Annotated in this window: 48 protein-coding genes, 1 tRNA gene and 2 pseudogenes; 33 read left to right on the top strand and 18 right to left on the bottom strand. The window is 37.2% G+C overall.

The genetic code is table 11. The annotated features are described in order from the left end of the window. Positions 1-238: 238 nt before the first annotated feature. Positions 239-2119: a tRNA uridine-5-carboxymethylaminomethyl(34) synthesis enzyme MnmG gene (gene mnmG / locus HX005_RS13795; protein WP_286377781.1), complete on the bottom strand. Its 1881-nt coding sequence runs from the start codon at positions 2117-2119 to the stop codon at positions 239-241. Between the two features lie 236 nt (positions 2120-2355). On the opposite strand from mnmG, the pseudogene HX005_RS19695 reads away from it, so the two are divergent. From HX005_RS19695 to purD, 7 genes and pseudogenes are all read left to right on the top strand, one after another. Continuing rightward, positions 2356-2589: pseudogene (locus HX005_RS19695) on the top strand (hypothetical protein); the annotation flags it as partial. 732 nt (positions 2590-3321) lie between these two features. Next, on the top strand, positions 3322-4215 hold the full coding sequence (locus HX005_RS13785; RefSeq protein WP_286377779.1) for a bile acid:sodium symporter family protein: 894 nt from the start codon (positions 3322-3324) through the stop codon (positions 4213-4215). Between the two features lie 106 nt (positions 4216-4321). After that, positions 4322-5224 carry a 50S ribosomal protein L11 methyltransferase gene (gene prmA / locus HX005_RS13780; protein WP_107007399.1) on the top strand — a complete coding sequence of 301 codons (903 nt, stop codon included), beginning with the start codon at positions 4322-4324 and terminating at the stop codon, positions 5222-5224. Between the two features lie 21 nt (positions 5225-5245). Beyond that, on the top strand, positions 5246-6118 hold the full coding sequence (locus HX005_RS13775; protein WP_286377778.1) for an MJ0042-type zinc finger domain-containing protein: 873 nt from the start codon (positions 5246-5248) through the stop codon (positions 6116-6118). A gap of 373 nt (positions 6119-6491) precedes the next feature. After that, complete coding sequence (fis, locus tag HX005_RS13770) at positions 6492-6761, top strand: DNA-binding transcriptional regulator Fis (protein ID WP_001086304.1); 270 nt, start codon at positions 6492-6494, stop codon at positions 6759-6761. A gap of 95 nt (positions 6762-6856) precedes the next feature. After that, the gene (gene purH, locus HX005_RS13765; protein WP_286377777.1) at positions 6857-8431 is read left to right on the top strand and encodes a bifunctional phosphoribosylaminoimidazolecarboxamide formyltransferase/IMP cyclohydrolase; all 1575 of its coding nucleotides are present in this window, start codon (positions 6857-6859) and stop codon (positions 8429-8431) included. A 160-nt stretch (positions 8432-8591) separates the two neighbouring features. Next, on the top strand, positions 8592-9875 hold the full coding sequence (gene purD, locus HX005_RS13760) for a phosphoribosylamine--glycine ligase (RefSeq protein WP_286377776.1): 1284 nt from the start codon (positions 8592-8594) through the stop codon (positions 9873-9875). 45 nt (positions 9876-9920) lie between these two features. Here the strand turns inward: purD and HX005_RS13755 are convergent, their stop codons facing one another. From HX005_RS13755 to cxpE, 7 genes are all read right to left on the bottom strand, one after another. After that, on the bottom strand, positions 9921-10844 hold the full coding sequence (locus tag HX005_RS13755) for a hypothetical protein (RefSeq protein ID WP_286377775.1): 924 nt from the start codon (positions 10842-10844) through the stop codon (positions 9921-9923). A gap of 26 nt (positions 10845-10870) precedes the next feature. Continuing rightward, entirely contained in the window at positions 10871-11983 is a 1113-nt protein-coding gene (locus HX005_RS13750) for a toxic anion resistance protein (RefSeq protein WP_286377774.1), read from the bottom strand. Between the two features lie 9 nt (positions 11984-11992). Further along, entirely contained in the window at positions 11993-12775 is a 783-nt protein-coding gene (locus tag HX005_RS13745) for a tellurium resistance protein (RefSeq protein WP_286377773.1), read from the bottom strand. 178 nt (positions 12776-12953) lie between these two features. Then, a complete protein-coding gene (locus tag HX005_RS13740; protein ID WP_286377772.1) occupies positions 12954-15380 on the bottom strand; it encodes a CSLREA domain-containing protein in 2427 nt (808 codons plus the stop codon). Between the two features lie 14 nt (positions 15381-15394). Then, positions 15395-17209: a rhombotarget A gene (rbtA, locus tag HX005_RS13735; RefSeq protein WP_286377771.1), complete on the bottom strand. Its 1815-nt coding sequence runs from the start codon at positions 17207-17209 to the stop codon at positions 15395-15397. A gap of 106 nt (positions 17210-17315) precedes the next feature. After that, positions 17316-18026: a DnaA regulatory inactivator Hda gene (gene hda / locus HX005_RS13730; RefSeq protein ID WP_107007408.1), complete on the bottom strand. Its 711-nt coding sequence runs from the start codon at positions 18024-18026 to the stop codon at positions 17316-17318. 16 nt (positions 18027-18042) lie between these two features. Next, positions 18043-19242, bottom strand: a complete 1200-nt coding sequence (cxpE, locus tag HX005_RS13725) for a chloramphenicol efflux transporter CxpE (protein ID WP_107007409.1) — start codon at positions 19240-19242, stop codon at positions 18043-18045. Between the two features lie 135 nt (positions 19243-19377). Here cxpE and purM point away from each other — a divergent pair, with 135 nt between their 5' ends. From purM to HX005_RS13710, 3 genes are all read left to right on the top strand, one after another. Next, entirely contained in the window at positions 19378-20448 is a 1071-nt protein-coding gene (gene purM / locus HX005_RS13720) for a phosphoribosylformylglycinamidine cyclo-ligase (protein ID WP_107007410.1), read from the top strand. Between the two features lie 10 nt (positions 20449-20458). After that, positions 20459-21091, top strand: coding sequence for a phosphoribosylglycinamide formyltransferase (gene purN / locus HX005_RS13715; protein ID WP_286377770.1), 633 nt, complete (start codon positions 20459-20461; stop codon positions 21089-21091). A gap of 269 nt (positions 21092-21360) precedes the next feature. After that, a complete protein-coding gene (locus HX005_RS13710; protein WP_107007412.1) occupies positions 21361-21798 on the top strand; it encodes an META domain-containing protein in 438 nt (145 codons plus the stop codon). A gap of 67 nt (positions 21799-21865) precedes the next feature. Here the strand turns inward: HX005_RS13710 and HX005_RS13705 are convergent, their stop codons facing one another. Together HX005_RS13705 and sppA are read right to left on the bottom strand one after the other, a co-directional pair. Beyond that, positions 21866-22681, bottom strand: coding sequence for an alpha/beta hydrolase (locus HX005_RS13705; protein WP_286377769.1), 816 nt, complete (start codon positions 22679-22681; stop codon positions 21866-21868). 80 nt (positions 22682-22761) lie between these two features. Beyond that, positions 22762-23799: a signal peptide peptidase SppA gene (gene sppA, locus HX005_RS13700; RefSeq protein WP_286377768.1), complete on the bottom strand. Its 1038-nt coding sequence runs from the start codon at positions 23797-23799 to the stop codon at positions 22762-22764. Between the two features lie 134 nt (positions 23800-23933). Here sppA and HX005_RS13695 point away from each other — a divergent pair, with 134 nt between their 5' ends. Beyond that, positions 23934-24890 (top strand): lysophospholipid acyltransferase family protein, encoded by a 957-nt coding sequence (locus HX005_RS13695; protein WP_286377767.1) that lies wholly within the window; start codon positions 23934-23936, stop codon positions 24888-24890. Here the strand turns inward: HX005_RS13695 and HX005_RS13690 are convergent. The 3 genes from HX005_RS13690 to HX005_RS13680 form a co-directional block, all read right to left on the bottom strand. After that, complete coding sequence (locus HX005_RS13690; RefSeq protein ID WP_286377766.1) at positions 24873-27296, bottom strand: DNA internalization-related competence protein ComEC/Rec2; 2424 nt, start codon at positions 27294-27296, stop codon at positions 24873-24875. The genes HX005_RS13695 and HX005_RS13690 overlap by 18 nt on opposite strands. 104 nt (positions 27297-27400) lie before the next feature. Beyond that, positions 27401-28084, bottom strand: a complete 684-nt coding sequence (gene lolD, locus HX005_RS13685) for a lipoprotein-releasing ABC transporter ATP-binding protein LolD (RefSeq protein ID WP_286377765.1) — start codon at positions 28082-28084, stop codon at positions 27401-27403. Beyond that, positions 28077-29312, bottom strand: a complete 1236-nt coding sequence (locus HX005_RS13680; protein ID WP_107007418.1) for a lipoprotein-releasing ABC transporter permease subunit — start codon at positions 29310-29312, stop codon at positions 28077-28079. Before HX005_RS13680 ends, lolD begins: the two co-directional genes overlap by 8 nt. 23 nt (positions 29313-29335) lie before the next feature. On the opposite strand from HX005_RS13680, the gene HX005_RS13675 reads away from it, so the two are divergent. Further along, complete coding sequence (locus HX005_RS13675) at positions 29336-29908, top strand: PilZ domain-containing protein (RefSeq protein WP_107007419.1); 573 nt, start codon at positions 29336-29338, stop codon at positions 29906-29908. Positions 29909-29912: 4 nt separating this feature from the next. Here the strand turns inward: HX005_RS13675 and HX005_RS13670 are convergent, their stop codons facing one another. Continuing rightward, positions 29913-30833, bottom strand: coding sequence for a DMT family transporter (locus HX005_RS13670; RefSeq protein WP_286377764.1), 921 nt, complete (start codon positions 30831-30833; stop codon positions 29913-29915). A 9-nt stretch (positions 30834-30842) separates the two neighbouring features. Further along, the gene (locus tag HX005_RS13665; protein WP_107007750.1) at positions 30843-31319 is read right to left on the bottom strand and encodes a YaiI/YqxD family protein; all 477 of its coding nucleotides are present in this window, start codon (positions 31317-31319) and stop codon (positions 30843-30845) included. Between the two features lie 265 nt (positions 31320-31584). On the opposite strand from HX005_RS13665, the gene HX005_RS13660 reads away from it, so the two are divergent. The 4 genes from HX005_RS13660 to HX005_RS13645 all read left to right on the top strand — a co-directional run bounded on the left by HX005_RS13660 (position 31585) and on the right by HX005_RS13645 (position 35041). After that, positions 31585-33015 (top strand): amino acid permease, encoded by a 1431-nt coding sequence (locus HX005_RS13660; RefSeq protein WP_286377815.1) that lies wholly within the window; start codon positions 31585-31587, stop codon positions 33013-33015. A 199-nt stretch (positions 33016-33214) separates the two neighbouring features. Further along, positions 33215-33290 (top strand) — tRNA-Glu (locus HX005_RS13655). A 186-nt stretch (positions 33291-33476) separates the two neighbouring features. Next, on the top strand, positions 33477-34409 hold the full coding sequence (locus HX005_RS13650; protein ID WP_286377763.1) for a hypothetical protein: 933 nt from the start codon (positions 33477-33479) through the stop codon (positions 34407-34409). 488 nt (positions 34410-34897) lie between these two features. Next, positions 34898-35041, top strand: a complete 144-nt coding sequence (locus HX005_RS13645; RefSeq protein ID WP_171405100.1) for a hypothetical protein — start codon at positions 34898-34900, stop codon at positions 35039-35041. Between the two features lie 77 nt (positions 35042-35118). On the opposite strand, the gene serC is transcribed toward HX005_RS13645, so the two are convergent. Then, entirely contained in the window at positions 35119-36198 is a 1080-nt protein-coding gene (serC, locus tag HX005_RS13640) for a 3-phosphoserine/phosphohydroxythreonine transaminase (protein ID WP_286377762.1), read from the bottom strand. Positions 36199-36572: 374 nt separating this feature from the next. Between serC and HX005_RS13635 the strand changes: the two genes are divergently transcribed. The 7 genes from HX005_RS13635 (at position 36573) to HX005_RS13605 (ending at position 44878) form a co-directional block, all read left to right on the top strand. After that, positions 36573-38066, top strand: a complete 1494-nt coding sequence (locus HX005_RS13635) for a TolC family protein (protein WP_502872747.1) — start codon at positions 36573-36575, stop codon at positions 38064-38066. Between the two features lie 13 nt (positions 38067-38079). Further along, positions 38080-39195, top strand: coding sequence for an HlyD family secretion protein (locus tag HX005_RS13630; protein WP_502872746.1), 1116 nt, complete (start codon positions 38080-38082; stop codon positions 39193-39195). Positions 39196-39197: 2 nt separating this feature from the next. Beyond that, positions 39198-40331, top strand: coding sequence for an ABC transporter permease (locus tag HX005_RS13625; RefSeq protein WP_286377761.1), 1134 nt, complete (start codon positions 39198-39200; stop codon positions 40329-40331). Then, positions 40328-41437 carry an ABC transporter permease gene (locus HX005_RS13620; protein WP_286377760.1) on the top strand — a complete coding sequence of 370 codons (1110 nt, stop codon included), beginning with the start codon at positions 40328-40330 and terminating at the stop codon, positions 41435-41437. The genes HX005_RS13625 and HX005_RS13620 overlap by 4 nt, the downstream gene beginning before the upstream one ends. A gap of 279 nt (positions 41438-41716) precedes the next feature. Next, positions 41717-43006, top strand: a complete 1290-nt coding sequence (gltP, locus tag HX005_RS13615) for a glutamate/aspartate:proton symporter GltP (protein ID WP_286377759.1) — start codon at positions 41717-41719, stop codon at positions 43004-43006. Between the two features lie 321 nt (positions 43007-43327). Then, positions 43328-44053, top strand: a complete 726-nt coding sequence (locus HX005_RS13610) for a hypothetical protein (protein ID WP_286377758.1) — start codon at positions 43328-43330, stop codon at positions 44051-44053. Between the two features lie 27 nt (positions 44054-44080). Continuing rightward, positions 44081-44878, top strand: coding sequence for a hypothetical protein (locus HX005_RS13605; protein WP_286377757.1), 798 nt, complete (start codon positions 44081-44083; stop codon positions 44876-44878). Positions 44879-44974: 96 nt separating this feature from the next. Here the strand turns inward: HX005_RS13605 and HX005_RS13600 are convergent, their stop codons facing one another. Together HX005_RS13600 and purL are read right to left on the bottom strand one after the other, a co-directional pair. Then, positions 44975-45103 carry a KGW motif small protein gene (locus HX005_RS13600; RefSeq protein ID WP_286377756.1) on the bottom strand — a complete coding sequence of 43 codons (129 nt, stop codon included), beginning with the start codon at positions 45101-45103 and terminating at the stop codon, positions 44975-44977. Between the two features lie 199 nt (positions 45104-45302). Further along, positions 45303-49139 carry a phosphoribosylformylglycinamidine synthase gene (purL, locus tag HX005_RS13595; protein WP_286377755.1) on the bottom strand — a complete coding sequence of 1279 codons (3837 nt, stop codon included), beginning with the start codon at positions 49137-49139 and terminating at the stop codon, positions 45303-45305. A gap of 352 nt (positions 49140-49491) precedes the next feature. Here purL and ybiA point away from each other — a divergent pair, with 352 nt between their 5' ends. From ybiA to HX005_RS13545, 10 genes and pseudogenes are all read left to right on the top strand, one after another. Continuing rightward, entirely contained in the window at positions 49492-49938 is a 447-nt protein-coding gene (gene ybiA / locus HX005_RS13590) for a riboflavin biosynthesis intermediates N-glycosidase (protein WP_286377754.1), read from the top strand. A gap of 104 nt (positions 49939-50042) precedes the next feature. Further along, positions 50043-51383 carry a deoxyguanosinetriphosphate triphosphohydrolase gene (locus HX005_RS13585; protein ID WP_286377753.1) on the top strand — a complete coding sequence of 447 codons (1341 nt, stop codon included), beginning with the start codon at positions 50043-50045 and terminating at the stop codon, positions 51381-51383. Then, positions 51383-52072, top strand: coding sequence for a hypothetical protein (locus HX005_RS13580; protein ID WP_286377752.1), 690 nt, complete (start codon positions 51383-51385; stop codon positions 52070-52072). The genes HX005_RS13585 and HX005_RS13580 overlap by 1 nt, the downstream gene beginning before the upstream one ends. A gap of 22 nt (positions 52073-52094) precedes the next feature. Then, positions 52095-52697, top strand: coding sequence for a Holliday junction branch migration protein RuvA (gene ruvA / locus HX005_RS13575; RefSeq protein ID WP_286377751.1), 603 nt, complete (start codon positions 52095-52097; stop codon positions 52695-52697). A 276-nt stretch (positions 52698-52973) separates the two neighbouring features. Beyond that, the gene (gene ruvB, locus HX005_RS13570; protein WP_286377750.1) at positions 52974-53978 is read left to right on the top strand and encodes a Holliday junction branch migration DNA helicase RuvB; all 1005 of its coding nucleotides are present in this window, start codon (positions 52974-52976) and stop codon (positions 53976-53978) included. A 533-nt stretch (positions 53979-54511) separates the two neighbouring features. After that, positions 54512-55282: a YidX family protein gene (locus HX005_RS13565; RefSeq protein WP_286377749.1), complete on the top strand. Its 771-nt coding sequence runs from the start codon at positions 54512-54514 to the stop codon at positions 55280-55282. Between the two features lie 238 nt (positions 55283-55520). Next, positions 55521-55928 (top strand): tol-pal system-associated acyl-CoA thioesterase, encoded by a 408-nt coding sequence (ybgC, locus tag HX005_RS13560; protein WP_107007766.1) that lies wholly within the window; start codon positions 55521-55523, stop codon positions 55926-55928. Between the two features lie 26 nt (positions 55929-55954). Further along, a complete protein-coding gene (gene tolQ, locus HX005_RS13555; RefSeq protein WP_286377748.1) occupies positions 55955-56656 on the top strand; it encodes a protein TolQ in 702 nt (233 codons plus the stop codon). Continuing rightward, positions 56656-57105: a protein TolR gene (gene tolR / locus HX005_RS13550; protein WP_107007768.1), complete on the top strand. Its 450-nt coding sequence runs from the start codon at positions 56656-56658 to the stop codon at positions 57103-57105. Before tolQ ends, tolR begins: the two co-directional genes overlap by 1 nt. Before the next feature lie 3 nt (positions 57106-57108). Beyond that, a pseudogene (locus HX005_RS13545) lies at positions 57109-57671 on the top strand (protein TolA); the annotation flags it as partial.

Raw genomic sequence — 57671 nt, 5'->3', positions numbered from 1 at the left:
CGATCTACTAAAAAAAGTGACTTTTTATTACTTTACCGCTTACTGTAAGATATATTTTTCTGAAATTTTGAGTAATTTCACCTAAACAAGCTTGAGTTAAAAAATATGTTAATTGAAAAATATCCATCTTTTTCCTTTCTTATAGTAAGTTGATCTTATTATCGATATTTTAATATCATCACTCAAAATAATTAATAAAAAACCCGCGCTCAGCGGGTTTTTTTACAACTGTAAAATCTTACGCAGATTTTTTCGCTGCATGATTCTTACGAATTGTAATCATCAACAACTGAACAGCCGCAGGTGTTACACCCGGAATACGTCCTGCTTGCCCTAAAGTTTCAGGACGAACATCTTTCAATTTCAAGGTAATTTCACGAGAAAGACCAGAAACCACATCATAATCAAAATCAGCAGGAATACGCGTATCTTCCAAACGCTTCATTTGTGCAACATCTTCTTGCTGACGGTTGATATAACCTGCATATTTCACAGCGATTTCAATTTGCTCACCCACAAAAGCAGACACTTCAGAACCTGTGATTTCAGCAATTTGTGAGAAATTGATATTCGGACGTTTTAACAAATCAATCGCATTGGTTTCTTTAGACAAGTCATCACCAGTCAAATCAACGAATTTTTTACCCAAAGGATTGTTTGGTGCAGCCCAAAGATGCTGTAAACGTGCTTTTTCAGTTTCTACTGCTTCCATTTTTTCACAGTAGTTTGCCCAACGTGCATCATCCACTAGACCCATTTCACGACCGATTGGTGTTAAACGCTGATCCGCATTGTCTTCACGCAGCATCAAACGGTATTCGGCACGAGAAGTAAACATACGGTACGGTTCTTTTGTACCCAGTGTAATCAAGTCATCCACAAGAACGCCCATATACGCTTCATCACGTTTTGGTGTCCATTGCTCCTGATCCCACGCACGGCGCGCAGCATTTAAACCTGCCAATAAACCTTGTGCGCCTGCTTCTTCATAACCTGTTGTACCATTAATTTGACCAGCGAAGTACAAGTTATTGATGGCTTTGGTTTCCAAAGAGAATTTCAATGCTTGCGGATTGAAATAATCATATTCAATCGCATAACCCGGACGCAAAATGTGCGCATTTTCCATACCACGAATCGAACGAACCAATTCAAACTGCACATCAAACGGTAAAGATGTTGAAATACCATTTGGATATAACTCGTGAGTATCCAAACCTTCAGGCTCAAGGAATACTTGATGCGAGTTTTTATCTGCAAATTTATTAATTTTATCTTCGATAGATGGGCAATAACGAGGACCCACTCCTTCAATCACACCCGTATACATTGGCGAACGATCTAAACCACCACGAATGATGTCATGTGTACGTTCATTGGTATGGGTAATATAACAATTGACTTGCTCAGGATGCATTGAAGCATCGCCCATGAATGACATAGTTGGTGATGGGAAATCGCCTGGTTGTGGCGTCATTACTGAGAAATCAACTGAACGCGCATCAATACGTGGTGGTGTTCCTGTTTTTAAACGTCCAACAGGAAGGTTTAACTCACGTAAACGAGCCGCCAAAGAAATTGATGGCGGATCACCTGCACGACCACCCGAAGCATTATTTAAGCCCACGTGAATCACGCCACCAAGGAATGTACCTGTGGTCAATACAACGGTTTTCGCATCAAAGCGAATACCCATTTGCGTCACAACGCCTTTTACGGTATCGCCTTCAACCAATAAGTCGTCAGCAGCTTGTTGGAAAATATCCAAATTTGCTTGGTTTTCTAAGGTATGACGAATTGCAGCTTTATAACGGATACGGTCAGCTTGCGCACGTGTTGCACGCACTGCTGCACCTTTACGTGAGTTTAAAATACGGAATTGGATACCACCTTTATCGGCAGCCAATGCCATTGCGCCACCCAAGGCATCAATTTCACGTACAAGGTGAGATTTACCAATACCACCAATGGCTGGGTTACAGCTCATCTGCCCTAAAGTCTCAATGTTATGAGTAAGGAGTAAAGTCTGTCGACCCATACGTGCCGCAGCAAGCGCCGCTTCCGTACCTGCGTGACCGCCGCCGATAACAATGACATCGTAAACTTTAGGATAATGCATAGTGATAATTGAGAGAAAATAAAATGACGTAAAATTATAGCAAAAATTTGGTTTCAGTATTAGGCAGTTTTACAAAATTATTTGCATTAGACCGTTAGGAAATATTACACAACTTGACACTTTGTTGCACTATTCACATATAAATGAAATTTAAATTATTCAAAAACTTGATTAGGATAAAAAACACTCAAGCAATATTTGTTTTGAAGATTCACTTTATATAAAGGAAAACGATTATGAAAAATACGATCTCTAAAGTGATTGCAACATCATTACTAAGCTGCCTCGCTTTTTCTTTTGCACATGCAGCAGATGAAAACGCAAGTAAGGCTGAAGTCAACAAACAGATTCAAGTATGTAAAAATAAAAAGCAAGGAGATTGGGTTGTTTATGCCAATAAAGGTGTAACTTATAATGGTAGTTGTGAACCAAATGCAAATGGTAAATTGCAATTTACATTCCCTGCACCAGCAGGTGGCAACAGCGCAGCAGCAATTGAGCCTGCCGCAGCAAGCACTCCTGCTCTAGAACAAGTACCTGCAGCAACTGCTGATCCTGTCGCAGTCAACGAAGCACCGCAAGCCACTGAACAATCAAGCGAGCAACCGACTGAAGCAGCACCTGCAATTCAATAATTCTCTTTCTATTTTACAAGCGATTAACTTTATAAGTTGATCGCTTTTTTATGTAACTGATGTTACGCATTTGATTCAAATTACACGGCTAAAAATAGAAAAATCTAAATTACGCGACGGAATTCTATATCCAAAGTTTAAATTTAGGGATTAGCCACTGCGTCTTGCGCTTCGTCAAAGTATACTTTGACTTGCTCAGGCTCGACCTACTTTTCTTTTGGGAAAAGTAGGCAAAACCATTGTCATCCGCAAAACTCGTTCACTAGCATCAAAAAATTGAATGTTTCGCAGAAACTTTATTTATAAGAAGAAGTCCTACCTCAAACAATTGCGGATGACGTTTCCGCGTATCTACATTCTTCTAGATTTAAAGTATAATTTTTAGATTAAAGATACTACGCAACATCAGTTATGTAAGCTATAAAATTAATACTTTAAATTTAAATGAATTACGATCTCATGGATATTCATTTTTCATATCCACAGCACATTTTTTACACTATATTAAAGAAGCTTTAGTAAAAAGCGCTATATGACAAATAAACCAAAATAACAAAGGGATACATTATGGATTCAGGGATTATCACCATTATGTTACCTCTTGCCCTTGCCATTATTATGATTGGCTTAGGGCTTGAGCTTACTCCAAAAGATTTTGCACGAGTAACTAAACACCCTAAAGCTGTGGTCATCGCTTTATTTTGTCAACTCGTACTCCTTGTTGGTATTGCTTTTATTCTTTGTAAAATTCTCGCTTTACCGCCATTACTTGCTGTGGGTCTGATGCTGCTCGCTGCTTCACCTGGTGGCAGCACAGCAAACTTATTTAGCTATTTATTTAAAGGTGATATTGCTCTAAATATCACGCTGACTGCGATTAACTCAGTGATTGCGGCACTCACATTGCCTTTAATTGTGAATTTTTCGATTCAATATTTTATGAATGATGCTCAGCAAATCAGCATGCAGTTCAGTAAAATAGTACAAGTTTTTGCCATTATCCTCATTCCTGTTGCTATAGGAATGACAATTCGACGTTATGCTCCTCATTTTAGTGAAAAGCTGAATAAGCCTTTACGAATTTTTTCAGTTGTATTTTTAGTTTTGATTATTATAGGAGCCATCGCTAAAGAGCGTGCGCACATTGTGGAATATATCGCGCAAGTGGGAATTGCAACGATTATTTTCTGTATTTGCAGCCTATTCATTGGTTATTTTGTCCCACGTTTTTTAGGAGTTAGTAGTGCTCAAGCACGTGCCTGTGCCTTTGAAATTGGCATTCATAATAGTACTTTAGCCATGACCATCGCATTGACTGTCATGAATAACACGACCGTTGCTATGCCAGCAGCCGTCTATTCTATTTTTATGTATTTTTTCGCAGCTATTTTTGGCATGATCATTTCACGTTTAGCAAGCAATCAATCTGTATCCACACATTCCCCTATCTCAAAGACATGATCCTATTTTTAAATGGACGTTCAGCGTCCATTTTTTAATTTGATACAGCACAAGTGCATGGTTTCCGCTACAATAACGCTTTTAAGAAAAGTATTAGGTCTTTGCCGTGAAGTGGTTACAAATTCATATTACAGTTGAGCAAGCTCAAGTTGATTTTACAGAAACATTATTAAGTTCACTTGGCGCTGTAAGCGTTACCCTTGACGATGCTGAAAACCAAGACCTACTTGAACCACTACCAGGTGAAACACCACTTTGGAATAAAGTGATTGTTACAGGCATTTATGCTCAAGAAGATGATGAAGAAATTGATGTCGCAGCTTTAGAAACTTTTATCCGTACACAACTGCCAACTGAACCGATGCGTAGTGAATTCTTAGAAGATCAAGAATGGGAACGTACATGGATGGATGCATATGAACCTATTCAAATTGCTGAAAAATATTGGATCGTGCCTGAATGGATGGAAGCCCCTGAAGCAGATGCAGTTAATATTAAACTCGATCCAGGTTTAGCGTTTGGTACAGGCAACCATGCTTCTACATTTTTATGCTTACAATGGTTAGGCAAAATAGATGTTAAAGACAAGATCGTCATTGACTATGGTTGTGGTTCAGGCATTTTAGGTGTTGCGGCTCTTTTGCTTGGCGCAAAAAAAGTTTATGCAACTGATATTGACCCACAAGCTGTTTTAGCCACTCAACAAAACGCTGAGTTAAATGGTGTACTGGAAAATCTTTATGTTGGTTTACCTGAAGAGTTCAACTTAGAACTTGCTGACCAAAAAGCAGATGTATTTGTAGCCAATATTCTAGCAGGACCACTGATGATGCTTGCAGAAGAATTCTCAACTTTAATTAAATCTGAGGGCGAGTTCGCACTTGCAGGTGTAATTGAAGAGCAAGTAGCTGATGTTTCTAATGTTTATTCTCAGTTTTTTGATATAGTAGAAGTCGAAAAACGTGATGAAAATTGGTGTCGTATTTCTGGAAAGCGCCATCAGATTTAAACAAATAAAAATGATGAGCTTATGAGTGATAAACAGACCCGCTGCCCAAATTGTTTAACTTTATATAAAGTTTCTGTAACTCAACTTACAGCCGCACAAGGTATGGTCTGTTGTCCTAAATGCACAACACAATTCAATGCACTGCTCCATTTATTTGAATCCTCTACAATTTCTGATGAGCATGAAAACCCCCATCCATCATCTTATCGAAATCACTCATCAAAGCCACATATTCATTTGCCTAAACTGAATACTGAACAAAACACGATTAATGACTTTTTTAGCCGTAAAATTGAAAATTCTAATATTGATCTAAGAACCTATTTAAATACGCTTAATTTTGTTGATGATAGCGCCTCGCAAACTTTCCCTGCTCTACATTTAGCGACGCATCACAACCATAAGCCACATCGGGAAATTCAAAAAACGCGACTTTATTATATGATGTGGACTTTAATTAATATTGCGTTAGTTTCAATTTTGAGTTTTCAAATCCTCTGGTTTAACCCGAATTTACTAGACCGTTATCCTGTATTAAATACGTTATTTACTCAAACTTGCTCATTACTACGTTGTGAAACTATTGATCAACGTTACAAACAAATTTTGGTACAAAACTTAAAAGTAAAAGTACTCGAGAGCAATAAAACACAGTTTTCAGGACAGTTGCTCAATCAATTTTCAAAAAGTTTAGAGCTGCCCTTAATAAAGGTTTCTTTATATAAAGAAGGGCAAGTGACAAAAATCTATACCGTTTCAGCGCATGAATATCTGATTGAGAGCTTAACAGGGATTAAACGTATTCCTCAAAATAGCCCATATACCTTTAAATTTGAGCTACCAATTGACAAAAAATCCTTTGACAACTGGAAATTAGAAATAATTCACCCCTAATATTGAAAAAAACTATAAAAAAATTAAAAAAAATGTAGTTTTCTTGCTCACTTTTTCTTAGACAATGGTATCATACGCGCCACGAAAGCTTTGTACCACAAACTCCTCGCAATTTTTCACAACAAATACAGTCTTGACCATGTGCTTAATCTCTCATTTTGCGCATAAGGGATTATTTTTGTTTTAAAGCGATCTGTAACAAATATTAATGTATTGTTACGCTTATTTTTCGCTCAATTGTGTAAGTTGTGGCAAGCTAATTGTTCTTGTTTTAGAGCCAACCGTTTTAGGATCTAAAACGGAGCTCGATATTTTTTTAGACCACATTTATATTACTTTACCCAAGTAGTATCTGATTTTCGGATTAACTCGCATGAATAGCAAATCTCCTATTTTTACTGCACAATCTGATGTCGCTCTTCGTATTCACGTAGATCGCGCAGTTCGCCACTATTTTGCACAATTGCAAGGTGAGCAACCATCTCAAGTGTATGACATGGTGCTAGCAGAAATGGAGAAACCTCTTTTATCTGTAGTTCTAGAATATACACGCGGAAATCAAACTCGCGCTGCTGAAATTCTTGGACTCAATCGTGGCACTTTACGTAAAAAGTTAAAAGCTCACGGTTTAATGAGTGAATAAATGATAAAATGCTCACGGCTTACGTGGGCATTTTTTTTACCTACATTCTGCCTATTTGTTAAATCTCTAGACTTTAAAAACTGTTGACGAAGATCATGACTATTAAACGCGCTTTAATCTCTGTTTCAGATAAAACTGGAATCGTTGAATTTGCCCAAAATCTTGCTGCTCTAGGGGTAGAAATTTTATCTACTGGCGGTACATATAAGTTGCTCAAAGACAATAATGTTGCCGTAGTTGAAGTTTCAGAGCATACAGGATTCCCAGAGATGATGGACGGTCGTGTAAAAACGTTACACCCGAAAATTCATGGTGGTATCTTGGCTCGCCGTGGCTTAGATGAAGCTGTGATGGCTGAACACAACATTGATGCGATTGATCTTGTTGTTGTTAACCTTTATCCATTCGCTGCAACTGTTGCAAAACCAAACTGTTCACTTGCTGATGCGATTGAAAATATCGACATCGGCGGTCCAACGATGGTTCGTGCTGCTGCGAAAAACCATGCTTCTGTAGGCATTATTGTAAATGCTGCTGACTATGCAACTGTTGTTGCTGAGTTAAAAGCGGATGGCGCATTGTCTTATGCAACTCGTTTTGACTTAGCCGTTAAAGCATTTGAACATACTGCTCAATACGACGGTATGATTGCGTCTTACTTAGGCGCACGTGTTGGTAAGGAAGAAGGCGAAGCAGATAAATTTGCCCGTACTTTCAATACACAATTAAACAAAGCACAAGATTTACGTTACGGTGAAAACCCGCATCAATCTGCTGCTTTCTATGTAGAAGACACCGCAACTGAAGCATCTGTTTCTACTGCTAAACAGTTACAAGGTAAAGAATTATCTTATAACAATATTGCAGATACAGACGCAGCACTTGAGTGTGTTAAATCATTTGCAAAACCTGCTTGTGTCATTGTGAAACACGCAAACCCATGTGGTGTTGCTGTTTCTCTTGATGGTATTGCAGCAGCTTATGACCTTGCTTATGCAACTGATCCTGAGTCTGCATTTGGTGGCATCATTGCATTCAACCGTGAGTTAGATGTTGCAACTGCGCAAGCGATTGTAGACCGTCAATTCGTTGAAGTGATCATTGCACCAAGTATTGCTGATGGCGTACTTGAAGTGACTGGCGCGAAGAAAAACGTGCGTGTACTTGTATGTGGCGAACTTCCTGCAATTGATGCTCGTCAAGCGCAACTTGACTATAAACGTGTGAATGGCGGTTTATTGGTTCAAGACCAAGACTTAGGCATGATCACCAAAGATGACTTAAAAGTTGTGACCAAACGTGCACCAACTGAGCAAGAAATCGATGATATGATCTTCGCTTGGAAAGTTGCGAAATACGTTAAATCGAATGCAATTGTGTATGCTAAAAACCGTCAAACTATTGGTGTAGGCGCAGGTCAAATGAGCCGTGTAAACTCTGCTCGTATTGCTGCGATCAAAGCTGAACATGCAGGTTTAGTGGTTGAAGGTGCGGTAATGGCATCTGATGCATTCTTCCCATTCCGTGATGGTATTGATAATGCTGCTAAAGCAGGCATCAAATGCATCATTCAACCGGGTGGTTCTATGCGTGATGAAGAAACCATTGCTGCTGCTGATGAAGCAGGTATTGCGATGGTCTTCACTGGCATGCGTCATTTCCGTCACTAATTAATTAGAAATCGTATTTATTAATCCCCCTAAATCCCCCTTTGTAAAAAGGGGGACTTTTCACAAATAAAGGGACATTTTTATTGGTGATTCCCCTCTTTTTACAGGGTGAGAAGCATAGCTTCGCAAGGTGGGATTGTTTTCTTTGAGGGATTCGTAGATGAATATTTTAGTTTTAGGTAGTGGTGGTCGTGAACATGCACTTGCATGGAAAATCGCACAAGATGAAAAAGTTGCAAAAGTATTTGTAGCACCGGGGAATGCAGGTTCAGCAACTGAAAACAAATGTGAAAATGTCGCACTTGATATTTTAGACAATGCTGCAATTATCGACTTTGCAAAAAACAATGCGGTTGATTTAGTCATTGTCGGCCCTGAAGCACCACTTGTAAATGGTGTGGTGGATGCAGGTCGTGCAGCAGGTCTTAAAATTTGGGGTCCGACTCAATTTGCTGCACAGCTTGAAGGCTCTAAAGCATTTGCCAAGCATTTCCTTAAACGCCACAACATTCCAACTGCTTTCTATGATGTATTTACAGAAGTAGATGCAGCGAAAGCATTCGTTGAAAAAAATGGTGCGCCAATTGTCATCAAGGCGGATGGTCTTGCTGCAGGTAAAGGCGTGATTGTTGCCATGACCAATCAAGAAGCATTTGATGCGATTGATGACATGCTTGCAGGCAATAAATTTGGTGATGCAGGTTCTCGTGTTGTGATCGAAGAGTTCCTTGCAGGTGAAGAAGCCTCTTTCATTTGTATGATTGATGGTGACAACATCTTGCCGATGGCGACTTCACAAGACCACAAACGTATTTTTGAAGGTGACCAAGGTCCAAACACTGGCGGTATGGGTGCGTATTCTCCTGCGCCTGTTGTCACTGCGGATGTGTTTGAAAAAACCATGCGTGAAGTGATGCGCCCAACTGTTGACGGTATGAAAGCAGATGGTCACACATACACAGGTTTTCTGTATGCAGGCTTAATGATTGATGAACAAGGTCAACCAAAAGTGATCGAGTTCAACTGTCGTTTTGGTGACCCTGAAACTCAACCAATCATGATGCGCTTAAAATCATCACTGGTTGATTTAGTGGAAGCAGGTATTGCAGGAAATTTACCTGCGGAAGCTGATTGGGATGAACGTAAAACGGTAGGTATCGTTTTAGCATCTAAAGGCTACCCTGAAACGTCCAGCAATGGTGATGTAATTTCAGGTTTAGACACTGAAATGACTGACGCTAAAGTGTTTCATGCAGGCACTAAAGCCAATGAAAATGGTGAAATCGTAACTGCGGGTGGTCGTGTACTTTGCGTGACTGCACTTGGTCATACGATTGGTGAAGCGCAGGCAAAAGCTTTGGAACTTTGTGAAAAAGTGACCTTTGATGGTGTGCAATACCGTAAAGATATTGGTTACCGTGCGATTGCTCGTGAAAATGCATAATCTTGTTTAAGTCATAAAAAAACCCGCTTGATGCGGGTTTTTTTATCATTCTAAATGAATTTGTCTTTCGATTTTGATAACACGTTGCTTAAATCTTTGCGTCAAAGCATATAAAACAATACTGAACACTAAAAACAATACAGAAATACCCAATAAAATCTTTTGAATCAGTGCCGACCAAGCTTGTGCTTTTTCAATACGAGGCTGCAACTTTTCAGTACTTGCCGTCACGGACTTGCCATAAACAGCGTGCTGCATTGCCCAAAGTTGCTCAGACTTAAAACCATATTCAAAAAAATTCGGATCTGTACGTTCAGCTTTGACCAACTTAGCAACATAACTTGTTGCTGCATCACGATCTTGTGGCTTATGCAATAAAGCAGTTTGTCCCAACAAATAAGCCTTCACAGACTCTGCCGTTTCCGTTTGTTGTAAAGACTGAAAAATATGGCTTTGTTGAATATTCCGATCATAATGCACAAGCTCTTCATAAGCAGATTGCTCATTGTCATTCCAATCATACTGTAAGTAAGTTAAACCTGACCAAAGCATGACAAATGCTAACAACCATGCGACAAACCTTAAAATAAATGACTGAAATCGCACAAGAAAAAATCGAAATTTTTTTAAAAATGCAACAACAATAAAAGCACCTATAAATGAAATAACGATTTTGAGCAATAACCAACCAAACCATGAAAACAAATTCATCAGATAGTTGGGTTGGTCAATATAAGACTGTAATGTTTGGTCAACGCTTAAAGGAATATGCAGTTGAGAAATATCTTTCGTCAAACCTAAAAAATGAAAAACCAGATCTTGTTGAATAAATACACTGAGTATTGTTGTAATAAAAATCACACAACTCAGCACACTCAACGCCATCACTTTTTTTTGACGCTGTTTTAAAGTCGATAGACCTGTTTTTAAATCAAGCGACTGTATAGGGTAGTCATTTTTAAGTGACAATATCTTCTCCAAAACCAATCAAGAGCTTAAGATGGTTGTGTATTTTCCAAAACCAATTGCTTTAAATTTGTTTGTAAAGCACGAATCCGATGCGAAGCTTCTTCACGCTTTTGCACCCCTTCTTTTTGGATTTGAATCACATCATTCACTGTTTTAATGAGGGTGTTTTGCACATGTTCAAGGGTTTCAATATCAATAACCGAACGTTGATTGGCTTTGGCAGTATCTACTGAATTTTGATGTAACAAATCAGCATTGCGCTTTAATAAATCATTGGTTGCATCATCAATTGTATTTGCTAACTGCACACTATTACGTTGTTCTTGCAAAGAAATTGCCAAGCTAATTTGGTTTTTCCATGCAGGTAAAGTAATATTTTTAATCGCATAGAATTTATCAACCAACATCATATTATTGGATTGAATAATACGAATCATCGGCAAAGTTTGCATTGCAGATTGTTGTAAAACTTGCAAATCACTGACTCTTTTTTCTAAATTATTTGCCAAATGATTTAGATCATAAATACGTTGATGGGTTTGCTGATCTTGTTCCTGTGTACTCAATCCTGCAATTTCTTGCTGTAATTCTTGTTGTTTAAGCTGACCTGCGGCAATATAAATTCCCAATTGTTTATACTCATCTTGCACAGCGCTAAACATTTTATCCAATGTACTCACACGCGCTTTCAAACCATTTTGAGAACTTTCAATTTCTTTGACCAAACTATCAATTTGTTCTTTAGTTGAATTAAAATGCTGATCAAAACTCTGCTTTGCACCTTTAAATTTATTTAAAATTCCACCAAAAAAGCCTGAGCTTTTCGACTGATTTAAAATACTTGATGTATTGAGTTGTTGCGCAACTTGTACCACTTGATTTAATTTTTGCCCAGTTGCGTCCAAATCTTTATTTTTAACTAAGTCTAATAATTCATCTGTATAAGATGACGTTTGTGCCGCAATATTTTTACCATATTCTGCAACTGCATGATGATCAATATTAATCAACTCTTTTTGAGCATTAACAACTTCATGATAATCTTCAGCATTTAAACCAATTTCTTTTAAACCTAACTGTTCATAACGTTGTTGTAAATCTGTTGATGATTCAACAACATGCTTATCAAGTTCATTCATACGACAACCCTATTTCTGCTCTAATGATTTTTTCAATAATGCGATCAATTTTTCACGGCTTTGATCTAATTCACCCACTGAAGCTATCGACTGTTGCTCAGAGTTTTGTTTGAGATGATATTGCCATGCAGGGATCAGCACTTGCTGAGCCTCTTTAAAACGATCCATTAAACTATAAGACAATTGTTGCGTCAGTTGCATTTGCGCTAAAGCGATATCATTACTGGCTTGTAATGTTTCTAATGTATTAATTTTTTTGGATAATCTTTCTTCAAAATTATCTAAAGGATGTCTATTTTTTAAAAATTGCGGATATTCATGCAAAAACTCTTGAGCAGCACGAATATATTTCGCCATTTGCTCACGAAAACCCAAAGCTTGCTGAAACCTTGCTTGAGATTTTTGAATTTCTATTGCCATTTTTTGGTTTAAAAAATTCGCTTCTTGGATTAACACATCAAGATCCTTAAAATATTTGACCTGACCTGCGCTAAACTCTAAATCTAAACCTAACCATTTTTGTAATGCATTGAATTTACGTTGTTTCAATTTTTTCTTTGAATTGGATAATTGCTCAATGATTTGGGCAATGACCTGACTTAGTTTTTGTGTCAGTTGAGTATCGACACCATTAAGTAAAACTGACTGCGCTTGAATCAGCTGATCTGCATACAAATTGAGACGCCCTTGATTATCCAACAAAGGTACCAAGTCATTGCGCTTAATTGAAAGCAACTCAGCAGGATCAATCTGTACATGCTGGAGTGGAGTCAGTTCTATAAATTGTGTCATATCAAAATAATAAAAAAATCATAGGTCAATGTATTGGTTTCATACTTGCTAAATACAAGTCTTATTTAAACTTATAATACAAATTTAGAGCTTTAAATATATAAATATGTAAAAAATTCTTTTTAGTGATTGATGATAAAAAACCAGTGCGAACACTGGTTTTTAGATTTCATTCAAATTATTGAGTTGAACGATTTTTATATCGACGATAGCCTAGCAGTCCAAATAGACCTACAACACTCAACCATCCAAAAGAACCACCACCGCTCTTACGTACGCTACCTGCTGAAGTTGCTGTATTATTTAGTTTTACATTCGCTTCATTTGAAATTTTACCATCAGCATCATAAACAAAATAAGTAAATTTATAGCTAAATGGATCTAATGTATTTTTCAATTGAACTGTAATTTTTCCGCCATAACACGTATATAAACGGTCCTCACCTGGACAAGGACCAGTACGCTCCGCACTAAATAAGAGTGGATCAAGCTTATTATTAATACGAATTGCTAAATCTTCACCTTTGGCATTTGTAAAATAGCTGAGTTTTTTCGATTTTTTAGTTAAAGTGCTGACAAGTCCATCACCATCATCATTCACATAATTAAGTAAATTGAGTACAACCTGACTATTTGAACCCTCTTTGACAGTAAATTCAGCATCTTTGGCAATAGGTGCAATATTTGTAAATGTCCCTAAAATATAAGCAGAAGATGAAACTTTAGTATCTGACTTCAAACGTAGCGTATATTGGCAAAACTCTTTATCACCTGTAGGCGTAATATTGTCATCTAAGCGCCACATTTTGATGAGTTTTAAACTGCTGTCCCATTCACACTTTAAGTCTGAATCAGGAGTAATTTTTTCAGTTTTACCATCAATATTACCAATCCCTTTTGCTATTGCTTCAACAGTATAATTATCTACAGTTAAATGACGAATTTCACGACCATTATTTGCAAGTAATACTTCATGTGGCAAATTAGATGCAAATGGATCAAAGAAAATCGTACGATACTTTTGCTTTGTCTTGATATTTAATAAATTTTCATAAAACTTTTGCTGAATTCCATAATAAGGTAAAAATTCAGGTTTAGTTTCTTTATTTGCGATTAAATCTTTGTACTCAGTGGCATATTTTTGATATTGATCTAATAATGTCACGACAGAAGTGTTCGTTAACTCTGCTTTAAATACAGTTAAACGTAATATTTCCGTTGAACCTATATCACATGAATTGGAACTATCTGAAGTATCAGACTCTTTTGTTGCATCCACACGACCTACACCGCGCTGATCATACCCTGTACATTCAAATGATTTTGTATCAACTAAGCTTTTACTTGCGCCAGCATTAACAACAGGAAAATACAAAGGCATAAAACCTGTATATTGTGATGCAGGCTGCAAGTCACTTAAAACACTAGAAAATGCAGTATTACTTAAATCCACTGTGGTTTTTAATACAGTTTCTTCAACTTTTTTAGGTAATTCACAAACTGAATTTGCACTTGAAGCAGACAAAGCAAAAGCATTATCTCGTAAAGTTAAATTTGGTTTTTCAACTGTAGCTAAATCATTCCCCATGTAATGGCATGATTTCCCTGCACCATTATAAGCAATGACATTGTAGTTCAGTGTTTTACTGGTTGCTGCATTATATAAGAATGTCGCCCATGCGGAGTTTCTTACAATGGTATTACTGACTAAAGACAGACTGGAAAGATCACTTAAGTTCACTTTTCCTTGCGGACTTGTTGAACTAAATTGAATGATACTTCCTGTCGTTGCATTCGCTGTATTGGCAGTAATGGTATTTGCAGAAAATTTCGCTTCAGGTTGCCCACAAAATGCAAAAATACTTTGGCTACTGCTTGAACCATTATTTAAAAAACTGGTATTTGAAATATCAATGACACGTTTAGAATCATTTAACTTATCACTACAAGTCATTGCCAAAACACTACCTGTTACAGCATTATTTTTTTGAAATGTACCTGTGTTAATCGTCAAACTACTATTTACATCATTTAAATAAATTGCACCGCCCGTTTGTGAGCTTGAATTTTCAATTGCAACATTATTTAAATCTGTTGGACCACCTAAATATAATGCTCCACCTGCATTTGTCCGTGCATTTTGACTAGAACCATTGATGAGCTTTAGATTATTCAAACTTAAAGTCGGTGTATTGGTGTTATTTGTATTAAAAATACGACTTAACCCTTGACCATTGATGGTCGTTTTAAGTGCAGTCGCTGCTGGATAATCATTGGTTAATACATCACGCTTGCTATAATCAGTAGGTGCTTTACCATATATCGTAATTGCTGAACTTGGTTGCAATTCAGAGTTCAGTTTATATTCACCAGCTTCCAACTGAATAACATTGGTTACAGAGTTATGCGGTTGCCCTGCATTACAACCACCAAATGCTTTATGTGTCGCAGCAGCAGTGATCGCTTCACGTAACGAACATTTATCTGTATTTTCACCATTTTCATCTGCAAAAGTAGTGACATAAATTGTTCGATCTTCTGCTGCCATTGTTGACATAGCAGCAACTACCATGAGGGCTAAGGTTCCCTTTTTATAATTTTTCATTACTAATCCTTAATTTATTTTTTAGTTCGACGTAAACCAATCAAGCCAAATAAAGTAAATAATGCAATCACACCCACTCCACCACCTGAAGTTTTTACTTTTTTATCTTCAAAGTTATTTGGTGGATCCTGTACCACACGACCAGTAATCGCAATATATGGTTCAGTGTTATCGCTAAAATAAGTGGTTGATGTTACAACTTTTAATTGGAATTCATCAGAACCATGCCAATTGCCATTTGGAGTATAGGTAATATCACCTTCTTGCGTAATATCCATTTTCCCTTTAGATGGTGTATTGGTTTGTACTACTTTTAAGCAGCCTGGTTTCCATGCTTCACCATTAGCTTGCTTACCAAATAAAGTTGTACATTGTGCTGGTGTGACTAATTCACCATCTTGCAACTGATCAGCAAGGGTAAATTTTGCAACTTCACCATATAAAATATCTTCACCCACTGTTGAGTTCGTGCTTGTATCTACTTTTAACTCTATTGCACCACGGTCACAGAGTTTTGCATTTACTGGTCGTTCAGTGCCTCGTTGATCAATTGCACACTCCAATAAATTAGAGTCTTGTGGACCACGATTGACAATAGGTGAATCTGCTATTGTTTTATAGCTTTCTATTAGTCTTGGTTTAAAAAAGCTCACTACAGCATCTTTTGCAGGATTATATGGGCATAAAATACCCTTTGAGCTTAGATCACATTGACCTTCTGCGGTTTTTCCTGCAATCAGTTGTACATTTCCTAAAGCTTGTGCATTGGTTCCGCCACAACCCACAGAATACAAGTTATTGCTCACACGATCTGCTTCACCACCCGCTATGATTTTACAATCTTGCGAGCCATTTTGAGCTAAAATACTATTTGCAATATAACCTTTTTTATTTGGTGCATTTAATAAAATACCCATGCTATTTAAAATCATGGTGACGTTATTTACTTGCATATCATCAAGTACATTAACTACATAGCCTTTATTCTTGAAAATAGTACTGCTAACAATACCTCGGCTCAGATCTTCAGCAGTTAAATTTTTACTGATTTCCGCACTAAATGGTGCTTTCGTTTCAAAAAGTGAAGCGTTAACCTTAGTGACTTCATTATCACGAATCACAGATTGTGAAACTAAAAATTGTGGCGCTTCACTATAAATCACGCCACCTTGTTGAGCCTTATTTCCTTTTATAAAAGACTTGGAAATAGACACTACACTCCAATTATAGTCTATACCAGGCACACCAGCATTATAAATTGCACCACCTTGTTCAGCAGTACCATTTAATAAACGAGAGTCAGTAATTGCAAGTTGCTCATTATTATAAATTAAGCCACCCGTTTTTTCACAAACACTCGCGCCACAACCTTCTAAGGTCAACTCTGATAAAGCGACTGTGATTTTTGCATCTGTTGCTGTTTCTTTTGGATCCTTTGGATCTTTTGGAAGTGCGACTTTTTTAATATTAAAGATTCGATGATTACCAGAGGCTTTTAAAACTGCATTAGATAGACCTACTTGGCTTTGTGTATCTGTTACAGTCGTATCATAGACTGATTTTATTTGTACACTCTGACCAACTGACAGTTGACTTTTTAAGAGGTATTCTTGCTTTCCTTTGAGTTCAATAATCGCTGCGGCTTCTTTACCACCACACCCATTTAGACCTGCTTCAGGCATTCCCTTGTTTACATATTCAATTGCTTCACGTAACGAACATTGATCATCGGCTTTTACAACGTCTTCAGTTGTTGTCACCACAATATTTGCACTAAATGCATGACCAGTAAAACATAATAATCCTAAGCCTATGCCCCGTTTGAGCATTATAGTCTCCTTGATTTCTTTTAATTATTTCTTATGAGCCAGCATAAAGCTTTGCTAACATTCCTTGTGCGTACTTTGTCACAGCTTTATAAAATTCTCAAGAATTTTATTGTGGACTGTACTCATCGATCAACGCGTAAATTTGTCTTAATGTTGAATGAGAAAGTTTTATCTTCTCACCTTTCAATAATTTTTCTAAACGGTCAACAGATTGTAAGAGTGTACTGGTTTGATGTGAACCATGTAATAGCAAATATTCTGTTATTTGTGGGTCAAAATGTACACCCCGACGTTCTAACACAGAATGCAACAATGCTTGACGATCTGCATAAGAGTTACCATTTGGTGTTTTTACACTCACTGCTTGGGTCAAACGTGATTGTAAATCGGGTAGTTCAAGTTTTAACTCAATGGGAGCAAATCTGGATGAAAATACCAATTGCCCACCACCTTCGTTGTTATTATTAATCAAATGAAAAACGGCTTTTTGCCAATGTGGCACACCACTGATCGCTTCAATATCATCTAAAGCAACTAAATCGTATGTTTCTAATGAATGAATTGCTTCTATGGGTGCATCTAATAGTTCGAGCAAGGACACTTTAATTGCTGACTTACCTGTTTCCAAATAAGAGTCACAAATCGCAGATAAAAGATGACTTTTTCCTGTCCCTGCTCCACCATAAATATAAAATCGACTAATCAATCCTGCGTGTAATTGTCTAACGGCATCAATGACTGGTCCCCAACCAGGACCAGAAAAATCACTAATCTTGGCATCCAGTTGTGGTTCTATATCCAACTGTAATTGACGCATATTTCTTTATTTTCCCTTAAAGTGGGTCATTGTCCGATTTCGTTTCATTGTTATCTTGCGTGTTTTTAAACTCAATATCAAGATCGACTTGCTCACTTTCTAGTGAAATATTTTGAGTATTTCCATGATTTTCCACAACAACGGTTGCATTTTGAGGTAAATATAATGCGCTATGCTCATACCACTCACGAACATGCTTCAACAATACAACAATAACGGCTGCTACAGGCAAAGCGATTAACATACCTAAAAAGCCTGCCAACTGAGCCCCAGCTAAAACTGCAAAAACGACCGCTACTGGAGATAAACCAATTTTATCACCCAGTAAAAATGGTTGTAAAATATAGCCCTCAATCAATTGCCCAACACCAAATACAGCCAAGACCAAAAGCAAATGTTTAAGATCCATACCAAATTGGAAAAAGCATGCGATAACCGCAGCAATAATACCAACACCAAAGCCTAAATAAGGAATAATGCTACATAAACCCGCAACCATCCCAATAATCAGCCCGACTTCTAAACCAACCAATTGCAAGCCAACAGCATAAACAACGCCCAACAAGATCATGACGAGAAATTGTCCTTTGACAAATGCGCCAAGTACGCTGTGACATTCGCCTACAATTTTCAAAGTACTTTGTTCATATGGGCGTGGAATTAGATTTCTCATGCTCGCCAACATACGATTCCAATCTAATAAAAAATAAAAAGCGATAATTGGAATCAGAACAATCGTTCCACCAACAGAAATAAAACTCAGACCAGATTGGGCTATTTTCAATGCCATTGCCTGAATACTATCTGCACTATAATTGGTTTGTACATAATCCATGACGACTTTAGAAATTTGATCTGTATCTAACTCCATTCTTTCAACATTGAAGGTATTTGAGACCCAAGGTAAAAAGGTTGAGTTGATCCAGTGAATTCCTGCTGGAATACTGTCACGTGCATAAATTAATTGTTTCCATACCAATGGAAAAACAAACCAAAGTGCCCACGTTAAAATTAAACCTATGGCAATAAAAACAATAGCAATAGATAACCAACGAGGTAAAATTTTAGATAGTTTTTCAACTACAGGACTAAACAGATACGCCACTAAAAAAGCAGCGACAAATGGAATCACTACAGGCTTTAATAAATAAAGCACCCATAGGACTAAGGCTATCCCTGCAAGGATAAAAATTCGTTTTAATGTCCGATCGTGCATGCAATCACGCCTTTTTCAGATTTAATCGTTATAGAAAGCAAAATATTTCAATAAAGATAGCATTTTAGTGCAGAAATAACATAAGAGTTTCGTATATTCGGGTATAATCTCCGCGCGAATGCGGAGACTTCAATTATGAGCAACTCAACTTCTACCCCAAACACTGGTTTAAGCTACAAAGACGCTGGTGTCGATATTGAAGCGGGCGACGCACTTGTCGATCGAATCAAATCTGTCGCTAAACGCACAACTCGCCCTGAAGTCATGGGCGGTTTAGGTGGCTTTGGCGCACTTTGTAAAATTCCTAAAGGTTATGAAGAACCTGTTCTTGTATCTGGCACAGATGGTGTGGGTACAAAATTACGTTTAGCACTTAACTTAAATCGTCATGACACTATTGGTCAAGATTTAGTTGCAATGTGTGTAAACGATCTTCTTGTTTGTGGTGCTGAACCATTATTCTTCCTCGACTATTATGCAACTGGGCATTTAAATGTTGACGTTGCTGCCAATGTTGTCACTGGTATTGGTCAAGGCTGTGAACTTGCAGGCTGTGCATTGGTCGGTGGTGAAACTGCTGAAATGCCAGGTATGTATGAAGGCGAAGACTACGACTTGGCAGGTTTCTGTGTAGGTGTAGTTGAGCAAAGCAAAATTATTGACGGAACTAAAGTCAAAGCTGGCGATGTTTTGATTGGTGTTGCTTCTTCAGGCGCACATTCAAACGGTTACTCACTGCTTCGTAAAATTTTCGATGTAAAAAATGTTGATTTGACACAAATCGTAGACGGTCGTCCGCTTGCAGATACTGCAATGGAACCAACACGTATTTATGTTAAAGCGATTCTTGAACTGCTTAAGCATGTTGATGTGCACGCAATGGCACACATTACTGGTGGCGGTTTACCTGGTAACTTACCTCGTGTATTACCAAATGGCGCACAAGCTGTGATTAATGAAGCATCTTGGCAGTGGCCTGAACTTTTCCAACTCCTTCAAAAAGAAGGTGGTGTGGATCAGTTCGAAATGTATCGTGCATTTAACTGTGGCGTTGGTATGGTCATTGTTGTTGATGCAGCTGAAGCAGACAAAACCATTGAAGTTTTAACTGCGCAAGGCGAAAAAGCATGGACAATTGGTCATATCCAAGACAATGCTGAATCAGTTGAAGGCGCTGACGAAAAAATCCGTGTGATTTTTGCGTAAGTAACAGCACATGATCAAAATTGCTATACTGGTTTCAGGCAGCGGCAGTAACCTCCAAGCCTTGATGGATGCCAATCTATCAGGGCAAATTGTGGGGGTTATTTCCAACAAACCTGACGCCTATGCATTGGAGCGTGCTGCAAAAGCCAATATTCCAACTGCAATCATTGAACACAAACAATATCCTAATCGTGAAGCATTTGATGATGTCATGCATCAACAACTCCTTGCTTGGGATGTAGATTTAGTGATTCTTGCTGGATTCATGCGTATTTTAAGTGCCAAATTTGTCAATGCATGGCAAGGAAAAATGGTGAATATTCACCCTTCTCTATTGCCACATTATAAAGGTATGCATACCCATCAGCGTGTTTTAAATACAGGTGATACTTTGCATGGCTGTACAGTTCACTATGTGACTGCTGAACTGGATGCAGGTCAAGCCTTAACACAAGGTGTCTTAAAAGTGGATTTACATGATTGCGTAGAGACACTTGCTGCACGTGTACATGTACTTGAACATTTGATCTACCCACAAGCTGTGGAATGGATTTGTAATGGTACAATTCAACATACACAAGATGGAACAGTATTGTATAAAGGACAAGCTTTAACAGCACCGATCCAATTTTGTAAATTGTAAATTCAAGCAGATTTAAAAAAACGCATCTTTGGATGCGTTTTTTATTATCTATTTAAGCCAAAAATATATGGCTTTGATATAAGTTAGAGACAAGCATTTCATTTAGAAGTGTTTTAAATTGATCTAAGTTATGTACTTTTTGAGTTAACTTTCACCTAAAACTTATCATATAAAGGTTATGCTAAAACTTAGTTAATAAAACCTAGTTAAAAGATCTTATTACTTGATTTAACTTTAAAATAACCTTAACCAAAGTGAGAGAGAAAGCCATGTTAAAATCGATTTTAATCCCAAGTTGTGCAATACTCACATTAGGTATCGTCGGTTGCGCAACGACAACTAACCCCTCTACTGAACGTAATTTAAATGAATTGCAAAATAAAAATTGGGTGGTCAGTGAAGTTTATGGTGTAGCCCTCAGCGCTGATCCTACTCAATCTGATGTTCCTAGTATTCAATTTGACAATGAGCGTGTGAGTGGCTCTGATGGTTGTAATCGTTTCATGGGTGGTTATGCAGTTAAAGGCACAAAAATACAGCTCTCTAACTTAGCTTCTACACAAAAAGCATGTCTAAATGCGACGGATATTCCACAAAAGTTTATTCAAGCTTTAGGTGAAGTCACAACTTATGATGCATCTAAAAAAGAACTGAAATTTATAGATGCAAATAACAAAACTGTATTGAAATTTAAAAATGTTAAATAAATAAAATATCTATAGTCAAAATAAAAATAAGCGCCTTGAATGCGCTTATTTTTTTACTGCATCCTAATTATACAGACTGAATCAAAGACTTAATCAGTGCAACTGTATCAACAGGATGTTCAAGTGGGAACATATGTCCACCTTGTGTCACTGTAAATGGAACTGCAAATTTCTTTTTAATCATTTGCGGAATTTTACGTTGTAGAAATGGACTAGTATCGCCCACAACAAGCTGAGTTGGCACAGGCGGCTTTGGCACAGGTAACCACATAGCATTTGAATTGGTTCTAAAAATTTCAACTTCATCATACTTCGAAATAGTAAGCTCTACTCCACCACGTACATTGTCTTCCGTTAAAGCATAATCAATATATGCTTGGAAACATTCTGGGTCAAAATTTTGATAAAAACCTTTAGGTCTAAGTAGATCAGCAGCTTGCTCACGAGATTCCCAATGATCACGGCGTTTTAAACTTAATGATGCAGGTGTAATTTTATCAACCATAGCAGGCTTAAATATTTTAGTCATACACATAATAAATGCAGCATGACCAACAATCAGAGGTGGATCAAGCATAATCACTTGTTCAAATAATTCAGGGCGTTTATATGCAGCTTTAAAGGTTAAAACTGCGCCCAATGAATGCCCTAAACCAATTACTTTACGTCCTTGTGCTTGTTGAATAATACTATCTATGACCTGATCTGCCAGTTCATTCCAACCTTGTGCAATAGGGTAACGACGATCTGGTCCAATCACAGGTACATAGATGACATCATAATCATCTTTGAGCAACTCAAATAGTTTTGTATAGACTTTTGAAGGAACACCATTAGCATGTGCAAAGTGAATTAGTGGCTTAGAATGATTTGAATGACTCATGATTTTCGCTTTCTACTTTGAATGATCAAAGCTTCTTCACCATTGAATACCACTGAAAAGAAGCTTTGAAGTTTTAAGGTTTATTGCATTTTTACATCTTGGCTCATATTTATTTTTTGACTGACAGCTTCACCTACCCCGTGCCCCATCTCTGAACCCAAACGTCCTAAAACTGAATCAAAAGGACTACGTTCGACAGTATAATTCACGGTCTTTTTGGTTTTTAACTCACGCTTAAGTGTTTCTATATTACCTGCTTTATCTGCAATACCGAGCTTAATCGCTTGCTCACCTGTCCAAAATAAACCTGAAAAAATTGCAGGATCTTGGGATTTAAGTTTTTCTCCACGACCTTGTTTTACAGCGTTGATAAAGTGTGAATGCACATTATCTAACAAAGCCTGAATATGTGCGCGTTGTTCAGGGTTAATTGGTTTGGTCATACTCAAAATATCTTTATTATTCCCTGCGGTCATCGTGCGATCTTCGATGCCTAGTTTCTGTGCGAGACCATTCACACCATAATTTGGCATAATCACCCCAATCGAACCCACAAGACTCGAAGGATTGACCCAAATTTCATCTGCAGCAGAAGCAATATAATAAGCACCTGAAGCTCCCATATCACCAATAACGGCATAGACTTTCTTTTCAGGATGCTGCTTTTTCAAATATTGTATTTCTTGCCAAATATCATCTGACTGAACAGGTGAACCACCAGGTGAGTTTACGTTTAAAACCACAGCCTTTGCTGATTTTGCATCAAAAGCTTTTTTAAGTGACTTAATCGTATCTGTACTATTTACACCTTGGTTACTTGAATCAATCGTTCCTACAATATTCACAACACCTAAATGTGACTCTGAAATCGAGCTTGTTGAATCCTCTCCATCACTTGAACAACTTCGTCCAAACAAGAGAAAACCAAAAACAATAAAGATATAAAGAAACGTTAAAATTTTAAAAAATATGCCCCAACGACGGCTACGACGTTGTTCTTGTACAGAAGCAAGTACAACTTTTTCTAAAAGTTTCCATTCTTGACCTGTCGGCTGTGGTGATGCAGAAGTATCAATTTGTGTATTTTCATTTTGTGGTTTAGGTGGCCAATCGGACATAAATACCATCCAAATTAAGTTTTAAGGCATCATTATATACAACTAATACAGTTAAACTGTTTAAATCACGATAATTCACTTATAATAATTCGTAATTCAAAACACTTTGACTCAGTATTACACATTGATAAACGATGACTGAAAAGCAAAAAACTTCAACCACTCGACTATTAAATTTTTTTAGTCGACAGCCTATTTTATTTTCACGATTTTATGCTCGCATACTTGCAGGTATTGTGAACATTTTGCATGTTTCAAAAACATCAAGAACAATTCGACTTAATATTGAAATTTGTTTACCGACTTTAAGCAAACAAGAACGTGAACGTATTACTCGTGCAACGATTCGCAATGAACTACAGTCTTATATGGAATTTTTTACCATTTGGGGTAGTTCAACGCAAAAAAACCTTTCCAGAATTCGAAAAGTTCATGGTGAGCATCATTTTCATGATGCATTAGCACAAGGTAAAGGTTTGGTACTCATTGTGCCGCATTTTGGTACATGGGAAATTATGAATGCTTGGTTTGCACAATTCACTCAAATGACCATCATGTATAAGCCCATTAAAAACCCTGATGCAGATGATTTTGTACGCCAAGCACGTAGTCGGGAACAAGCACATTTAGTACCAACAGATGAGTCTGGTGTTAGACAAATTTTTAAAGCGCTAAAACAAGGTGGAACAACCGTTATTCTGCCTGATCATACGCCCAAAGTGGGTGGCGAGATGATTAAATATTTTGGTGTACCACTTGCCTCAAGTAATTTAAGTGCTAAATTAATTCAAAAAACCAAAGCAAAATCTTTACTTTTATATGCAATTCGCAATGAAACTGATGATTTTGATATGTTTATTGAACCTATAGATGAAAAAATTTATGAAGGTACGGCAAATGATGGAACATATGTCATTCACCAAACACTTGAGCAGTTAATTCAACGCTACCCTGAACATTATCATTGGAGCTACAAACGCTTTAAAGCAAATCCTGAATTAAATAATGTTTATAATTTACCTAAAGAACAAGCCATAACTAAAGTCAATATGGTCAAAGCTGAACACCAATCTCTAACGAGTCAACCATAGTTTTTCATTTCGGAAAAATGTAGTTTGCATACGATTTTTCGAATCTAACTGAAACTGAATACTTCCTTTCTCAATAGTATTGATTACAGGAATATTCAGTTCTTTTAAACGCGCAAGAACAATCGGATGTGGATGCCCATAACGATTATCAAATCCCGCAGAAATGATGGCAAGTTTAGGCTTTAAAGTTGCTAAAAAATCATAGGCTGAACTATGCTGACTACCATGATGTCCCAACACCAAAACATCGACTTTTAAGTTTGGATAATGTTGTAGTAGGTTAAATTCTGCCTCCCACCCTGCATCACCCATAATTAAAAAATTTTGATTATTTTGAGCATTTTTAACTTGAATATAAAGAATACATGACAGTTCATTTTGTTGTTTACCCACATAGCTTAGGCTATTTTTTTGTGGCGCTAAAACGTCAATGGTAACATTCCCATACTGCCATTTTTGCCCTGCATAACAATATTGAAAATGAGTATGCTTAAACCGACCATCATTTTGATTTGAATAAACTTGCTTAACATTCAACTCGTTTTCAATCGCTATGAAAGCGCCACTATGGTCTTGATCTAAATGAGATAAAATGACTTGGTCTAATTGTTTCACACCTTGTTGTTTTAAATAAGGAATAACGACTTGTTGTCCAATACTAAATTTACGTTCATCAAATGAACCTCCTGTATCAATCATCATTTTTTGATCTGGTAAATTTAAAAAAATAGCCTGCCCTTGCCCTACATCTAATATATTTAACTGAAATTCAGATTGATTTTTATACGGAAATAGCAAAGGAGCGCAACATAACAAAGCCCACGTTTTAGGAATGAGACCTCGTGGTAAAAATAAAATAATAATTGCGATGGCAAGAGCAGCAACCATCAAAGGTGTAAAGGCAAACCATTGTAAATTTTCAGAAAATATCTGATCTAAAATATCTAAAAAATACACCAATAGCGTTAAAGTAAAATCTGCAACAGAAAAAAATAAAGTTCCTAAAGGTTGATAAAGCAAAGCCAAACACGCTCCTACAACTTCTAAAGGAACAATGATCATCCCAATTAAAGGAATAGCAATTAGATTACTGATAGGTGCAATCCACGCTACTTTTTGAAAAATAAAAACCACAAGTGGAAATAGAGCAATAAAAATTTTCCATTGCGACTCCACCAAAACTTGAATATAAAAAATGGCTTTTTGTCGCCAAGTTTGATTCTCTTCGCTCTGCTGCTGAATGGTTTGATACACGCGAATGAGAATAAAACAAGCACCATAAGACAACCAAAAAGCCGCAGATAAAATACTAAAAGGATCAAACCACAATAAAATACTGGCACTCAGTAATAATACTTTTAAGGCTGAAATAGACTGCTTAAACAGTAAAATTAAACTACATAATGACACTGTTAATAAAGTACGTAAGGCAGGTATTTCAAACCCCACAAATGCTGTGTATAAAGCAACACACAAAAGAAAAGGAAAAACGAGGAGATAAGGTCGGGCTATTGTTAAATAAAACTGTGGACAATATTTTTGAATAAGGCATTGTAATAAATAACAAAAAATCATAGCAAAAATTAAAACATGTGGTCCTGAGATTGCCAATAAATGAGAAATACCCAAACGCTGAAATAATGTTTGTGTTTGCTTAGAAAGTAAACTTTCATCACCTGTTAACAAGGCTAATAATAGCCCCTTTTGTTGAAATGCACTCTGTTCAATTGACTGGCGAAAAAACCATCTTTTGGCTTCTATACCTAGCTTAAGCCTTGCCCACCATGATGTTTGCTGTTGTACAAAATCTCTATATCCTTGTTCAGAAACTTGAGCTGCTGAAATATTTTCTACAATTTGCGCATTCATCGTACCCATGAGATTGTCTTGTAAAAACCAACGCTCCTTATCAAATGCTCCCTCTACAGCATAACTATGCGCAGGTTTAACTTTTCCTGTAATCACATAATATTGTCCGAGTGCTAAATGCTGTTGCGGCTTAAGATTTACTTTAACTTGAATCGGTTGTACTGCATAATTTAAGATCCAAGCATTTTGTTGAATACGTTGCTGCTCTTCATCATTGTAAAGTTGGCTGATGGTATTTACATAAACCAATGCAGAAATAACTTCAGGTTGTTTGATTCGTGATATTAAACGTTGCTCTAAAGCATGATCTGCATATGACCATGCCACAAAAAACATCATCAAACTTAAACCCAAATGCACTACAACTTGACTGATCCAAAAATGAATCAGCTTTATTTTTAAAATATAAAAAATGGCAACAAGAGCAATACTACTTAGCATCAAAGCAAGCATCATATTCATCTCAAATGGAGACGATTTGCCCATACAATGAATGCCAACAATCCAAGCAATACTGAGTAAATAGAGATACAACATATTTATTATTTTTTTGAATATTTTTAAACCATTAAAGCCCATTTTCATGAGCTTTAACAAGGCAATTGATCGGAATTATTAAGTTTTAATACATAATAATTTAATTATTCTGCAACCCATAAACCATCTTGCATATGCAAAACTTTATCAGCCGATTTTGCTAATTGTTCATCATGCGTTACGATCAACATTGCCATATTGAGCTCATTGCGTAAATCACGCAACAACTCAAAAATAGTCACGGCTGTTTTTCGGTCTAAGTTTCCTGTTGGCTCATCAGCAAGCATCAGTTTTGGCTGAGTGACTAAGGCACGTGCCAATGCAACACGTTGACGCTCCCCGCCTGATAACTCACCTGGTTTATGCGTTAAACGATGGGTTAAACCGACTCGCTCCAACAAATATTCGGCACGTTCTTTGACCTTTTTAAATTCTGCATCTTTACGCAGCATTAAAGGCATTGCCACATTTTCCAGTGCCGAAAACTCAGGAAGTAAATGGTGAAACTGGTAAACAAAACCAAGATGCTGATTACGTAAAAAACCGCGTTCTGCTTCACCCAAAGTATCGAAACGTTGCCCGTTTAGATTTACTAAACCTTGTGATGGACGATCTAATCCGCCCAAAATATGCAGCAACGTACTTTTACCTGAACCACTTGAGCCCACAATAGAAACAAACTCTCCTTGATGAACTTGTAAGGACAAACCTTTAATCACATCAACGGTCGATTTTCCATCAGTAAATGACTTATAAATATCTTTTGCTTCAAGCACCACATTACTCATAACGAAGCGCCTCCGCAGGTTGAATTTTTGCAGCACGACGAGCAGGATAAATTGTCGCAACAAAACTCAAAGCTAATGAAATCCCAACCACCAAAAGCACATCTTGCCAACGCAAATAAGAAGGTAGGTAGTTAATAAAATAAGCATCAAATAAATGCCAGCCAAATAAATTATTTAGCCAATCGATCAAATTACTAATCCCTAATGCTGAAATAATTCCTAGTACTGCACCAGCCAAAGTTCCCACTACGCCAATCACTGTACCTTGCACCATGAAAATTCGTGTAATTGTTGTTGGTGAAGCCCCTAAAGTACGTAAGATTGCAATATCTGCTTTTTTATCGGTAACAACCATCACCAATGAAGAAACAATATTAAAAGCAGCGACAAGAACAATCAAAAAGAGCAATAAGCTTACCATCGCTTTTTCCATTTGAATCGCACTAAACAAGTTACCATGCGTATATGTCCAATCTGAAGCATAAAAACCATGTGGTAATTCTTGTACAATTTCATTAGCCACTTGAGGCGCAAGGAAAATATTATCCAACTTCATACGGACACCTTGTGCACCATCAGGCAGTCTGAGCAATGTCGAAGCATCATTTAATGCAATGTAGCCAAGGCTAGAATCTACTTCTGCCCCAATACTAAAAATTCCTACAATTTTAAAACGCTTAAAACGTGGCACAACACCAGCAGGTGATGGCGTTGCTTCAGGTAAAACCAAAGTAATGTTGTCATTGAGACCTAAACCCAATGCATCAGTCATTTGTTTACCTAAGACAATACCGAACTCACCTTTTTTCAACTGGTCAATACTGCCCTCAACCATATGGTTTTGAATAATAGAAACATTTTTCTCATATTGCGGTTCTATCCCATTCACCATAATTCCTGCAACACGTCCTTGTGCAGTCAACATGCCTTGCAATTGAGTAAACGGAGCAACCCCTGTAACGTGTTCATGTTTCTCAATTTTCTTTGCAAGTACAGGCCAGTCTGTTAAAATCTGCGAGGAAGAAATCGTGGCTTGCGGTACCATCCCCAAAACACGATTTTTTAATTCACGGTCAAAGCCGTTCATCACAGATAAAACTGTAATAAGAACAGCAACGCCTAAGGTTAGACCGATCATAGACACCAAGGCGATAAAAGAAATAAAGTGATTACTACGCCGTGCGCGAGTGTATCTCAACCCTATATACAGCGAGATTGGTTTAAACATACCATCAAAGTCCGAGGTGTTTTATGGAAACGTTACAGCATCAAACCGAAGCTAACGAGCGTCGTGTAATGTCTCGAATCGATGCTGCATTAAGGATAAACTATCAGATTATTTCTGACCATGTCGCACTTAACGATCCATATGATCCAAATTTTGTATTGCCGCGCTATTTTCTACTACTTGCAGAGTTAGATCAATTTGATCATGCGCTTCAATACGAATTAGACCAATTAAATGAAAAAGATCAACAAATTGCTCGAATCTTATCCTTATTCAATCAAAAATTAAACCTCATTACAGGCTCTCTGTATGACTCAATTGTACAAACCATGTTACCAACTCCGCAAAATGTGAATTTTTCGGAAAGCGGTTTTAGCTTCTTTAGTAAGCAAAATATTAAGGAAGGCACTTATATTCATGTGACTTTAAGCCATGCAGAAAACTTTTTTCATATCGCAGCAACGGCACAAATTGCTTATTCAGAACGAGTGTCAGACAATGAAGAGTATTATCGAATTGGGGCATATTTTGTGACCCTACACCCACAAGATCGCGTTAAACTTGCCGAGTGTGTAGAGTCAAACTCATCAGAATAAAACTTTAAGATTTATTTGAGATTTTCACTTTATGAGCAAGTTCTCTACTTGCTCTTAGATCTTTAAAGAAATATAAAAATAGTCCAAATAACAATATACTAGCACCAACAAAAATCATTAAAGATAAACTTTCATTATTCAAAAGTGCACCAAGTAACATTGCAAACATAGGTGTCATCACATTGGTTAATGACAATGTTGTGGCTTTAATATTTTGCACTAATTTGAAATAACAGAACATAGCAATCAAGGATGCCATGACCACTGTATACAATAACGCCAATAAAGATTTAGTCTCTGGAATATGATCAGGCACATGTTGCCAAATAAAAGGAATCAAACATAAAGCCATTAAAGTGGATACCAAAATCGAGCCTGTTGCTTGTGCCATCGGCTCAACGGTTGCATTCACTTTCTTCACCCAAAATATGGAGAGCGCATAAGTCGATACACTCATCAGCATCAAAGCGATTCCAATAGGATGAATACGTTGTTCAGAACCCCCGTTCATACAAATAATTGCTAAACCACCAACTGCAACAAGCATCCCGACCCATTGCAAGCTTTGTAATTGTTGCTTAAAAATAAAGCGCCCAATCAGACCCGCCATAATAGGGGCTAAACCAAACATCAAAGCAATAATACCTGAACTCAAATAACTCGTTGCAGCATAGGTAAAAATTTGTGAGCCAATTAAACTAAATGAACCTGCAAAATAACTATGCAAAGCAATTTTATTCAGTGGAAATTTAACTTTAAGAATAATTAAAAGTAATGCTGCAATGGGTAATGCAATCAGTAATCGGATCACCAATGCCCACATTAAATATAAATCTTCTACACTCCAAACAATTGCTAAAGGCGTACTTGCCCATATGAAGACCAATAAAATATAAGTCATCATAATATTGTTTTTCGATGGCATCGAAATTACCTACTCCTTAATCATTGTTTTACGCTTTTGTTTTAAAATCGTCTGATCCAAACTACTAGAAAATTCACGTTTATCACGCTCAGAAATAGGCGGTGGACCTCCTGTCTGTACACCTGCGCCACGTAAGGTATCCATAAAGTCACGTAAATGTAGACGTGCTTTAACATTTTCGGATGTATATACTTCACCGCGTGGATGAATAGCCACACCACCTTTTTCAATGACTTGTGCTGCAAGAGGAATATCTTGTGTGACCACAATGTCATGTTCTTGCATACGATCAACGATTTCTTGGTCAGCTTGATCTGCCCCGCTGAGAGCCTGAATAGAATTAATTCTGACTGAAGGTGTGATACCTACGGGCTGATTCGCAACAAAAGTGACTTCAAGTTGATAACGATCCGAAGCACGAATAATCACTTCACGCAATATTTTAGGTAAGGCATCGGCATCTACCCAAAGTTTAAATGACAACACAAAATATCTCTCTAAATGCTCTTAGCGCGATTGTAGCAAAACTTCATTCAAGAAATATGATAACAAAATGCTTTTTTAGGATTTATTATAGGAATAAACAATTACATAATTCTCATATTATGCAATTTAATCCAATTATTCCTCGTTATAAAAATTTTAATACTGATTCATTCCAAAGTTTTATTAACATTTCAATGTTACTTTTTTGTGAATTTTCACAAATTATCCTAGAATACATTTTTAAAAATCTCGCTTTACAATCATGATGAATTCTCCCACCCCCACATCTCAGCAACTTGATGCTGAAGGCAAACCTATTTCTTTAAAAAGAGCCATGTCTCGCCGTCATTTGATTATGTTGTCATTAGGCGGTGCGATTGGTACAGGTTTATTCTTAAGTTCAGGTTCTGTGATTGCACAGGCTGGTCCTCTTGGGGCAGTTGTTTCATATATTATCGGAGGGCTCATCGCTTATATGGTGATGCTATGTTTGGGAGAATTAGCTGTTAATCAACCTGTAACAGGCTCCTTTGGTGCTTTTGCTGCCAATAATATCGGTCCTGGGACTGGTTATATGGTGTCATGGATGTATTGGTTAGGTTGGTCAGCAACGCTAGGTACAGAATTCACTGCCGCTGCGCTCCTCATGCAAGAATGGTTTCCAAGCATTTCAATTTGGATTTGGACTTTAATTTTTATTGCTGGAGTCTTATTTTCCAACTTATATTCAACACGTTTTTTTGCTGAATCTGAGTTTTGGCTATCTTTTATTAAAGTTTCGACTGTCGCTATTTTTATTTTAGTCGGCTTAGCAGCAATTTTTGGCGTAATCTCTTTTGGTGGCTACGAATCAGCTCCATTATTTAGTAATTTAACAGCACATGGCTGGTTACCTAATGGCTTATTTCCTATTTTCGCCACGATGTTAATCGTTAATTTTGCTTTTAATGGTACAGAGATGATCGGGATCGCGGCTGGTGAAACTGAAAATCCCGAGAAAAATGTGCCTAAAGCCATTCATGCTGCTGTATGGCGTTTAATGATTTTCTTTGTGGGTACGATTATTGTCATCAGTTCACTTTTACCTTATCAAGATGCGGGTTTAAATGCTGGGCATGGTCATGGCTTAAGTAGTAGCCCTTTTGTAACGGTGTTTAATCAAATCGGTATTCCTTATGCTGAAGATATTATGCGCTTTGTCATTATTACTGCATTATTATCAACAGCAAACTCTGGTTTATATGCTGCGTCTCGTATGATGTGGGCATTGTCAATCCAAAAACAACTTCCTAAAATATTTTCAAAACTGACTAAATCAGGTACCCCTGTTATTGCAATTTTAGTCACCATGATTGGTGGTTTACCAGGCTTACTCTCTGAGCAATTTGGTGCAGATTTTATTTTCAAAAATTTGCTTGGTGTTGCGGCTTTTACCATGGTCATCGTCTGGATGAGTATCTGTTGGAGCCAATTTAATTTTCGTAGAACGTGGTTAAAGCAAGGGCATTCTCTGACTGAATTAAAATTTAGAACACCATGGTATCCTCTTGTACCCATTTTAGGCTTCATCACCTGTACCATTACAGGTTTAAGTATGGCGGCTGACCCCGAAATGCTCTCAGGTTTTATTGGTTGTTTATTATTTATGGCAGCCTGTTATGCCAGTTATTATTGGCTTTATCATCAGAAAAATTAAAAGGACACTTGGGCGAGTATATAAAATATTCGCCCTTTTTATTTGAAAGTTCATGTTTTGTATAAAAAATAACTATTTTCATTTCGACTTTAAATTATTTTCAACTTATTGCTGATTTAATCAACACTTAAACCTATTTCCCCTTAAAATCGCTTTGACAAATCTATTGAATATTCATATTATAGCGGCACCTCACAACGACCCTATCGTCTAGAGGCCTAGGACATCGCCCTTTCACGGCGGTAACCGGGGTTCGAATCCCCGTAGGGTCGCCATATTTTTCTATATTATATTATTCAATTTTATTTTCACACTTTAACTTAAAATGAGTTATGGTGGTTTTTTCATGTCAAAAACTAAATAAATAACTGCTTTAAATGGTAAATTTACATTTTAAACCTTGAAAAATGCTAATCACCCTCGATTTAATAGAATAAGATAAGTTTTTTCACATAATCGATATGAACAATCAAAACAGACCTGAAATCATAACTATTGATGACCAAAATTTTGGTAGTCATGTAGAACATTGGAGTTTATTAACAGAGCATCCAACTTCTGAAGTCCCTAAATGGTTAGGTCTTGCTTTGGATGCCCCAATAATGCCAATGGGTCTGTGTCTCAAAGAATGTGATATGGATGAAACAACTTGGCTTATTCAAGGTCCAAGCGATGCGAAAATTCAAATTTCTCAAATTATTGCTGTTGAAAATAACAAACCCAAAGCCGTGAAAACAGCTTTCCCAAGTTTTGACAGCCCTTATTCTGTTCCAGCTAAGATTGATCGTATTATTCGCTGTAAAACCAACACTCAAGCTGTTTTACGTCTGCAATTAGGGCAAAGCACCATTTACGCCTTTGATAGCCTATATAGCGTTAATCATGCTCAATACCAACGTGATCAAAGCTATCAAGTGCAACTCAATGCATGGGCATATGAGCTTGAGAAAGTTTCTGATCATGAACAGATCATTGTGGATGATCCAGCTTCGATTAAACACCATCGTGCTTTAAATGAAATATTGTCAAAAAATAACGGCATTGCGCCTGAAAATTTACAAGAACAGATCGATGCTTGGGAACCTAAATCTGAAGATGATAAAGCCCCTGTTACTGTAGATTTCTCCAAAATGGTGGCTTATTTATATGGAGAAACTTTAGGTCAAGAAGACGAGGCATGGTTTCAGGGTAAAGTTGTTGGTAAAACCAATATGCAATTTATGCAACAAAACTATACCCTCTACGATGTCACTTTAATTTTAGAAGAAAATCAACCTGCGATTTTAGTTCGTATAGCGACTAAAGAAAGTGCTTATAAAGATTTTGAAATTGGACAATATATTCGTGGCAATATTTGGATTCAAGCCAATATTCATGCTTTAAGCCCAGCCTAATATTTAAAATTATCTAGATTTTATATAAGTACCGAGCTGAATATTACAAAATATTCAGCTTATTTTATTTCGGACTTAGTCAGATTTTCACTTTTGCAATTATAAATATTATTGTTTATTTTATGTAAATGCTTTTAACTAAAAAAAATATTATGACCACAAGCTAAAGTTTATATATTTCTCACCATCTGACCAATAATATATCCAATCCTATAAATTGATATAATTCAAAACTATAAAATTAACTTAATATCTTTATTCAATGATCTTTTGATATTTTTCAATCAAATTTAACTGGATATCTATACAGTTTTAACCCTAAAAAATAACAAAATGCAAAATAAATAAGCTCTCTTATTTTTATTTAAAAGCTGATTTTAGCTCGATTATGACATTCATATGAACAAGCGCTTTATTTGCTGATTTTTTTATGTTACAAATACCCCCGACCACAAGATTCAACAATAATTTAAAATCTAGGCTCGGCGATGAAAATTATACCTGAACAATCAACCAACTTAATCAATTCACAGCAATTTCATATTCGTTTAGATAAAGGCGCATGTTGTTTTTTTATTCTAGGTATGTTTCTTGCTGCAATGATGATTCATTTTCTAGGCATTTTTCCATAATTTGACCTTATTATCAAAAGCAATAAAAAATCCCTCATCAATGAGGGATTTTTATTTTATTCATTAGTTTGAATCAATTAACCATTACGTTTAGCAAAGTCATCCATAAAGTTAACTAATGCTTGTACACCTTCTAATGGTACAGCATTGTAAATACTTGCTCGCATACCGCCTACTGAACGGTGACCTGCGAGATTTAATAAATGATTTTCTTCAGCTTCTTTCAAGAATAACTTATCCAAATCCGCATTTGCCAAAGTAAATGGCACATTCATGATTGAACGGTTTGCAGTTGCAATCGGATTCGCATAAAAATCGCTTGAGTCGATATAACCATAAAGGAGTTTAGCTTTTTCAAGATTGGCTTTATGCATTGCATCCACGCCACCTTGTTCAAGTAACCATTCAAAAACCAAACCAGACAAATACCATGCATAAGTTGCAGGTGTATTGACCATAGAATCATTTTTCGCTTGAGCCCCATATTTTAATAGGCTTGGGATTTCAGGTTTCGCTTGATCTAACAAGTCATCACGAACAATAACCAATGTTAAACCTGCTGGACCGATATTTTTTTGTGCACCTGCATAAATCAAACCAAACTTAGAAACATCTAAAGGTGCAGATAAAATGCTTGATGAAAAATCTGAAACTAAAGGTTTATCTGTTTCAGGAATATTGGCAAATTGAATTCCTCCAATAGTTTCGTTATCTGCATAATGCACATAAGCTGCATCATCAGATAAATTCCATTGGCTTTGATCTGTAATTGCTAATTTTCCATCGATCTTGGTGCCCGCTTCAATGATATTGATCTCGCCATAGCGCTGAGCTTCTTTAGTCGCTTTTTCTGACCAAATACCTGTATGAATATAATCAGCTTTAGGATTTTTACCTAAAAGATTTAAAGGAATCGCAGAGAACTGAAGTGATGCACCACCTTGTAAGAACAATACTTTGTAGTTCTCAGGAATGTTCATCAATTTACGAAGATCAGCTTCAGCTTTTTCAGCAACAGCAACATAATCTTTGCTACGGTGGCTCATTTCCATGATGGATAAGCCTTTACCCTGCCAATCTAACATCTCTTGTTGAGCTTTTTCTAAAACGGCAGTAGGTAATGCAGCAGGACCAGCACAGAAATTGTACGCGCGCATGATTTTTCCCTTATTGAAGTGAAACGAATGAAATAGGCGCATTTAACCATAAATCTGTAGGTCTTGCAGCAGCTTTGTCAGTCAATCTTTCAATGTAATTGCAAATTTAAAGTCAAGTTTTCAATAAGAAAGTTTTATTGTTTATATACAAAAGTAAAATCAAACCATAAATAGTTTTTTTGGATAAATTTTTTACCTGCCTATTATAAGGTAAAAAATATCACAATATTGTGCCATTTTAAGTTCCTATTCTCATATTTTTAAAAAATATTTCACTACAAAATGCACACATTTTTCAGTTCGCTTTTAGATTATTTATTCTAGTAAATACAGGTTAGAATGCTTAAATATAATAAATATCGACGGTTTTTCTGATGCAAGCCAAAGTATTAAATGATCGAAAAGCATTCTTTTTATCTTTACAAAAAATGATGATATTGGGTGTATTTTCTTACCTTTCTCATGCTAGTTTTGCCCAAGACCTCAGTTATTTACAAGCTGAACAATATTTTCTGGAAAACTCATATAGCGCTCAAGCAACTGATGCCTTAAACCAAGCCTCAAAATTGCAGGCAGATGCCGTTAAATATATTGGCTTACCTCGTATTGATTTCAATATTCGTGCTTATAAATTTCATACAGAAACTGATCTTCCACTGAATAATATCAAAAACAATTTAGAGCAAACACTCACTCAAGGGATGAATGAAAGAGTTGATCAATGGCAATCTCAACAAAATATTCCAACCGATCTGACTGACCCACTTAAAGATGGGTTAGGTCAGGGCATTCACAGTGGGATCGGTTTAATTCCCGACAGCGCCAACGTTGTATTAGAGGATGACGTTATTCGCCCTACAGTTTCTGTGATGATGCCTATTTATACAGGTGGGCTATTGTCCGCAACTAAACAGCTTACTCATCTTAAAGCTGAACGTAATGACTTAGAAAGTAAACAACAACAAGATGCTCAACGCTTTGAAATTATTCAAGCTTATTTTAATGTACAGTTACAACAACAACTTTTAGCAGCAAGTCTTTTTAATGTCACTGCCATGCAAAAACATTATCAAAATGCCTTAAAACTTGAGAAACAAGGCTTTATTAGCAAAGGACAGCGTATGCAGTTTGAAGTGGTAAATAACAATGCACAACGTAGTTATCAAAATGCTGTAGCCAACTTACAATCTAGTCAATTTCAATTCAACAATCTATTGAATAAACAAACCATTGATCAGCTCACCACACCATTATTCGTCAATCGCCAGCAAAGCCAATCACTGAATCAATTGCTCGCTTCCTATCCCACAACTTCAAATTTAGTCCGAAAAATGCAAATGGATACGCAACTCGCTGACCAAAATGTGCAATTACAAAGTGCCAGTAAAAAGCCAAATATCTTTGCTTTTGGTGAATATAGCCTCGATCAAAATCAAAATTGGATTGTTGGTGTTGCAGCTCGCTACAATTTATTTTCAGGCATAGATAAAAATAAAAATATTCAAGCAGCCGAATTACAACGCCAAGCGACTGAATTAATGACAGCACGTACCCAGCAAGAAATCGAAAATATCATTTATAAGTCTTATAGCGAGTTAACCACAGCGCAACAGTCAAATCAGCTTTTACAACAAAATGAACTAGCTGCTCAGGAAAATTTAAGAATCCAAACACTATCTTTTAAAGAAGATATGGGAACTGCCACTCAAGTGATTGATGCACAAAATCAACTCAGCACCTTAAAAACTGAAAAAGCGCTCAATGCTTATAAATATGTGATGGCTCTTGCCACGCTTCTACAAAGTCATGGCTCAATTGATCAATTCAAAAATTATATAAATCAGTCAAATACTGACTTTATTCGTTAAGATGGAGTATAAAATGACACAAGACAATGATCATCAATCGACATCTAAACCCGATCAAAATTTGGCTGATTTAGATACAGCAACCGATACACAAGTTGAGCAACATACTCCTAGCCATCCCACAGCACCACAAACAATAGCAAAGAAAAAAGTCATTATTACGATAATGCTTATACTTTTGATTGCATTACTGGGCTTAATTGCTTTTGGTTTATGGAAAAGCTATCAACCCAAAACTGTTGACATACAAGGTCGTGTAGAAGCTGAAACGATTCATATCAGTACGAAAGTACCTAGTCGTATAGAAGAAATTTTAGTGCATGACGGACAAAAAATTCAAAACGGTGAATTAATGATTCGCCTTAGCAGCCCTGAAATTGCAGCCAAAAAACAACAAGCATTAGCCACTTTACAATCGGCTCTTGCCTTACAATCAACAACTGAACGTGGTTCACAACAAGAAAATATTGCGACTTTATATGCAAATTGGCAAAGTTTAAAAGCACAGGAAAATTTAGCACAAATTACATTTAAACGTGGTGATGTTTTATATCAACAAGGCGTTATTTCTAGACAACGTCGTGATCAAATGCAAGCTGCTGCACTTTCAGCCACGCAGATGACTGAAGCGGCTTATCAACAATATGCTCGCGCCCAACGTGGTAGCACTCCTCAACAAAAATCTAGCGCAGATGCACAGGTTGAAATTGCTAAAGCTGCTGTTGCAGAAGCAAATGCGTTAGAAGCTGAAACAAAGCTATATGCTCCAATCAATGGCACAGTTTCAAAAGTTTATGGTAAAGCGACTGAGTTGGTTGCAATGGGTGTTCCTGTAGTCAGTATTTTACAAGATGAAGATAAATGGGTGAGCTTGAATGTCCGAGAAGATCAATATGCTCAGATCTATCAAAGCAAAAGTTTAGAAGGCTTTATTCCTGCACTCAATCAAACTTTCATGTTTAACATCAGAAATATTGAAGCAGAAGGTGAATTTGCAACCATTAAGACTACTCGTCAAACTGGCGGTTATGATATTCGTAGTTTTAAAGTCACACTCCACCCTGTTCAACCCATCACTGATCTTAAAGTAGGTATGAGTGTAATTTTCAAACTCAAAGAGAGCCAATGATTATGTGGGCAATCCTATATAGAGAATTTCGCTACTTATTAAATAACAAATGGGATTTATGCTTAGTCACACTTGCCCCCTTATTGATTATTATTTTATTCAGTAGCATGTTTTATACAGGTAAAGCTGAACATTTGCCCATTGCAATTATTGATCAAGATCATGGTGAACTGAGTCAAAATATAACCACATATTTAAGTCATAACACTGCTGTTTCTATTTATCTAGTGACAGACAACCCGACTGAAGTCGAAAAATTAATTAATCAAACCAAAATTTGGGGCTATGTTTACATTCCTTCAGGTGCAGAACAGCGTTTAGTCAAAGCACAAGATGCTCAGATCAGTATTGCATATAATCAATCTTATTTTAGTATTGGTAATACAATTTCTTCAGCAATGTTGTTATCTACTGTTGAAGCCATAGCTGACTTTGCTAAAAATGCTCATTTACAAAACAAAATTCCTTATGTTGATCTGGAAACTGCCAATATCAAAATTTCACCACTTTTCAACCCCAACCTAAGTTATGAGTTTTATCTTGAACCTTTCATGATTCCAGCAATTTTACATTTATTGCTGTGTTGTTGTGTGGCTTTTGCTGTCGGTCAAGAGCTGAAATACCATACAACAAATGAATGGGTTGGGCATCGCTCAGCTTTTAAAGCCTTAATTGCCAAAAATTTGACTTATATTTTAATTTTTTGTTTTTGGACATGGTTATGGATGTTTTGGTTGATTGTCATACGTGGTTGGTTTGTTGCAGGTCAACTATGGCTCATCTTACTGGGACAATTCCTATTATTTACTGCATATGCATTGATCAGTAGCACTGTGGTTTTAGCCACTAAACACCTTTCTAAAACTTTTGGATTTATTGCAGTTTATGGCGGCTCATCACTTAGTTTTGCAGGGGTGACTCTTCCTTTAAATAATGCGCCTATATTTACTCAGTTTTGGGCAAATATTATTCCTTTTACACCTTATGCAAAGTTACAGACAGAACAATGGGTTGTTGGAAGCCCACTTTATGTTTCACTGATCCCGCTTGGGATTTTATTGATTTATTGTGTGTTTTACTTGGCAATATCCACTTTTTTACTCCATAAACAGCTTATCAGGAGTAAAAGTCTATGAAATGGCTCTGTGATTTATTTAAATACTATATTCAAACTTTTAAAAATATTGCGAAAAATTCCTCTATTTTAACAACCATGATTTTATCTGTCTTTTTCTACAGTTTTTTTTATCCTGTTGCTTATCAAGCACAAACGGCTGAGCATTTACCTATTATTATTGTAGATGAAGAACAAAGCGCTGTGACACAAATGCTGATTCAACAAGCCAGTAAAAGTCCACATATTGATATTATCGAAATCACCTCAGATTTTGAATATGCCAAACGTCGTGTACAACAACAAAAAGTTGATGGTATTTTATTACTTCCACATAATCTCTCAAGTAGCCTTGCTCGTGGCGAAGTTGGCGGCATAGGACTGTATTTAAGTGCAGCTTATTTTTTACGAACCAAACAAGTTGGGCTTGGGCTTGCCAGTGCAATTGAAAATAGCCTTGCTGAATACACCGAAAAATTTGGCAATATCTCTCACTTTAAAATAGCCATACCTATTCATCAAACTCCTCTTTTTAATCCACTCTCTGGCTATGGCAGTTATATTTTTCCTGCCGTTGCACCTTTAATCATTCATCAGACGATTGTTTTGGGTTTGTGTATGTTGATTGCAGCTTATCGAGAAAAAAAATGGCAAAGCTCTGTAACCGAATTTTTTGCAATTTATCTTGCTGCCCTCACCATTGGTTGCCTAGGTTGTTATTATTTATTTGGATTTATATTTTGGTTCAATGACTATCCACGTGGTGGTAATTTCTGGGGGATGTTAATCGCAGTACCCATATTTGTCAGTAGTACAATCGCAATAGGTATGTTACTCGCAAGTTATTTAGATATTTCTGAACGCGCAGGACACTTAATTGTATTTACCTCGATTCCATTATTTTTACTTTCAGGCGCAGCTTGGCCCTTACAAGCAATGCCTAGTTGGATGCAATATTTTGCTCAGTTATTTCCATCAACTCACGGTATCAATTTATTTATACAGCTCAATCAAATGGGCGTTCCCAGCTCAATCATTGTGCCAAAATTAATTTATTTAGCCACTTTTACGGGCATTGTGATGGTTTGGGCTTATTACCGTTTAGCATATGTTTCACATAAAAAATAAGAATTAATAATCTAACTATTATTTATGAAATTAATTAAACTTAACTATAAAATTGGATTATTAAATAAAACTGCATTATTTTTATCCGATCAGAATGTGATTTACAGAAAAAAATTAGAACAAGATTTTAAATAAGCGCAAAATAAAGTATTTTCGAAATACTCTGAATATTTTAAATCTCCCATTTCACGACTCCCACATATTTAGTCGTGGGGGATTTCTGACGTTCATTTTCTCAAGTTTTCGATTTCGCCAAAATCTGAATTTTAAGGGCTCAACATGAAGAAAATGAAAATTAGCCTCGCTTGGCAAATTGTTATTGCGCTCTTCTTAGGTATTCTTGTAGGGGCGTTTCTACACAACTCTCCCGAATTCCGTGATGATATCGTTGCCAACTTTTTACAACCATTAGGTAAGATTTTTATCAATCTTATCAAGATGATTGTTATTCCTCTTGTGCTGTCAATGCTTATCTTAGGGATTGCCAATGCTGGAGACAGCAAAAGTGTTGGTAAACTTGGCTTCAAAACGATTGTTTATTTTGAAGTCATTACGACTATTGCCATTATTGTTGGTTTAGTTGCTGCAAATGTATTCCAGCCAGGTGCTGGTATTGATATGTCAAAGTTAACAACGACTGACATTTCACAGTATCAACAAACCACACAAGAAGTTAGCCATCAAGCACATGGATTAGTAAATACTGTTTTATCATTAATTCCATCCAATATTTTTACTGCAATGAATGATGGGCATATGTTGCCGATTATTTTCTTTGCTGTGATATTCGGTATTGGCTTAGGTTCACTCGCTAAAGAAACCAAACAACCTTTGATTGATGTACTCAAAGCTGTTTCTGAAACCATGTTCAAAGTAACGCATATGATCATGATGTTTGCACCTTTTGGTGTATTCGGTTTGATTGCTGCAACGGTTGCTAACTTTGGTTTTAGTTCTTTAGTACCTCTGATTAAACTTGCATTATTAGTTTACGGTGCAATCTTCTTCTTTATCTTTATTGTGCTTGGTTTTGTGGCAAAATTCTGTGGATTCAGCATTTGGACAATTATCAAAATCTTAAAAGATGAATTGATTCTTGCCTATTCAACTGCAAGCTCTGAAACCGTTTTACCACGTATGATGGAAAAAATGGAAGCTTATGGTGCACCTAAATCAATCACCAGTTTTGTTGTGCCAATTGGTTATTCATTTAACTTAGATGGTTCAACGCTCTATCAAAGTATTGCAGCAATCTTTATTGCACAGCTTTATGGTATCGACTTAACCATTACTCAACAGGTTGTTTTGGTCTTGACCTTAATGATCACATCTAAAGGGATCGCAGGTGTACCAGGTGTTTCTTTCGTGGTCTTACTAGCAACTTTAGGTAGTGTAGGTATTCCACTTGAAGGCTTAGCATTTATTGCAGGTATTGACCGTATTTTAGATATGGCGCGTACTGTCTTAAATGTGATCGGTAATGCCTTGGCTGTTCTTGTCATTAGTAAATGGGAAGGTCAGTTCGATACTGAAAAACAAAAAACTTATAATTTTGATGCAACGCATTAATTTTTAAGATCTAAATTAGAACCACCTTCGGGTGGTTTTTTTAATATGAAAGTTTGGATGAGTCAAAGAATAGATTTTTTAAGTGCAATCATTTGTACATTTTCCACTGCTTCACTCTATTCATTAACTACATTTACCTAAAACTCAGGCTTTTATAAACAGGAAAACATCTCCTCTGTTCTATCATTAAAATATCCAATAAAATACATTTTTTCATTATCTTACCCTAGTTATATCATCATCATTTTTTAAATCTAATCAGTGCAAAATAACGCCATATTGTTTAAACTCTAAAGTAAAATAAACCATCATTAAAGAACAATGAAACAAGAAAATTCACACCTTCCCTACTGGAAAACTGCTGACCATTTGTTTGGTTGTTATGGTGCGATCATTTTTTGTCTGCTGGCTTTCGTTAATATTATGCCGCTAGGTTGGTTTGGTTGCTCTGTTTTAGGCTATGCGCTTGGTCGTCTCATTTATTTTGTGTTACAACAATTACATACTCAACCCATTTACAGCCCTACCACCGCAGCCAAAAATATCACACCGCAACCGACACGTTTAGTAAAATCTATAACACAAGAAAGTGTCTCACCTGAACAAAAATTACTCAACGATTTTTTAAAACTTCAGTTTCAAGTTCATGATTTATTCACAGCTCAAGCCAATACAAAGTTTCAAGACATTCATGCTCTAATCATTGTATTGGTTCAAAAATTTAAGCGCTCACCAGATCAAGCAACAAAAAATGAAATATTAAACATTCAAAAAATTATTAATAACTACTTAGAACCAACCATACACAATTACCAAGAACTACCTGTCTTATTTCTAGATCGAAAAATGAATCATGAATATAGCCCAAATGAATTGATGGAACAGCAATTAGACTTGATTCATCATGAGCTTTTAGAAATCAGCCAATATATCTTTCAAAATGATTTTGACCGATTGGCAATGCATGGAGAATTTCTAAAACAAAAATTAAAACCTCCTGTATTTTTTAAAGTTGGACAAGAGCTTTCTGCTCAACAAGACACTTAAAAATAAAATAGATAACTGAGAATATTTATGTTTAAAAATTGGATTTTTGTTCATTTTTGCTGGATTGTTTTGGTCTTGGCACTTATTCAAACTGAGCAAAAACCTATTACAGATGAGATCACGACATCGCAACTTGAAACATTAAATACTGCAAAACAAATAAATGTTCGTACACCCACATCTGAGCGAGATGAATCATTTTCGACTACAGCTACCACCCACACTGTTTCAAATGCACCGATCTCGATCAATCAAAACCAAGCAACTGAGAAAAAGTCTCTCGTCAATTTTAAGGATATTATTGCAGACTCAGAATTACATTATGTAGGAGTATATGAATCCAATGCACGTGAATATACTCAAACAGAACAACGACAACGTAAAACAGAATGTGAAAGCCAAGCAAATAATCCACATTCAAGTAAAGTTGCGAGTGACTGTTGGCATTATGCTTATCGAGCTGAAAAAAAGAATGTTGAAGATACTGTGACTGTTCATATTAATAGTCATCGAAAAGTTTCTCTTATTTTAACCTCTTATGACCCTGTGAAATGGGTCATTCAAGGCAATACCCAAAATTTAAAGCTAGTTTATATTTCGGGTTATCACGCGTCTAACATTGTGCCTCGTCTCTCAAGCTCAACCAAAACCTATTCAAATTTTTATGAAGCAACAACATGTTCATTTTGTCTTGGTAGCGATATTCCTTATTTTTATGGTTATGAAAATTCAGGAGATTTGCAAAGTAAAATTCAGCAATATTTCAAGACTCCTTTAACCAGTTTCCAAGGGGCTTATAGTGCAAAAAATGTGTATATCAATTAATCTCCACTGATTGCAATCCTGCTTTTAGCAGTAAAAAACCACCACTTTTGTAGTGTACAAATGATTTGCAGTGGTTTTACTGAAGTGATTTTTCCACTAAATTTTCATTAAATAATTCAAAGCTAAAAACACAATTTGTAATGCAATAATCACTCCAAACCACATCCATCCTTTTTGACGCAGTGCAACCCGATCTATACTTTGATAATTGACTGTTTTAATCATTTTGGCACCTCATTCATTCTTCACTGAATTGATACGTTTTGGAGCAAAAATCTTTCTGTATAAGAACAATCTAAATGAAGCAAAAAATAAACCAAGTTTTGAAATGTAACTAAAAATTATTTTTCACTCAATTTTAAACACATACGCAAAGAAAAAGCCCCTTTCAGGGCTTCTTCAAATCAATTGATCACTAAATCAATTAACCAATAAATTTACGTGCATTACGGAACATACGTAACCATGCACCATCTTCAGTCCACTCTTCAGGTTTCCAAGAATGCTGAATCGCACGGAAGTTACGCTCAGGGTGCGGCATCATGATCGTTGCACGACCATCTTTCGACGTCACACCAGAAATTGCTTCAGGCGAACCATTCGGGTTCAATGGATAGTGTTGAGTTGCATTACCCAAGCTGTCTACATAACGCAAAATCACTTGATTACCTGCATTCAATGATGCAAAGTTTTCAGCAGTCGTTTCCGCACGACCTTCACCATGCGCCACAGCGATTGGTAAAATTGAACCTTCCATGCCTTCTAAAAGAATCGATGGAGATTTTTCAACTTTTACGTTCACAACACGTGCTTCAAACATTTCAGAGGTATTGCGGCGGAAACGCGGCCAATTGTCTGCACCCGGAATCAACGGTGCAAGCTGTGCAAGCATCTGACAACCATTACAAATACCAACAGAGAAGGTATTGTCACGGTTAAAGAATTTCTCAAACTGATCACGTAGTTTTGGATTGAACAGCACTGATTTCGCCCAGCCACCGCCTGCACCCAATACGTCACCGTAAGAGAAACCACCACACGCCACTAAACCTTCAAAGTCGTCTAAATCAATACGACCTGAGAGTAAATCGCTCATGTGAACGTCAACTGTATTGAAGCCAACTTTGTCAAATGCCGCAGCCATTTCTACATGACCATTTACGCCTTGTTCACGTAAAATCATCATGTTTGGACGACGTTCATTGATGTACGGTGCTTCTACAGGCTCATTTAAGTCAAATGTTGGTAATGCAATCAGACCTTTATGATCTGTATTGGCAATCAAGCTATATTCTTGATCAGCCGTTTCTACGTTGTCACGTAAACGCTGGATTTGATGTGACACTTCAGTCCATGCTTGTTGTAATTCAGCACGGCTTAAGCTCAAACCATTTACAGTTAAAGTGTCTGTATTATTTACAGTACCGACAATTGCAATCGCATCTTTTAATACAGATGCTGCAACTTCGTCTGCTAATGTTGCCCAATCTGCTTTAGAAATTTGCAATACTGCACCAATTTCTTCTGCAAATAAGCTTTCAGTTGATTGATCTTCAAGTGCTACACCTAAACGTGCAGCAAACATCATTTCTGCAACAGTTGCGACTAAACCACCATCACCGATGTCATGGTACGCTTTGATCAAGCCACGGTTGTTCCAGTCTTGAACCAATGCAAAGAATGCTTTGAAATCGTCAAAGTTATCGACATCAGGAGTCACTGAACCGATTGCTTTGTAGACTTGTGCCAGGATTGAACCACCTAAACGGAACTGACCTTTAGACAAATCAATACGAACTAAAACTGAATCTTCATTTTTCAGTTCAGGCGTCAGTGTTTTACGTACATCTATAACAGGTGCAAATGCAGTGATCACACCTGACATTGGTGAAGTCACTGATTTATTTTCACCTTCGTCATTCCATGTGGTACGCATTGACAATGAGTCTTTACCCACAGGAATTGCGATTCCGAGCGCAGGACACATTTCCATACCGATGGCTTTTACGCCTTCGAATAATGCCTGATCTTCACCTTGCTGACCTGCTGCTGCCATCCAGTTCGCAGACAATTTAATGTCGCTGATCTGTTCAATGTTGGCACACATGATATTTGAAATAGACTCAGCCACTGCCAAACGTGCAGAAGCCGCAGGATTCAACAATGCCACAGGTGGACGTTCGCCCATTGCCATTGCTTCGCCTGTGTAACCTTGTAAGCTTGTCGTCGTTACCGCAGCATCGGCAACAGGAACTTGCCAGCGACCTACAAACTGATCACGTGCAACCATACCTGTGATTGAACGGTCACCGATGGTGATTAAGAATGATTTTGATGCAACAGTTGGGTTTTTCAGAACACGGAAAATCGCATCTTTTAAATCCACCACTTTTGCAGCAGTGAAATCATCGCCTTTACGTTCAATTGTCTCAAAAGTACGACTCATACGCGGTGTACCGCCAAGCATCACTTGCATTGGCATATCCACAGCTTTGTTGTCAAACAATGGGTCATTTACAGTCAACTGACGTGCTTCAGTCGCTTCACCCAATACCGCAAACGGACAACGTTCACGTGCACAGATCGATTCAAATAATTCTAAAGATTCAGGTTTGATTGCAAGCACATAACGCTCTTGTGCTTCGTTCGACCAGATCTCCATTGGAGACATGCCCGGCTCTAAAGACGGAATCTTACGCAGGTCAAGGATTGCGCCTAATTCGTGGTCATTGACCAGTTCAGGCATGGCATTGGAAATACCACCCGCACCCACATCATGCACAGATACGATTGGGTTGAAATCTTCCATGCGCCAGCAAGTATCAATCACCTCTTGGCAACGGCGTTCCATTTCAGGGTTTTCACGCTGAACAGATGCGAAATCAAGGCTTTCACCGAGTTTACCACTGTCTACAGAAGATGCTGCGCCACCACCTAAACCGATGAGCATGGCAGGACCACCCAAAACGATCAGTAAATCGCCTGGTTGGATTGCATCTTTTTCTACATGGTCAGGACGGATGTTCCCGTAACCACCTGCGATCATGATTGGCTTGTGGAAGCCTTTCACATCACCATTGACATTTTGTTCAAAAGTACGGAAATAACCGTTTAACGCAGGACGACCAAATTCGTTGTTAAATGCTGCGCCACCTAAAGGACCATCGATCATGATCTGTAAAGGTGAAGCCATACGAGATGGTTTGCCGTAGTTATCTTCCCAAGGCTGTTCAAAGCCCGGAATGTTCAGGTTAGAAACCGTAAAACCTGTTAAACCTGCTTTTGGCTTACCACCACGACCTGTTGCGCCTTCATCACGGATTTCACCGCCTGAACCTGTTGCAGCACCTGCAAATGGTGCAATCGCAGTTGGATGGTTATGCGTTTCCACTTTCATTAAGATGTGGGCAGCCTGGCTCTTGTATTTATAAACGTGATGACCGGTTTCTTCGTCTTTTTTCGGATAGAAACGTTGAGTATCAAAGCCCACGATCACAGAAGCATTGTCTTTATACGCTGACAATACATCTGTAGGTGACTCTTTATAAGTATTTTTAATCATTTGGAACAATGACAATGGTTGTACTTCACCATCAATTGTCCATTCAGAACCAAAGATTTTATGACGGCAATGTTCAGAGTTTGCCTGAGCAAACATCATCAATTCGATATCGTGTGGGTTACGACCCAACTTGTTGAAAGCCGCGACCAGATAATCAATTTCTTCATCAGAAAGTGCAAAACCAAACTCTGAGTTGGCTTTAACCAAGGCATCTTTACCCTGACCCAAAATATCAATTGAGTTCAGTGGCTTAGGCTCAGTTTCTGAAAATAATGCAGCAGCATCTTCAATTTGGTTGAAAACACTTTCCGTCATACGGTCATGTAAAACTTGTTTTACTGCGTCTGAAACGTCTGAAATACCCTTTAAAGTAAACAAAACACCGCGTTCAAGGCGGTGTACAGGCGTATTACAGTTGGCAAAAATATCGGTTGCCTTTGACGACCACGGCGAAATTGTACCTAAGCGTGGCGTCACTAAAATCTGAACTTCATCACTTGCAGCCTGACGTACTTCAAACGATGCGCCATCGTTTAAAAGCTGTAACGCAGATTGCTGTTGTTGCTCGCTGAGCGCTTGGTCAAACAGATAGACCCATTGGCTTTCTATTGATTGAACAGAACTGATAGACGATAGACGGTTTAAGAGTTGTGTTTGCTTAAAAGAAGAATGTGCGGGTGCACCGGCAATGATAAACATGCTGTTTTTGGCTCCACGGGCAGGTCGGACAGATCCTACCGCAATGTGACTTGAGAGAGCGCATATTCTACTGTGAAAGCGAGTTTTCAGCTAGTCATCTACAGCTTAAAAAATTAAGTTTTCTTTATTTAAAATGCGCTATTTACTTTGACTTTGTGGCTCAAACATGATTAGTAACAATTGATTAATATAAAACGATAAGCCCATTTTTCAGTTTATTATGTTTATTTCTTCTAAGGTGCTCCTTTAATAAATCGTTGCCATCTAGCTACTTTATTCTTTTTAATTTGCATTTCAACCCATATAGTGTCACTATAACACTTATTAAATCACAACAAAAATTGAAATGACTATGCCCGAAATTAAATTTTATAGCACACAAGATGAATTTGGCGAGCTTTCCAACTTTGCCCATTTTCCGATCAAACTTGATGGAAAAATGTGGCACACCACCGAACATTATTTTCAAGCACAAAAGTTTACAGATAAACAGTATCAGGAAAAAATTCGTACTGAGAAATCACCCATGATTGCTGCTCGTTTAGGACGTGATCGTAAACAAAAATTGCGTAAAGATTGGGAATCCGTAAAAAATAATGTCATGAAAAAGGCATTACTTGCTAAATTTACTCAACATGAAGATTTAAAAAACTTGTTAATTTCTACAGGTGAGGCAAAGCTGATTGAGCATACAGAAAATGATGCCTATTGGGGTGATGGTGGTGATGAAAAAGGTAAAAACGTTTTAGGTATTTTACTCATGCAAGTTCGCGAAGAATTAAGTACATCAAATGCTTAAATTTCTAGTTAAATTTGGGTATAAGACAAACTATGTCGCCCTGCTCTAGTACATTTTCAATAAATTTGGCATGATGAAAGCAACACAGAAATGAATAACGATAAATGACTCAAATGCGTTGGTTAGAGCTGCTCTCCACAGTTCGAATTGGTAGTAAAAAGCAAAGTACAGAACAAGCACGTAGCCCATTTCATAAAGACTATGACCGCATTATATTTTCGCAAAGTTTTCGACAACTGAATCGTAAAACTCAGGTTCATCCATTGACACAGCACGATGGCATTCACACACGACTCACCCATTCCTTAGAAGTATCATGTATTGGACGCTCACTCGGCATGCTTGCCGCAGAAAAAATACAAGATGAACTGCCTGTATGGATTTCCCCTGCCGATGTCGGTGCGATCATCCAAGCTGCTTGTTTAGCACATGATATTGGCAATCCACCATTCGGGCATGCAGGTGAATATGCGATTCGAGAATGGTTTGACGATGCTTCACACACTGACTTTTTAAAAGATTTAAGCCCTGAACAGCAAGCTGATGTACGTCAGTTTGAAGGCAATGCTCAAGGTTTACGTTTACTCACTAAAATTGATTATCATCCCAACGATGGTGGTATGCGCCTGACTTACGCAACCTTAGGGGCTTACTTAAAGTACCCTTGGTTGTCTAAAACCATCGAGTCACAAGGCAATACCCCTGCAAGCCAACGGGCTAAATTTGGTTGCTACCAAGCAGAAAAAGAAATTTTAAAGCAGATTGCAGATCAGTTAGGTTTAATTCAACTTGGTGAATATCAATGGTGTCGTCATCCACTGACGTATTTGTTAGAGGCGGCTGATGATATTTGTTATGCCCTCATTGATTTGGAAGATGGCATTATTTTAAATATGCTGTCTTATGAAGAAGTTGAACCCATTTTCCTGAATTTATTGGGTGATTATGGTGTACCTGCCGAACTGAGTATGCCCTATACCACATGGCAACAAAAAATCGCAGCTTTGCGTGGGCGTGTCATGAAACGTTTGGTTGATGAGGTGACGACTGCTTTTGCTAAGCAACATTTCCAAATTCTTTCAGGGCAACTTAAAGGTTCATTATTACAATATTGCGCTGAAGATATTGAAATCGGGATTGAAAAAGCAAAGAATTTGGCACGTGAAAAAATCTTTGAGCATCCGCAAAAGTCAGGTTTGGAAATTATTGCCCATCAAAGTTTGCAACATATTTTGGATGCCTTCATTCCCCTGACGACACCGAATAAAACCTTAGGTTTCAAAGAGGGTCGTTTGAGATCAATTTTAGATCGCTTTGGTGCCCGTTTCAGCGATGATCATTATGACAATATTATGCAAGTCTTAGATATCGTCAGTAAGTTTTCAGACCATCAGGCTTATAACTTGGCGCAAGAATTACAAGGCAATAAGGTGGGTTTTTTCTGATGAAGCGATTTGTGGACAATGGTCTTTCAAGCCTTGAATTATTGAAACCTGAAATTTGGGTATGTTGTCCTAAATGCGATCATTTGGCAAAAATCAAAGAAACAACTTTAGAATCAATCCAAAAGATAGAAGTCGTTTGTACTTATTGTAGTTACAGAAAAAATTTAGAAAATTACCGTAGTACTTCTTATGATTTTGTTAACTATTACTTCAACCTAAATAGCAATATAGAGGAATGGGCTGGTGCTTGTAATATTACCATTGATAAGAAATGTCTGAGTTGCAAAGAAGGAAAGTATAAGTTTGAAAAAGATTTTGCTCGTAAATCAGCGATCCCACGTTTTATTAATGTTGAATGTAATTTCTGCTTAAAGATACAAACATTTGATCAAGCCCAATTTGAAATTAGTAAATTAATGGCAAATAAGGTAGGAGCAGATCCTTATTATCATTTTCCATTATATTTAGCTTCCCCTGTTCGCCAAGGTTTAATTTGCGCTTTTAATCCACAGCATATACAAATATTGAAAGATTATATTCAAGCTGATTTAAGAGAACGAAAATATCCTAATTACAATAAAAGCTATTTTTCACGCCTCCCTGCTTGGATTAAATCTGCACGAAATCGCAAAGAAATCCTCAAAGCACTTTTGCGTTTAGAGCAAATGACAACTACTATTCAACCATGAACAAAATAAGTGAACAAACTCAATGATCGGATGTCTAATTGGTGAAGTCTTCGCTTTAGAAGCACCTACAGTACTTTTAAATGTCAATGGTGTTGGCTATGAAATCGACACACCGCTTTCAACCTTTTGCCAACTGCAAAAAGGTCAAAAAGTCACCCTATGGACACATTTAGCCGTCCGTGAAGATGCACAACTCCTCTACGGCTTTTTAAACCAACAAGAGAAAATCATTTTCCGTACCTTGTTAAAAGTAAATGGTGTTGGTCCTAAAATGGCTTTAGGTATTTTATCTACACTCAGTGTGGAAATGCTGATTCATACCGTTGAAAATGGTGATGTTAAAACCTTAGTCAAAGTTCCAGGTGTTGGTGCAAAAACTGCTGAACGCTTAATGATCGAGCTACGTGATCGTTTTAAAGCATTTTCTACAGGTGCTGTGACAAATGGCACAAGTACCACACAGATTCAATTTACAGGCAACTCTGCTGTTGCCGAAGCAGAAGCCGCTTTACAATCTTTAGGTTATAAGCCTGCCGAAGCACAAAAGTTAGTCAATGCAGCAAAAGGGGAATTTACTGAAGCCAGTGATATTATCCGTGCGGCACTTAAATCGATGAATAAATGATTTTTGAATAAATCATTTATATCACTAAGAAAATAAGCTTAATGCCTGTGGAATTGTTATAAAAAATTTAATCAAATGACTGGCGACATGGATGTCGCCTTGTTGGATTGGGATATAGGGACATATCCTCAGTTCCTCAATCCAACAAAAGATTTTTGTTACTTTTGATCTTTCAAAAGTAAAATAACGCCTACACAATGGCAGTGAAAATGCCCAAGCACTTTGAGGCTGTGCCTAACAAACTCAAATTCAGACAATGAGATCATACAGACAGTTATGCAAGACCGTTTAATCAGTGGTTCTGAAAAACCCGAAGATCACTTTGATCGTGCCATTCGCCCAACCTCACTCGATGACTATATCGGTCAACCTGTAGTACGAGAGCAAATGGAAATCTTTATTGGTGCTGCACGCGGACGTGGCGAAGCCCTTGATCACACCTTAATCTTTGGACCACCGGGTTTAGGAAAAACCACACTCGCCAATATTATTGCCCGTGAAATGGGAGGAAATCTCAAATCCACTTCGGGTCCTGTATTGGAACGTGCGGGTGATTTGGCAGCGATGCTGACCAATCTTGAAGAAGGCGATGTGCTTTTTATTGACGAAATTCACCGCCTATCCCCTGTCATTGAGGAAATTCTCTACCCTGCGATGGAAGATTACCAACTCGATATCATGATTGGTGAAGGACCTGCGGCACGTTCCATCAAACTGGATTTGCCACCATTTACACTGGTCGCAGCAACAACACGAGCAGGTTTACTGACTTCGCCTTTGCGTGATCGCTTTGGAATTGTACAACGACTTGAGTTTTATTCGGTTGAAGATCTGACTCATATCGTCACCCGATCAGCAAACCTGATGGATGTTCCAATGACACATGATGGTGCAATCGAAGTTGCTCGTCGTTCACGTGGTACACCTCGTATTGCCAACCGCCTTTTACGTCGTGTCCGTGACTACGCACAAGTCAAAGGTACAGGCGAAGTGACGCAGGAAATGGCGCAACGCGCTTTAGATATGTTAAATGTCGATAAAGATGGTTTAGATACGCTGGATCGTCGTTATCTGAGTATGTTGCTGGAACGTTTTGATGGCGGTCCTGCGGGGGTGGAAGCTTTAGCTGCTGCAATGGCGGAAGATTCAGGAACCTTGGAAGATGTCATCGAACCTTATTTGATTCAGCAAGGTTATGCCATGCGTACAGCACGTGGACGGATTGCCACCAATCAGGCGTATTTGCAGTTTGGAATGATACCACCTGAACCAAAGAATTAGTTTTTTAGCTTATGGTGTTTTTGTTTCTAATTTCACCATAAGCTAATAAAACTCAATAGCTCTCTACTTTGGAGTAAAAATTTATCTACAATGGATTCAAGATCTAAATCAAAAGGTTGACCTAAGAATGGGGCTATATTTTCAAATGTAAAAGCTTGTATATGTTATTGTAGTATAAGGTTCAAATTTTCTAAATTTGCAGTGATTTTTCTGCGGTAATGCCTATTTTTGCAAGTATAAGCTCACAATTTGAATAACTGAATTCATTAGTATCCTCAATTTATATTCTTTCTTGAAATATATTTATGTATATTTTTCAAACACAACTCAAATAGATATCGTACTGAGTGATCGATTTCACTGTTAAGTACAAATACTATGTATTATCACAATAACGATATGCTCAACATATATCAGATATTTAAACTAAATTTAAAATTTTGAATGCTCAGGTAATTACAATTATGCGCTGGCATACACAATAAAAGTCAGCTATACAAAACCATGATAAATAATAAAAGTGGTAAAAACATATGAATATAACCAAGTTAAATTTAATGCTCTTTAGCCCACTCCTCCTCACCGCTTGTGCAACTAATGCATTATTTGGTAATTCAGAAACAGAAATAACGACTAAAACTAAAATTGCACTACAAGATCAAATTATTGCAATAGGACGTACAAGCCAACCCATCCAAGGTTATGAAAATGCTTTAGTACTTGCAGGACAAACCCATAGTTTTTTTGTCCAACCGAATATAGATTCAAATAATTCTGCTGATTTATTTCAAAAAATTTTCAGTCAGATTGATTTAAAGTCTTTGTATCTAGCTCCTGCTTTAGATAATGATGCTATGACACAAATAAATACTCATCAACACAATTCAATTTTACTTAAAGTTGATGAAAAACTGAAAAATAATCGTTCAGTTCCTTACATAACCAGTCTGTATTTTATAAAGAAAACACAATTATTGACGGCAAAAGAAACATCAACACTCAAAGATTTAGGTTTCAAATGCCAAACCGAATTAACCGATTATCCAAAACAAACATTTTGTATCCGTACCATTCACACTCAAATCACACTCGCCTCGAAAGTTCAAAATTTGAATCAATTACAGTACAAATTAAAACAACCAATTGATATTCAATATCAAGTCACTACAACATCGCGTAACTATAGTCGCCAAGCTTTTAAAATTTTTACTCCACTGACTGTGGCTTTCGATATTGTCACGAGTCCAATTCAAGGAGGTATTTTTATATTAGCTTCAATGCTTGGCGCACCTGGTAGTTTGTAAACTGAATGTTTTATTCAAAAAAATATCGTCTTAACTGTCACCCCTTTTACGAATAAATTGTCCGTATGAAAGAAGCTGAACTTGGTGCCTTGTGCCAATTACCCAAAAAATCATTGTGATAAACTGCAAATCGTTTTATAGCTTAGGTCTTGGTGAATATTTGAAAAATATTTACACTCAAGATCAAGCCAAAAAAACAATTTTAGACTCAAAATTTTAGTAAAAGTGGAACAACATCATGGCGAACAAATTTGAATTTCAAATCCGTGTATATATCGAAGACACAGATGCAGGCGGAATTGTTTACCATGCCAATCATATTCGCTTTATGGAGCGTACACGTACAGAATGGTTACGTGCATCAGGGATTGACCACTATTGGCATCAAAAAGACTATAACTTTGTAGTCCATAAAATAAATGTGAAATATATGCGTCCTATACTGATGGATGACTTAATTACTGTTACAGCACGTGTAGTTTCGTGTAAAGCAACGTCTTTTGTATTGCAACAAAATATATATCGTGGTGAAATCACACTTGCTTCTGGTGAGGTTGAATTAGCATGTTTAAATGCTGAGATGAAACCTTGCCGAATTCCGGATGAAATCCGTGATTTAATTCAACGTGAATTAGCTCACGAATAAAAAAAATTTAATTGGCACATGTAACTATGGCAACTCAACAACTCGAATCTTCTCTTCACGTTTCTGATTTAATTTTACAAGCGAGCCCTGTCGTACAACTGGTGATGCTCGTATTGGTACTCGCCTCTTTATTTAGCTGGTATCTGATTGCCAAGTTACATATGGGTTATAAAAAAGCCCGTCAAGGAGATGAGCATTTTCAAAAAATCTTCTGGTCTGGTGCTGAGTTAAATACTTTATACAATAACGCTCAACTTAACTCTAAGCGTGAAGGCTTAGAAGATATTTTTTATCAAGGTTTAAGCGAATTTTTAAAACTGAAAAAACGTCATGCTGAAACAGCACCAATGATCGAAGGTACTGAACGTATTTTACGTGTTGGTTTAAGTCGTGATCAAAGTCGCTTAGAACAAAGCTTAAGTGCCTTAGCAAGTATTGGCTCTGTTGCACCTTATGTCGGTTTATTTGGTACTGTTTGGGGTATCATGAATGCCTTTATTGGTCTTGCGCAAGTTGACCAAGTGACGTTAGGTACGGTTGCACCTGGTATTGCTGAAGCCCTAATCGCAACTGCAATTGGTCTTTTTGCGGCTATTCCTGCTGTATTGGCATTTAACCATTACACGGCAAAAGGCGAAGAAGTTTATTCAGATCGTGCACTTTTTGCCGAAGAAATGGTGGCGCTGTTACAACGTCAATCTGTGGGTTCAACACAGGAAAATGACTAATGGCAATACAACGTTCAGGACGCTTTGAACGCGTTAAAAAACCTTTAAAGAGCGACATGAATGTCGTTCCTTATATTGATGTAATGTTAGTTCTTTTGGTGATTTTTATGGTCACTGCACCCATGATCACCACAGGAATTGATGTTGATTTACCTCAAGCGAACAGTACACCTATTGAGTCCAAAGAAACGTTAGCCATTGTTACTTTAGATAAAGACGGGCAATACTTACTCAAAGATGATACGCATAAAAATGAGTCATTGTCTTTGGAGCAATTAAAAGAAATTTTAACCCAAGCACAAACTGACTCAGAAACGAAACAACAAAAATTTAGTGTTTTAGTCAATGGTGATAAATCTCGCCCTTATGGCGATGTTATGAGCCTGATGTCTGCATTACAAGAAGCTGGACTCAATCAAGTTGGGTTACTCACAGAGCCATTAAAGTAAGTTATGAAAGATTTCAATAAGCCACAATCAAAAGAAAATGCGATTGCACTTGGATTTACCCTTGGTGTCCATGTGGTGGCGATTGTTGGCTTACTTTTTCTAGGGATGAGTAAACCACTTGAACCACCAAAACAACTCAAAACTGTTTTAGTTAAACCTGAAGATATTATTCCTCCTGAAGCTGAGCCTTTAGAAGTTACAGACTCAACTGAAACAGCCGATACTCAAACTGCTGAAAATATCCAACAAACAGCCGAACCTGTTGTGGATGCACCAAATATTCCTGTAACTGCTGTACCTGTTCCATTACCAGCTCCTGCTCCTAAAGTAGATCTACAAAAAGCTGCTGCTGAAGCAAAAGCTGCCGAAGCAGCAAAGGCACAAGCTAAAGCGGCTGAAATGGCACGTTTAAAAGCAGCAGAAGCTGAAAAAGCACAAAAAGAAGCTGCTGAAAAAGTCCGTCAAGCTAAAAATGATGCTGAAAAAGCAAAGGCTGAAGCTAATGCTAAAGCCAAAGCTGAGGCTGCTGAAAAAGCTAGACAAGAGGCTAACGAAAAAGCACGTCA

This window comes from Acinetobacter sp. R933-2 (assembly GCF_030325485.1).
Taxonomy (GTDB): Bacteria; Pseudomonadota; Gammaproteobacteria; order Pseudomonadales; family Moraxellaceae; genus Acinetobacter; species Acinetobacter sichuanensis.
Note: the sequence above shows the minus strand (reverse complement) of the source record. Positions and strands in the feature narration are given on the sequence as shown.

Coding starts and splice junctions, on each gene's coding strand:
- mnmG (WP_286377781.1), bottom strand. CDS start 2,119: ATGCATTATCCTAAAGTTTACGATGTCATTGTTATCGGCGGCGGTCAC.
- HX005_RS13785 (WP_286377779.1), top strand. CDS start 3,322: ATGGATTCAGGGATTATCACCATTATGTTACCTCTTGCCCTTGCCATT.
- HX005_RS13775 (WP_286377778.1), top strand. CDS start 5,246: ATGAGTGATAAACAGACCCGCTGCCCAAATTGTTTAACTTTATATAAA.
- fis (WP_001086304.1), top strand. CDS start 6,492: ATGAATAGCAAATCTCCTATTTTTACTGCACAATCTGATGTCGCTCTT.
- purH (WP_286377777.1), top strand. CDS start 6,857: ATGACTATTAAACGCGCTTTAATCTCTGTTTCAGATAAAACTGGAATC.
- purD (WP_286377776.1), top strand. CDS start 8,592: ATGAATATTTTAGTTTTAGGTAGTGGTGGTCGTGAACATGCACTTGCA.
- HX005_RS13750 (WP_286377774.1), bottom strand. CDS start 11,983: ATGAATGAACTTGATAAGCATGTTGTTGAATCATCAACAGATTTACAA.
- HX005_RS13745 (WP_286377773.1), bottom strand. CDS start 12,775: ATGACACAATTTATAGAACTGACTCCACTCCAGCATGTACAGATTGAT.
- HX005_RS13740 (WP_286377772.1), bottom strand. CDS start 15,380: ATGAAAAATTATAAAAAGGGAACCTTAGCCCTCATGGTAGTTGCTGCT.
- rbtA (WP_286377771.1), bottom strand. CDS start 17,209: ATGCTCAAACGGGGCATAGGCTTAGGATTATTATGTTTTACTGGTCAT.
- hda (WP_107007408.1), bottom strand. CDS start 18,026: ATGCGTCAATTACAGTTGGATATAGAACCACAACTGGATGCCAAGATT.
- cxpE (WP_107007409.1), bottom strand. CDS start 19,242: ATGCACGATCGGACATTAAAACGAATTTTTATCCTTGCAGGGATAGCC.
- purM (WP_107007410.1), top strand. CDS start 19,378: ATGAGCAACTCAACTTCTACCCCAAACACTGGTTTAAGCTACAAAGAC.
- purN (WP_286377770.1), top strand. CDS start 20,459: ATGATCAAAATTGCTATACTGGTTTCAGGCAGCGGCAGTAACCTCCAA.
- HX005_RS13710 (WP_107007412.1), top strand. CDS start 21,361: ATGTTAAAATCGATTTTAATCCCAAGTTGTGCAATACTCACATTAGGT.
- HX005_RS13705 (WP_286377769.1), bottom strand. CDS start 22,681: ATGAGTCATTCAAATCATTCTAAGCCACTAATTCACTTTGCACATGCT.
- sppA (WP_286377768.1), bottom strand. CDS start 23,799: ATGTCCGATTGGCCACCTAAACCACAAAATGAAAATACACAAATTGAT.
- HX005_RS13695 (WP_286377767.1), top strand. CDS start 23,934: ATGACTGAAAAGCAAAAAACTTCAACCACTCGACTATTAAATTTTTTT.
- HX005_RS13690 (WP_286377766.1), bottom strand. CDS start 27,296: ATGTTGTATCTCTATTTACTCAGTATTGCTTGGATTGTTGGCATTCAT.
- lolD (WP_286377765.1), bottom strand. CDS start 28,084: ATGAGTAATGTGGTGCTTGAAGCAAAAGATATTTATAAGTCATTTACT.
- HX005_RS13680 (WP_107007418.1), bottom strand. CDS start 29,312: ATGTTTAAACCAATCTCGCTGTATATAGGGTTGAGATACACTCGCGCA.
- HX005_RS13675 (WP_107007419.1), top strand. CDS start 29,336: ATGGAAACGTTACAGCATCAAACCGAAGCTAACGAGCGTCGTGTAATG.
- HX005_RS13670 (WP_286377764.1), bottom strand. CDS start 30,833: ATGCCATCGAAAAACAATATTATGATGACTTATATTTTATTGGTCTTC.
- HX005_RS13660 (WP_286377815.1), top strand. CDS start 31,585: ATGAATTCTCCCACCCCCACATCTCAGCAACTTGATGCTGAAGGCAAA.
- HX005_RS13650 (WP_286377763.1), top strand. CDS start 33,477: ATGAACAATCAAAACAGACCTGAAATCATAACTATTGATGACCAAAAT.
- HX005_RS13645 (WP_171405100.1), top strand. CDS start 34,898: ATGAAAATTATACCTGAACAATCAACCAACTTAATCAATTCACAGCAA.
- serC (WP_286377762.1), bottom strand. CDS start 36,198: ATGCGCGCGTACAATTTCTGTGCTGGTCCTGCTGCATTACCTACTGCC.
- HX005_RS13635 (WP_502872747.1), top strand. CDS start 36,573: ATGCAAGCCAAAGTATTAAATGATCGAAAAGCATTCTTTTTATCTTTA.
- HX005_RS13630 (WP_502872746.1), top strand. CDS start 38,080: ATGACACAAGACAATGATCATCAATCGACATCTAAACCCGATCAAAAT.
- HX005_RS13625 (WP_286377761.1), top strand. CDS start 39,198: ATGTGGGCAATCCTATATAGAGAATTTCGCTACTTATTAAATAACAAA.
- HX005_RS13620 (WP_286377760.1), top strand. CDS start 40,328: ATGAAATGGCTCTGTGATTTATTTAAATACTATATTCAAACTTTTAAA.
- gltP (WP_286377759.1), top strand. CDS start 41,717: ATGAAGAAAATGAAAATTAGCCTCGCTTGGCAAATTGTTATTGCGCTC.
- HX005_RS13610 (WP_286377758.1), top strand. CDS start 43,328: ATGAAACAAGAAAATTCACACCTTCCCTACTGGAAAACTGCTGACCAT.
- HX005_RS13605 (WP_286377757.1), top strand. CDS start 44,081: ATGTTTAAAAATTGGATTTTTGTTCATTTTTGCTGGATTGTTTTGGTC.
- HX005_RS13600 (WP_286377756.1), bottom strand. CDS start 45,103: ATGATTAAAACAGTCAATTATCAAAGTATAGATCGGGTTGCACTGCGT.
- purL (WP_286377755.1), bottom strand. CDS start 49,139: ATGTTTATCATTGCCGGTGCACCCGCACATTCTTCTTTTAAGCAAACA.
- ybiA (WP_286377754.1), top strand. CDS start 49,492: ATGCCCGAAATTAAATTTTATAGCACACAAGATGAATTTGGCGAGCTT.
- HX005_RS13585 (WP_286377753.1), top strand. CDS start 50,043: ATGACTCAAATGCGTTGGTTAGAGCTGCTCTCCACAGTTCGAATTGGT.
- HX005_RS13580 (WP_286377752.1), top strand. CDS start 51,383: ATGAAGCGATTTGTGGACAATGGTCTTTCAAGCCTTGAATTATTGAAA.
- ruvA (WP_286377751.1), top strand. CDS start 52,095: ATGATCGGATGTCTAATTGGTGAAGTCTTCGCTTTAGAAGCACCTACA.
- ruvB (WP_286377750.1), top strand. CDS start 52,974: ATGCAAGACCGTTTAATCAGTGGTTCTGAAAAACCCGAAGATCACTTT.
- HX005_RS13565 (WP_286377749.1), top strand. CDS start 54,512: ATGAATATAACCAAGTTAAATTTAATGCTCTTTAGCCCACTCCTCCTC.
- ybgC (WP_107007766.1), top strand. CDS start 55,521: ATGGCGAACAAATTTGAATTTCAAATCCGTGTATATATCGAAGACACA.
- tolQ (WP_286377748.1), top strand. CDS start 55,955: ATGGCAACTCAACAACTCGAATCTTCTCTTCACGTTTCTGATTTAATT.
- tolR (WP_107007768.1), top strand. CDS start 56,656: ATGGCAATACAACGTTCAGGACGCTTTGAACGCGTTAAAAAACCTTTA.